Here is a 53,071-nt window from a genome sequence, read left to right on the forward strand (position 1 = left end):
GGCGGCTTGGGTGTTCCCTATCGGCCCGACGATAATCCGCCGACCCCGGCCGAATATGGCGCGATGGTGGCGCGGGTGACAAAGGATTGGGACGTCACCTTGATGTTCGAACCCGGCCGCGTGATCGCGGGTAATACCGGGGTGTTGTTGACCGAAGTGCTGTGGGTCAAGCCGGGGGCGACCGACCCCTTTGTCATCGTCGATGCGGCGATGAACGATCTGGCGCGGCCCGCGCTGTATGACGCCTATCACGACTTTGTCGCGGTGGCGCCGAAGGGTGAAAAGATGACCGCCTCCATCGTTGGTCCGGTGTGCGAGACGGGCGACACCTTTGCGCGCGACCGGGAGATTGATGTGGTCGAGGAAGGCGACCTTGCCATTTTCCGCACCGCTGGGGCCTATGGCGCGACCATGGCATCGACCTATAACAGCCGCAGCCTGGTGCCCGAGGTGCTGGTGGATGGCGACCGTTTTGTCGTGGTCGCCGACCGCATTGCCGCGGGCACGATCATGGCGGCGGAGCGGGTGCCCGACTGGATCGAGTAAAGAGCCGCGTTGCACCGATTTGGCGCATCGCTATTCTCTTTCGTCACCCCGGACTTGATCCGGGGTCCCTTTCGCAAACGACGCGGGATGGATGCCGGACCCCGGATCAAGTCCGGGATGACAGGTCCGGCATGACGAACATGAGGGACATGACATGCACCAGCTTCCCATCTTTCTGAACCTTGCCGGCCGAACCGTCGTGCTGGTGGGCGAGGGGGAGGCGGCGGAGGCCAAGGCGCGGCTGATCGAGCGCGCGGGCGGGGTGATCGTCCCCGAATGGCGAGAGGGGGCGATGTTGGCCTTTGTCGCACTGGACGAGGAAGGCGAAGCGCGTGCCGCGGCCGATGCGCTGCGCGCGCGCGGGCTCCTCGTCAATGTCGTTGATCGGCCAGCGCTGTGCGATTTCACCACCCCCGCCATTGTTGACCGCGCGCCGGTGACGATTGCCATTGGCACCGGTGGGGCCTCCGCAGGGTTGGCCAAGGCGGTGCGGCAGCGGATCGAGGCGATGCTACCTGCGCGGCTGGGCGACCTTGCGCGTGCGTTGCAGGTAGCACGGGAGGCAATGAAGGCGCGCTGGCCGGGGGCGAGCGCGCGGCGCCGCGCCATTGATGCGGCGCTGGCGCCGGGCGGGGTGCTCGACCCGCTGGCGAGCGAGGCCGCCGAAAGGGTCGATGCCTGGCTGGCGGCGGCGGATGCGGTGGACAGAGCAGCGGCGCGGCTGGAGCATATCGCCCTTGCCAGCGACGATCCCGATGATCTGACGCTGCGCGCGGCGCGGCTGCTGGGGGAGGCCGATCATATTTACCATCCCGCCGATTGCCCGCCGGGAATATTGGCACGCGCGCGCGCCGATGCGGTGCGGCATGTGGCGCAACAACCGCCCGCCGCGTCGCCGGAAGGTCTGTCGCTTTGGATTGCGCTGCCAGCGAAATAGCGCAAATCCGTGATCGGAACGCGTGGAAGTTTACGAAAGTGCCGCGCAGCGCTGGATCGGGGTGGCAAGTAAGCGTTTATATTACCATTATTTTTCAAAATGTTAGTTGGATTTTTGGAAGGTGTTGGCGCTATTTCGGGGGTTTGAAGTTGGTGGAGGGTAGCCGGGATCGGCTTTTCCTTGCCTTGCTTCATCATGTCGGCGTGTGATTTCCTGATCGACCGCGCGTAAGCGGGGGGGACCCCGGATCAAGTCCGGGGTGACGATGGGGAGACGGGGTGATGATGGAGGAGAGGCGCGCCCTTTGTCCTGCGCGCGCTCAGGGGCATCGCCCCAGGATCACAGCCCTAAGGTCAAGGTCACGGCCCTAATGCCAGGGCGAGATGCGGATGCTCCAGTAGAGGAGGTAGAGGGCGAAGGCCCAGAGGGCAAGGATGAGGATCATGCCCGCGCGGCTGGAGGGGCGTTCGCTCGCGGCTTCGGCCTCGGCATGAAGGTCGGCCCAGACGGGATCGGGGATCAGCCGCCGTACGATCCACAGCCCCAGCGGCACGATCATCAGATCGTCGAGCCAGCCAAGCACGGGAATGAAATCGGGGACGAGGTCGATCGGCGAGAGCGCATAGGCGGCGACCGCCACGGCGAGCAGCCGCGCCAAAGCCGGGACGCGCGGGTCGCGCGCGGCGAGCCATGCGGCATGGGCATCAACGGCGAGGCGACGGCCCAGATCGCCGATGAGCTCAGAAAGGGATTTACCCGGCATGATTTGCTCTCTTAAGCTCCTTTGATGGGTATCCAACTGAAAAGCGCACGGGTCGAACGCTGGGACGTGGCGGGCGATTTCGTTATCAGCCGCGGCGCACGCAATCATGTCGATGTGGTCGTTGCCGCAATTGGCGTCGATGATCTTGTCGGGCGCGGCGAAGGAACGCCCATCTATTATCAGGGCGAGGATGCGCTGATGTGCCGCGACCAGATTTTGCGCGCCATGCCGCATATTGCCGGCATGGAAAGCGCCGAAGCGCGCGCGGCGGTGCAGGAAATTTTGGGCCCGGGCGCGGCGCGCAACGCGCTCGACTGCGCGCTGTGGGATCTGGAGGCGCAGGAACGCGGGGTACCGCTGTGGCAATTGGCGGGGGCCGAGGCCGCGCCCAGCCCGCGCACGACGGCATTGACCATTTCGCTGGCGGCGCCGGAGCGCATGGCCGAACAGGCGGCGCGGGCAGAGGCGCTGGGCTATCGGCTGCTGAAACTCAAATTGACCGGCGAGGGCGACCGTGAGCGGGTGGCGGCGGTGCGCGGCGGGGCGCCCGAAGCGCGGCTGCTCGTCGATGCCAATGAAAGCTGGGGCCAGCTTGACCTGATGGAAGAGGCCGAGGCGCTCCTCGCGCTGGGCGTTGAAATGATCGAACAGCCGGTGCCTTCGGGGACCGATGCGCTGCTCGATGGCATTTATGCGCCGCTTCCTTTTGTGGCCGATGAAAGTTGCCACACCGTCGCCGATGTGGCGCGGATTGGTGCCTTTTATGACGGGGTGAATATCAAGCTCGACAAGGCGGGTGGGCTGACCGAAGCGCTGCGCCTCGCCGATGCCGCCGATGAGGCGGGGCTGGCGATCATGGCCGGCTGTATGCTCTCGACCAGTCTTGCCATTGCGCCCGCCTTCATCCTTGCCCAGCGGGCGCGTTGGGTCGATCTCGATGGACCGGCGCTGCTGGCGCGCGACCGGGAGCCGGGGTTTCGTTATGAGCGCGGCACGATTTTGCCGCCGGGGGTTTAAGGGGGACGCCAGCGCTGGCGCTTGGCCGCTTTGGGCCCCGGCTTTCGCCGGGGCACGCGCTATGGGGTTGGGTGGGGTTCTCCGGCCCGGAGTCGGTTGGGGTCGCGTCAAGCTGCCTTACAAAGCTTACAGGGCAACCCGTTCATGATCGCCGATCTCGCCTTCGCGGATCGTCTTGCCGGTCATCAGCTTGAACAGCCCCTTGATGCCGGCGTCGGCGGTCCAGATTTCGGCGTCGGCAAGATCGAAGCGCAGCATGAGCAGATCGGGGTCGTCCCTTCCGCCTTCATACCAGGCTTCGACCGGCTTTGACCAATATTGGTCGATCAGCGCGCGGTCGTGGACCGGGGTGAGCGTGCCCGCGATGCAGGCGAACAGATCATGCCCCTTGGCCGCATAATGGGCCATGGCGCCGCCGCCGCGTGCGAGCCGGCCGCTTCTGGAATGGAAGAAATAGAAATAACCGTCATTATCCTTGTCGAGCTGAGCGGTCATCGGGATCGCATGGTCGTGCGACCCCGACAGGCCAATCATCAGGAAGGGATTGTTGGCCAGCTCTTTCCAGAAGGCCTTTTTGATATCGTCGCTCATTGGCGTGTCTCCTTTCGCTTGTCGAAAGGGGAACGCGCGAGGCTGGCCGATGTTGCCCGCGTCAGCCTTGCGGCGCTGGAGCATAGCTGACCACCTCAAATTCGATATCGTCGGGGTCCATGAAGTAAAAACGGCGGCCCGGTTCATAATCGCCATGGTTGAAGGGGATGAGGCCCGCTGCCTTCACCCGCGCTTCGACCGCGCCCAAATCTTCAACGACGATGCCGACATGATTGAAGGGCGCGCCCTTGGGCCATCGGGCGGGCGAGCCGTTGGCGTCCGCCTCGGCATAAAGGGCGATATAGGCGTTGTCTGACCCCAGGTGGATGGTACGGCCATTGTCGCGCGCGGGGCCGCGCCAGCGTTCGCGCCAGCCGAAGATGCGCTGAAGCAGATCGGCAGTGCGGTCGGGGTCGCTGACGGTCAGATTCACATGTTCGATAAAGGGGGCGGCCATGGGGAAAACTCCTGATTCGGGCTTGACCGCGCCTTTATGAAAGTTAAAGTGATCTTTAGGTTAAGGATTGTTGTCTTGAGGCTTTTCCCGTTGAGGCAGGCGGGGTGTTCCAGCGAAGGTCCGGGGTCCGTCCTGCGACGCCTGTACGCGCTTTTGCCGAGGGACGACTGCTGATTCGGTTTCAAGGGGTGAGATGATGCTTTGGGTGCAATCCGCGGAGAGCGAAGCGCGGGGCCGTTGGCTTGAGGACGGGGCGCGGGCTGGGGATTTCCGCGCGGCTTTGCCGCTCGCAATGACAGGGTTTCCGGGGGGCAGCGCATGATGAGCAAGGGTGTGTGGATGGAGAATAGAAAAATGCCGGAGGGCGGGGTGGATCGATGAGCATGCATCGCACCGACCTGATTTCGATCGGCGAACTCGCTGCGCGCACCGGGGTCGCGGTGTCCGCGATCCGTTTTTACGAGAGCAAGGGGCTGATCGAGGCGCTGCGCACACGCGGGGGGCAGCGGCGATTTCTGCGCGCCGATATTCGCCGCGTGTCCTTTGTCCTGATCGCCCAGAAAATGGGGTTGAGCCTGGAGGAGGTCGCCGATGAACTCGCACGGCTGCCCGCTCAGCGTACCCCCAATGCCGAGGATTGGGGGCGGATCAGCACCGGCCTGCGCGCCCGGATCGACGATCAGATCGCCGCGCTGCAATGTACCCGCGCGCTGCTCGACAATTGTATCGGCTGCGGCTGTCTTTCGCTCAAAAATTGCAAGCTTTACAACCCGGGCGACCATTGTGCCGCGCGGGGCGCCGGGCCGCGCTATCTGATGGGCGACCGGCCTGAAGGCGAATGTCCGGAGATGGATGCGCTGATGGGCGGGGCATTGCAAGGCGGGAGGCCGGGGCTTGATCTGACGGTTGAAAAGGTTCCCTCGTCGCGGAGGTGAGGCGGAAGTGAGAGGCCTCGGACCAGGCCGGTGATTATTCCACTCCGACACATTGCATGTACCCCGGCGAAAGCCGGGGGCCGTCAGCCTTTGGTTGAAGGGTATAAGGAGCGATCGAGCCCGGGGTGACGAGAAGCGCGGCAAGCCCGTCAGCGCCGGGGCGGTGCAGCGCTGATATCGGCGGCGAGGATGGGTTTCAAAATGGCTCGGAGCGCCGCTGTCCATGCCCGCGCCCATAGGCGGCCGATGTGATGGCGATCACCAGCTTTTGTCGGGGACGACATAGATTTTATTTCCGCCATTTCCCGATGCAAAATACACATGGGCCATGCGGTCGCCGATTGGCTGACGTTGCCGTACCAGAAATAGCCATAGCTGTCGGCATAGGGATCGACCGCCGCGATATCGACTGCTGGCGCGAGCACGGCGGGAATCCAGTCACCGCTGATAATCTGTTTCCCGCGATACCGCCCTTTGCGGCGAACCATCTCGCCAATTGCCGCAAGGCCGCGCGCCGTGATCCAGAGATTGCCCTGTCCCTTTGTATAGCCCGCCCGGTCCGCCTCCCACCGCCAGCGCGTGATGCCGAGCGGGGCGAAGAGCCGGCTGTCCGCAAATTGCGCGAGGCTGCGTCCGCTCGCCTTGGCGACGACCACGCCCGCGGCATAGGCGGTGGCCGAATTATAGCGATAGCGTTGCCCCGGCGGATCGGCGCGCGGCAAGGCGGCGACAAAGGCCAGCGGATCGTCGGCGGCGTCCATCCGGTCCTCGTGCCCCGGCGATGCGGCGTCGTCGTCATCGGCGGCGAGGCCGGCGCGCATCGTCAACAGATGCTCCAGCGTGGCGGCGCCCAGCGGCGCCTTGCCTGTTTCGAGCCAATAATGCGAAACCGGATCACTGACGGCGGCGATATGGCCGCTGTCTTTCGCCATTCCGAGCAGCAGCGCGGTGATGCTTTTGCCCACCGACCGCATCATGATAATAGCGTTCGGCGAGTTGCCGACCATTTTTCAGGATCACGATGCCGCGCAGATCAGCATGGGAGTCCTGATCCTGCGCCGTCAAAATGGCGTCGATGGACGCGGCGGTCAGGGCGGGAGTGCGGGCAAAGCTTTGGGCGATATGCGGCCCCGACGCCGCAGCGCCCAGTAACAAGAGCAGCGCGGCGAGGCGGGCACCGGGGAAGGGGAGGCCGGTCATCCGCTTTCCCCTGACGCGCGGCGTCAGGCGGCGCTCAGCCGCTCGATTTCGGGCGGGGCGGCGAGGCATGGGGCGAGTTTGGCGCCCAGCGTGCGGAAATGGTCGGAAGCCCGATGCGCTTCGGTAGCGGCGGCATCGTCATAGCATTCGAGCACTTTATAGACGCCGGCTTCCTCGGCCTTGAACAACCGGTAATAGCTGTTGCCGGGCTCATTGGCGCGGACGGCGGGGGCGAGTTCGGCGAAGACGCCTTCAAATTCCGCTTCCTTGCCCGGTTGGACGCGCAGCGTCGCGATGATGCCGATGGCGTTCATGAATATTCCCCCCATAGAGAAAGGGCCGGTCCCGAAGGACCAGCCCGATGATGTTTAGAAAACTTCGAACAGTCCGGCAGCACCCTGACCGCCGCCGATGCACATGGTGACGACGGCATATTTGACGCCGCGGCGCTTGCCTTCGAGCAGCGCGTGGCCGACGCAGCGCGCGCCGGTCATGCCAAAGGGGTGGCCGATCGAGATAGAGCCGCCGTTGACGTTGAGCAGCTCGTCAGGAATGCCGAGCTTGTCGCGGCAGTAGAGGACCTGCACCGCGAAGGCTTCGTTGAGTTCCCAAAGGCCGATGTCGTCCATCTTGAGATTGAAGCGTTCGAGCAGCTTCGGAATGGCATAGACGGGACCGATGCCCATTTCGTCGGGTTCGGTGCCCGCGACCGCCATGCCGACATAGCGGCCGAGCGGGTTGAGGCCGCGCTTTTCGGCGACCTTGGCTTCCATCAGCACCGATGCGGCCGAACCGTCGGACAGCTGGCTGGCATTGCCTGCGGTAATGGTGTGGCCTTCGCCCATCACCGGCTTGAGGCTGGCGAGCCCTTCGAGCGTGGTTTCGGGGCGGTTGCATTCGTCGCGGTCGGCGACGACTTCCTTGAAGGAGACTTCCTTCGTTTCCTTGTCCATCACGCCCATCGTCGCCTTGCAGGCGATGATTTCGTCGGCGAATTTGCCCGCGGCCTGCGCGGCGGCGGTGCGCTGCTGCGACTGGAGCGAATATTCATCCTGCGCTTCGCGGCTGATATTGTAACGCTTGGCGACCACCTCTGCGGTGCCGATCATCGGCATATAGGTGTCCTTGTGCATCGCGATCAGTTCCGGATCGGGCTCGACGAACAGTTTGCCGCTGCCGCTGACCTTCGAAATGCTTTCAACGCCCCCCGCGACGCAGATGTCCTGGCGGTCGACGATGATCTGCTTAGCCGCGGTGGCGATGGTCATCAGGCCCGACGAGCATTGGCGGTCGATCGACATGCCCGGCACGGTGACGGGAAGGCCGGCGCGCAGCGCGATGAGGCGCGCGACGTTCATCGTCTGCGACCCCTGCTGCATCGCGGCGCCGAAGAGGACATCGTCAATCTCTCCGCCTTCAATGCCCGCGCGCTCGATCGCCGCCTTGACCGAAAAGGCGCCCAGCGTCGGCGCCAGCGTGTTGTTGAATGAACCCCGGCCCGCCTTGGTCAGCGGGGTGCGGGCGGTGGAAACGATGACGGCGTCACGCATAGTCTTGATCCTCTTGCTTTTAAATCCGGTTGGTCTTTCGGGGGAGGTCCGCCGGATATTCTATACGAAAAACTGGCTGATCCATTCGGCCATCAGCGCGGGCTTTTCCTCGCCCTCAATCTCGACGGTGAATTCCAGCGTCTGCTGCCACTGGCCGGGGCGCTTTTCTTCGAGCGCGAGCAGCTTGAAATGGCCGCGCACCCGCTTGCCCGAACGCACGGGCGCGAGGAAGCGCACTTTGTTGCCGCCATAGTTGACGCCCATCTTCACGCCTTCGGCGCGCGGGCAGTCGGACTTGGCGGCGAGCAGCGGAAAGAGCGACAGCGTCAGAAAGCCGTGGGCGATGGTGCCGCCAAAGGGCGTCAGCTTTGCCTTTTCCTCGTCGATATGAATGAATTGGTGGTCGCCGGTCGCGTCGGCGAACTTGTTGATCATGTCCTGGTCGACCAGCACCCATTCGGACGTGCCGATCTGCTGACCCACCAGCTTGGTCATTTCCTGCGGCGAAATCGCGCCCATTTCCGCTCCTCTCTTATGCTTGAAGCGGGCGTTCTAGGCCGGTTTTGCGGCATTGCACAAGGGTTATGCCCCAGAGCCGCGTCGCCGTAGCGTCAGGCCGGTTTCGTTCCGCCACCTTTTTGCGGCTTCACCGTCAAACTGTCGGGATAGGGAAGAATCATCGTCCCGTCGGGCGCAGCGGTGAAGGTCGTTTGCGTCGGATAGGCGAAATCATATCCGGCGTTGGTCATTTCCTCGAACAGGCGGATGCCGATGGCGGTGCGCGCGGCGATGACTTCGTTATAATCGGCGCTGAACACGTCGACGACCAGCTCGAAATCAAGGCTGGAAGGGCCGAAGCCGATAAAGCTCGACCGGATGAATTCATGCCCTTCGGCCCTTACCTGTTCCTCCAGAAGCGCGGGAAGCGCGCGGAGCATGGCGGGCGTGGTCTGATAAATGACCCCGATGGCGAACTGCACGCGGCGATGGTCGAGATGGGCGTAGTTGGTAATCTCCTTTGACAGGAGATTGGTGTTGGAAATGATGAGCTGTTCGCCGTTGACCGAACGCAGCCTGGTGCTTTTGAGGCCGATGCGTTCGACCGTGGCGACGCTATTGTCATATTTGATCGCCTCGCCAACGCGAAACGGGCGGTCGAAGATGATCGACAGCGAAGCGAAGAGGTCGGAGAAAATCCCCTGTGCGGCGAGACCGATGGCGATGCCGCCGATGCCGAGACCCGCGATCAGCCCGGTAACATTCACCCCCATATTGTCGAGGATGACCACTGCGGCGATGGCGAAGAGCGCGACGCTGATGAGCAAGCGGATGATGCCCATCGCATTGGTCAGCGTTTCATTATTGCCATCGGCGGCGCGGCGCTGGATCAGCCCGATGATGATTTCGCGCGCCCAGATTGCGACCTGAAGCACGACGGCGATGGTGAAGATGAACTGGATGATGTTCATGACCAGCGGCGGCGGCGCGGCATAGCCCGCGACGAGGCGAATGGCGACGAGGGCGAGAACGAAGGATTTGGTCTTGTAGATGACGCGGCCGACGATGTTGGTCAGGCTGTGTTGGGTGTCGGCGGCCTTTGCGCGATTTAACGCGATGGTGCGGATCATCGACAACAGGAAATAGATGAGCAGCCCCGCGCCGATGGCAATCGCGATTTGCAGCCAATGGCTGTGGACCCACAGAAGATTGCTTTCCCACCAGAGGCGCATTTGTTCGAATGGATTATCCTGTGGAGTCGGTGCGGCGGCCCGGGCGGCAGTGGTGAAAGGCAAAATATCTATCCTGTGCGGTGGGCGTCAGCGTGGCCGACCCCCGGCGAAACATAAGGCGTTGGATAACCCCTTCAGGGGAGCGGCTGAGGTGAAAAATGGTTCCCTTATCCCTGCCGAAGCTTCAACGGCCCGCCTGCCAGCCATGGCGCGCGGGCACCTCGGCCGGGCGGGCGGTGAGCGGGCGCCATCCCGATTGCTGCTCGCGGCGGCGGCAATAGGTGGTGAGGCCGATTTCGAGCGCCAGCATCATATAGATGAAGGGCTGGAAAGCGATTGCGACGAACAGCGAGCCGACCATATAGACGATATGGCCATTTTGGAGCGCGGTGGCGAGCGGAGCGATCCATTGTTCCTCGGCCCGGCGGGTCTTGAGATAGCGGCGTCGCAGCCTTTCCATCTGGAAAATCCCCGCGCCTTGCAGCAGCAGCCACATCAGGAGCCCCGGATAGCCTTGTTCGCCCAGCATTTCGAAATAGCTGGAATGATAGGCGCGCGCTTCGTCGAGGTGGACGGTTGGCGTGTCGGCGCCGGGCGAATCGTCAAATTCCGACGCTTCGGTCTCGACGCGCAGCTTGTTCTGCAAAAATGCGTTGAAGCCGCCGCCGAAGGGATTGTCCTTCACATAGTCGGTGGTCCACGCCCAGACGGCGACACGGGTCGACGCCGACTGGTCGGACTTATACCCCTGAATCGTCTGCATTCGCTCGGTATAGCTTTGCGGCAGAAAGGGGATTGCGGCCATGGCGAGCAACCCCGCGCCTGCCAGATAGAGGAGGCGATATTTCACTGTCCGCAGCGACAAAATGGCAAGCACGAGAAGGCAGACCAGTCCCGTGCGCGCCTGGGTGCCGATGGGCAACAACATGCAGGCAAAGCAGAGCGCAAAGCAGAAGGTTGAAACGCGCCAGTCGGGCGGGAACAACGTGCCGTGCCGCCGATACCAGAGGATGAGCGGGATGATCGCAATGCCGACGGTCGACATGATCGACCCTTCATACAGGCCGAAATTTTCATCGAGCAGCAATTGCAGCGAGCCATAGCCGCCCCCGCCCGCGGCGGTTTTGATGCCCCCGGCAATGGCAATCGACCCGGCGGAGAGAAGCATGAGCAGCGCCAGCGCCTCGATCCGCAATTTGGTACGCAGCGTGAGCGGCAGGAAAATCGCCCAGATGAGCGCTTTCCATACCCAGCTCCATTTATCCGCCGCCTCGATCGGGAAATCGGCATGAATGGTGGTGATCCAGCAATAGATGAGCAGCGCGCACAGCAAAGTCTGACGCCCCGACCATTTCACATCGCGCTTGTTATCGGCAATCACCCACCCGCCGACCGCCAGCAGAAAGACGATCTGCGAAATGGGAAGGGCATTGAGCAGAAAATAGCTCAGCCGCTGGGGTGCGACGATGTCGATATAGCAAAAGGCGAGGACGAAGAGGAACGGCTTGCGAAAGCCGACGCCGATGAAGGCAAACAGGAACAGGATGAAGGCGAGATCACGCATCCTCCGCCCCTTCCTGACGTGCCCCGGCCTTTGCCCCCGTCACCCCGGCGCGCGCCTCGGCCGCGCGCTCGGCATCACGGCGCTGCTGCCATTGCAGGCGCGGGCTGACCTCATGGTCGAGATCGTCGCGATGCAGCATTCGCCACAGCGCAATCGCCATCAGGCCATGAGTGAGAGCAATCGAAAAATTGTCGATCATCGCGTCGCCCTACGCCAAGGGGGTTGACGCCGCGTTAAGCCTTCTATGTCAAAGCGCAAGCCCATGACCCGTATCCTGCATGTCCTCGACCACAGCCTGCCCGCGCATAGCGGCTATACCTTTCGTACGCGCGCGCTGATGAAGGCGCAGGCGGCCAAGGGGTGGGAGGTTGCGGGCGTGAGCGGCGTGCGCCACCCGCTGCCCGGTCCCGAGGTAGAGACGGTCGATGGGCTGACTTTCTATCGCACGCCAGCGATAGCGTCCGCGCGCTCGCCGATCCGCGAATGGCGCGAGATTGGCGCGCTCGCCGCGCGGACCGAGGCGCTGGCGCGCGAATGGCGGCCTGACCTGCTCCATGCCCATTCGCCGGTGCTCGACGGGCTGGCGGCGCTGCGCGTCGGCAAGCGGCTCGGCCTGCCGGTGATTTACGAGATTCGCGCATTCTGGGAGGATGCGGCGGTCGGCAATGGCACGGGGCGCGAGGGCGATTTGCGCTATCGCCTGATCCGCGCCATTGAAACGCATGCGGTAAAATCCGCCGATGCCGTGGCGGTGATCTGTGAAGGGCTGCGCGGCGACCTGATCGCGCGCGGGGTTGCGGCGGACAAGATTATCGTGTCGCCCAATGGCGTCGATCTCGACCTGTTCGGCACGCCCCCGCCGCGCGACGATGCGCTGGCCGAGACGCTGGGCCTCGCGGCGTCAGACGCGGTGATCGGCTTTATCGGCAGCTATTATGATTATGAGGGGATCGACGATCTGATCGCCGCCATGCCCGCGCTGATCGCGGCGCAGCCTGCAGCGCGGCTGTTGCTCGTCGGCGGCGGACCGATGGAGGCGGCGCTGAAGGCGCAGGCGGCGGCTTCGCCGGTACGCGACCAGATCCATTTTGTCGGCCGGGTGCCGCATGAGGAGGTTGAGCGCTATTATTCGCTGATCGACATTCTCGCCTATCCGCGCAAGAAAATGCGCCTCACCGATCTGGTCACCCCGCTGAAACCGCTCGAAGCCATGGCGCAGGGCAAGCTGGTCGCCGCCTCCGATGTCGGCGGGCACCGAGAGCTGATCGAGGATGGGGTGACGGGCAGCCTGTTCGCGCCGGACGATCCCGCCGCCACCGCAGCGGCGCTTGCCGATCTGCTCAGCCAGCGGGAGATGTGGGACGAACGTCGCCGCACCGCGCGCGCCTTTGTCGAAACCCATCGTAACTGGTCGTCAAACATTTTACGTTACGAACCCGTTTACCAGCGACTCCTTGCGCGCGCGGGAAAATGAAGAAGGGCGGTTCCGATGGGAACGCGACGGATTTGGAACGATGATGGACGATAATGGCGACAAGCGGCGCGTTACAGCGACACCTTTGGCGCTGCTGGCCGGGCTGCGTCCTGCGCTTCCGGCCGTGATTGGCGCGGCGGCGCTCAGCTTTTTGTTCGTCGCGGTGATTCCGATGGCGTGGATCGGCGCGATCAGCTGGAACCTTTATCTCGACCGCCTGTCGGATATTTTCATTCCGCCGGTGGGCAATGGCGCGCGGCTGGCGCTGGCGCTGGGGCTGGCGGGGGTCGCTGCGGTGATGGCGGCTTTTGTCGCTTTGCTGCTCGCGCGGCCCGAGGAAACAGGGCTTGCTGCCTTGCGGCGCCGCTTGGGCGGCAGGGGCAAGGCTGGGCAGGAGCGCGAGCGCCCAAGCGAATATGCGCCGCCGCGCCGCCGCGCCGACCGCCATCCCGACGATCCGCTTCGTCCCCCGATCAACGCTGCGCGCGACCTGCCCCCCGAAGGGCTGGGGCCGCTGGTGCGGCCTGGGAGCGGTAATGGGTTGGGGGAAGCGGAAGCGGGGGAAGCGCCTTTCGAATTGAGCGTCCCGGCGGCGGCGGAAGAGGAATTGCTGCTCGCCGATATTGCGGGCGATATGCCAAACCACGCCCCCGCAGATGATCTGGCGGGCGATGAGGCGCCGTGGCTGCAGCCCGCCGAGCGGAGCGGCTCCGCGCGCCCCGACCCCAAGGATCGCAGCCTGGGCGCGATGGTCGCGCGGCTGGAGGCAGGGCTGGCCCGCCGCCGCACCGCGCCGCTCGACATGTCTGCGCCGTCCCCCGCTACGCGCAGTGCGCCCGGCGCTTCCTTTCCCCCGCCCGAAGGCGAGGCGGAGGAAATTGATTTTGCCTTGGAAGCGGCGCTCGGCACCCTTGAGCGGATGAACCGCCGCGCCGTCGGGTAAAATTCCAACCTGCAGACCTGTTCAGGCTTCGACCGTCAATATTTCCACGATCAGCACGGAGCCGTCCCCGGTTTCGCCCGCCGCCGCGGCTTCGACCGTGACATCGGCGACAAAATCGCGCGGTAAATGCCATTCGTGCGCGCTCGCTTGTTCTTGCAGCGACGCCGCCAGACCGGCGGCCACGGCGGCGCTTTCCGCATTTTTGGCAATGCTGCAGTGAAAGATATGGCGCGCGCCGACAAAGCTGGCGCTGGCCCAGGGGCGCATATGGCTTTGGGTGATGACCACCATGGGCGGCAGCATCGCTGCTAGTAGCCGGGACAGGCGCCCGTGGGGGCAGCGGCGCGGCGGCTCCGGCGGAGGAACTGCACGAAAGGCGCGGGAGGCGGGAGCAGCCGGGCGCGGCGAAAGCCGCATCATGCCTTCTGCTCCCTGGGTCCGTTTCCCGCTGGACGTCCCGGCTGGACGGCGCGCGGCGGTGCGGGCTGCACGCGCCCCGCGTCGCGTTCGGCGCGCCAGTGGTTCATGTAATTTTCGGTGCGGGTGATCACCCGCCGCCCCGGCTCGCGCCCGCGTCTCAGGTCGGACACCAGCCGGGGGTCGCGCACCGCCGCACGCCCGAACAGGGTCGGGGGCATGCCCGATTCTTTCAGAAATGCTTCGATACGTTGCAACAGGCTGCGCTCCATTCCGTCCTCCCTGGCTGACTGACATGGCGAGTGATTCGTCGATAGGATAAATCCTATTTGATGGGCGATTTCCTACTTGTCTAGGATTTTTCCGTTTGCTAATAGGAAATAGGAAGGACGTCCCATGGCCAGTGATTTGGATGAAGCAAGGGAGGGCGGCAGCGATCCGCGCGCCACGCTCGATCGGCTATGCCGCGAGCAGGGGGTCGATTATGCACGGCTGTCGGCGGTGATCGACCGTAACCCCGCTTATATTCAGCAATATATCAAGCGCGGTTCGCCCCGGCGGCTGGCCGAGGAGGATCGTGCGCGCATTGCCGCTTTTCTGGGAGTGCCCGAAGCCATGCTGGGCGCCCCGGTCCAGCGCGTTGCTGCGCCGACGCTAGCGGCGCAGCGGGAGCGGCGCGTCGGCGATATGTTGCTGGTGCCCAAATTGGCGATTGGCGCCTCAGCCGGGGCGGGTGCGAGCGTCGATGGCGAAGCGGTGGAGGGGGCGGTTGCCTTTGACCCCAAATGGCTGCGCGAACTGGGCGCCGATCTGCGCGCGCTCAGCCTGATTCGCGTCGAGGGCGATTCGATGACGCCGACGCTGAACGATGGCGACGACATATTGGTCGACGGGGGCGATACAGCGGCACGGCTGCGCGATGGCATTTATGTGCTGCGAATGGACGATGTGCTGATGGTGAAGCGCATTGCGCGCGCGCCAGGGCCGGGACGGCTTGCGGTGATCAGCGACAATAGCCAATATCGCAGCTGGGAGGATGTGCCCATGTCCGCCATTCATTTGATCGGGCGGGTCGTATGGACCGGGCGCCGCGTGCGCTGACCGGCAGGAAAAACGGCGCTGGCCCCGATCAATAGGGGGCTGAGACCATCGCTTCTATTTCATGGTCGAGCACTTCGACGCGCTGGCATTGCGGTTGCTCGCCGCGGCGGCATTTTTCGGCCGCCTTGTCGCGTTCGCGTTGCAGCTTGCCCAGCTGTTCCTCGCGCTTGCGCAGTTCGCGGCCGCGATTGCGGTCGGCTTCGTCTTGGCTGGTAGTCGTCCAGTCGGCCACCTGACCCACGGCCTTTACGGGCGCAGTGACCACCGATTTGACCGCGCCGACGCAGCCGCTGAGCATCATGGCCGCCGAAAGGGCTACTATCGCTTTGATCATCCTGTCCTCCCTTGGGGCGTCCGATATGACATAGGCGCCGGATGCTGAACAGCCTGTTGCGATGAACCGTCAAAAGCTGCTTTTGTCATATCATTGAAACAAATGGTTAAATTCGCGTTTACCTTGTTGGGCTATCTCCCTTGCTGTCCGGTCGCGGACCGCCGGACCAACAAAGAAGAGATAGATGCTCCCCGCCGACCAGCTTCCCCTTCCGGCTTCCGGCCATTCCACGACATTGGACGCCGATGCCCATTTGTCACAGGTGATCGACCTGTTTCGTGCCAATGTCGAACTGACGGTTCTAACCATATTGGACGAGGCGGGACGGCCCATCGGTATTATCCGCGAGCAAAAGGTACGCGAACTGCTGTTCTGTCCCTATTGGTTTTCGCTGATGCAAAATCCCACCATCGGCGGGTCGATCAAGCAGATGGTGGAACCCTGCCTGATTGCGGAGGCAAGCGAGTCGACCGCCGCGCTGTTGGCGCGTGTGGGGCGAGCGCCGGGATGCGAGGCGCTGGTGCTGGTTGACCAGGGGCGCTTCGTCGAAACGCTCGACAGCGCGCAGCTTGCGCGGCTGGCGATGATGCGCGAGGTCGAACTGGCGCAGGAACGCGCGGCGCGCGGCGCGCGGGTCGATGATGCAGGCCGAGATTTTCAGCGCGATATCGCCGCCCTCGCCGAGGCCTTGTCCGAAGCGGCGCGCGAGGTGGAGGCAGTCGCCTTCAGCCTGTCCGAACGCGCGGAACAGACGGGACGCGATGCCGCGTCGGTCGCGGGCGCTTCCTCGCAGACGCTCGATGGCTTGCGCGAACTGGGCGAACGCGGCCATGCACTGGCCGACAGCATGACCCGCATCGTCGAGGATGGCACCCATGCGCGCACCGCGCGCCACGCGGCCCAGGCCAAGGTGCGCACCGCTGCCGAGCGGGCGGCGGCGCTGAAAGAAGCGGGACAGGCAATCGAACAGATGATGCAACTTATCATCGACATGGCGGGCCGCACCAATATGCTTGCGCTGAATGCCGGTATCGAGGCGGCGCGCGCCGGGGAGGCTGGGCGCGGCTTTGCGGTCGTGGCGTCGGAGGTGAAGATGCTAGCCAAGCAAACGCGCAGCGCGGCAGGCGATATCACCCCTTATATTCAGCGCATTCGCGACATTGTCGAACAGGTGGCCGATGGCTTTGAAGAGGCCGAGCGAGCCATTGCGGCGAACAGCGACTTTTCCGATGCCGTCGATGAAGCGGTGACGGGGCAGAGCATGACGGCGCTGTTGATTGCCAGCTATGTCGAACAGGCGGTCGCAGCGGGGCGGGAGATTGACGAGCGCGTCCAATATATCAGCCGCGGCGCCTCGCTGGCGGGCCAAGGCGCGGTGTCGCTGGGCGAACTGGCGACAGGGCTGACCCGCACCGCCCGCTCGCTGCACCAGCGCGCCAATCAATTTGTCGAGACGGTCGCCGCCGCCTGATTGCCGCCAAAATGGCGCTATCTTATTCTCCGCTAGCTTGTCGTTTAAAATCAAACTGCTACGCTTCTCCCTCGCGCCGATGGCGTCGGGCCATCGACGGGGGAGGAGGGGTCCAATGACGCATGTTCAAAAAGGGCTGGCCGAATTTATCGGCACATTCTGGCTCGTATTCGGCGGATGCGGCAGCGCGGTGATCGCCGCCGCTTTTCCGGAAGTGGGAATCGGTTTGCTGGGCGTATCGCTTGCCTTTGGTTTGACGGTCCTGACCATGGCCTATGCCATTGGCCATATTTCCGGGTGCCACCTCAACCCGGCGGTGACCTTGGGCCTGTGGGCCGGGGGGCGTTTTGAAGCGCGCGACATACCGCTTTATATTTTCGCGCAGGTCGCCGGCGGCATCGTCGCCGCGCTGCTGCTTTATTATGTCGTCAGCGGCAATGCGGCCTATGATCTGGCTGTCGACGGGCTTGCCGCCAATGGCTTTGGCGAAGCTTCGCCTGGTGGCTATGATGTTGTGTCCGCGTTCACCATGGAAATTTTGCTGACGGGCATTTTCCTATGGATCATCATGGGATCAACCGACGGCCGGGCGCCTGCGGGTTTTGCGCCGCTTGCCATCGGTCTGGGGCTGACGCTTATTCATCTGATTTCGATTCCAGTGACCAACACCTCGGTCAATCCGGCGCGCAGCACCGGGCCTGCGCTGGTGGAAAGCGGGCTGGCGCTCGAACAGCTTTGGCTTTTTTGGCTGGCGCCGGTCATCGGCGCGCTCGCGGGCGGCTGGCTTTACCGCACCATTGGCGCCGATCTGGTCGCACGGCCCAATATCGACGGCGATTAATAGGTTGCAGATAAAGGGGGGCGGGGGATTTCCCCGCCCTTTATTTCAGCAGATCGACGGCAAAGGCGCGGACGGCGTCGGCCAAATCGGGCCGTTCAAGCGCCAGCGCCAGATTGGCCTGAATATAGCCCGCCTTTGACCCGCAGTCATAGCGGGTTCCGTCAAAGGTGACGGCGTGAAAGGGCTGCTGTCCGATCATCGTCGCCATTGCATCGGTCAGCTGAATTTCACCGCCAGCGCCCTTGCCCTGATTTTCGAGCACCCGCATCACTTCGGGTTGAAGGATATAGCGGCCTGAAATGATCAGGTTCGACGGCGCATCGGCGACCGCGGGTTTTTCCACCAGTCCGGTCACTTCGGTCAGCGCGCCCTTTTGCGCCCCGGGGGCGATGACGCCATAGCTGGAAACTTGTTCGCGCGGAACTTCGAGTACCGAAAGAAGGTTGCCGCCCACCTTTGCATAAGCATCGACCATCTGTTTCATGCAGCCGGGCGAGCCGTGCATGAATTCGTCGGGCAGGAAAATGGCGAAGGGTTCATCGCCGACGATGTCGCGCGCGCACCAGATGGCATGGCCCAGCCCCATCGGCTCCTGCTGCCGGACATAGGCGCAATTTCCGGGGCCCAGCCGCGTGGGTTCGAGGATCGCCAGATCCTTGCCGCGTTCGGACATCGTCTTTTCCAGTTCAAAAGCGATGTCGAAATGATCCTCGATCGCGCTTTTGCCCCGGCCGGTGACGAAGATCATCTGTTCGATCCCTGCCTCGCGCGCTTCGTCCACCGCATATTGAATGAGCGGACGGTCGACGATGGGCAGCATTTCCTTGGGGATCGCCTTGGTCGCAGGCAGAAAGCGCGTGCCGAGACCGGCCACGGGAAAGACGGCTTTGCGAATCGGCTTCATCGGAAGAGGTCCTGTTGCTGTTAGGCTGAAAAGTCGCTGTCTGAACGCGCCGGATTTGCAAATGATCCTTATTGAGGGCTGACGATAATCTCGACCCGGCGGTTATCCTGCCGCCCTTCGGGGGTGGCGTTGCTCGACAGCGGGATGGTTTCGCCATAGCCGGTGATCTGGTCGGGGCGCAATTGCATCCCCTGTTCGGTCATCGGCGCAGCAACGGCCGCAGCGCGGGCCTGCGACAATTTCATATTATAATCGGCGGCACCCGTGGAATCGGTATGGCCTCTGATTTCCGCGCTGTTGATACCAACTGACAGGAGGTTGCGCGACATGCTGGTCAGGCGTTCCACCTGTTCGGGGACCAGCGCGCTTTCATCGGTGGCAAAGAGCAGCCGGTCGGACAGGGTCAGGATCCAGGCCGGGTCTTCCTGTGCCGGGACAAAGCCTTCGGATTGCAGCACCGCAATCTGCGCCGGACTGAACCCCTTGGGCGCGGGAAGCGACTGGCAGGCGGCAAGCAGCGTGCCGACAGCGGCAAGAAAGACCAAACGAAAAGAAGAAAAGGAGGGCATCATCAGGCTCCATAACGGGCAGAATTATCGATCGAGAAGCTTGTCTTCATACATGGCCGCATCGGCGGCGGTAAGCAGGCTTTTGGCATCATGGCCATCATTGGGAAAAATGGCCGCGCCGACGCTGAGCGAAGGGCGATAGCTTTCGCCGCCGGGCAGGGCGACCGGTTCGTCCGCGCATTCGCGAATACGGGCGGTCAGTGCCGCCAGGTCGAAATCGCCGTCAGGCAGATCGAGGATCACGACAAATTCGTCGCCCCCGATCCGCGCCGCGAAATCGCCCTTGCGCAGCGTTTTCTTGATCCGTTCCGACAAGGCGACCAGCACCATATCGCCTGCGCCATGGCCGAAGCTGTCGTTGACGATCTTGAAATCGTCAGCGTCGATGAACAGCAGGGCCAGGCGGGCCTGCTGCGTCGCGGCGGCCTCGATCCGGGCCGCCAATTGTTCGTCAAAGGCGGCGCGATTGGGCAGCGCGGTCAGCATGTCATGCGAGGCGCGATGCGCCAGCTTGGCGCGCTCATCCTCCATATGTCCCTGCCATCCCTGCAATTCATTCAGCAGCGCGTTGATGTCGCCGCCCAGCCGGTCGAGCTCGACGATCCCCAACGGCTTGACCCGTTTGTCAAAACGCCGGTGGAGCCGCACATCATGTGCCACAGTGGCAATTTCATTGAGGGGCTTCACCAGCTCATATTCAAAACGGCGCGCAAGCGCGATGGTGCCAAGCGCGGTGACCAGCAGGCATATCAGGCCGGCCAGAAGCCCCAACCGGACATAGTCGGTCATCGTTGCGCTATTGCCCCAGACTTCGACCGTGCCCACCGGCGAGCCGTTGCGCCGCACCGTCACGATCGCGGGCTGCGGGAAAAAGAGACGGGTGAGAAGGGGGGCCGGATCCTCCTCGGGCGATATCCAATGCACGAGCGTGCGCTGCCGATGGTCGCGCACGCGCAATTTGGCGACGCCTTGCATTTCAGTCAGTGGCTGCACCCCTTCGCGGGCCGCTGTGGGGTCGTTGAAGATCAGCGCGGGTTCCACGCCATAGGCGCCGAGCTGAGCGGCAAGTTCGATATTGCGATCGGCATAGCTTTGCAGGGCCGTGACCCCGGCGAGCAAAATGGTCACACCCGACAGCGCCACGGCGAACAGGGTGATGCCGAAATGAAAGCGTGACAACAGACGCTGGAGGCTGGTCCGGCGGGGAGCCGGATCGCGGGGTCGCGCGTCGCTCATCGTGCCCCCCCTTCCGGCCCGCCAATTTTCAATACCCTCGGGTCGATGCGCAGCGGTCCACGGCCCACCGCATCGAGATTGACCGAAAAGCTTAGCCCCGGGCCGCGCGCCGCGAGGCAGAACATGGCGCCGTAAAGACAGCGCGGATCATCGTCGGTCAGGGTCAATATGGGGCGCCCGCGCACCCATTCGATCAGCCGTTGGCGGTCGGATGACGCGAGCTGCCCCAAGAATAATATGTCGCACCTGCTTCCGGCCATCGCGGCCTGTGCCGACATGCGCTCGGCGCGAACAAGATATCCGCCCGGAAGTCGCTGCGATATGGGTGCGGCCAGGCGGGGCTGACCGATGATGCAGAGGCGGCGGGTGCCCGAAGGTGGCACGGCTGGCCAGCGGGCATAGCCGATAATCCCGCCGATCATCCGGTTAACGGCGCGCGAGATACCCGCTGGACCGTCCTCGATCAGCGACTGGCTGGCCGCCTGCACCGTCATCTGGGGTGTGGAATGCAAAGCGCCAATGAGGAGCAAAGATGCCAGCACTTGTTAAGAATCCCCCGCCGCGCTTTGGTCCAACTTGGACTTCGCAAGCGAAGTGTCCGCTATTCAAAACCGGCAGGAAGTCAATATTTTTGACTCCCTTTCGCCATAGCTCAACAGCTTTGGCGCTATTTACCGTTAATAACGGTTAACTTTCCTGACCGCGCAGCTTTTCGGAAAAGCCCTTGCGCAGCTTGGCGAGCTTGGGGGGAATCACTGCCATGCAATAGGGATTGCGCTGGCCTTCGCCGTCCCAATAGGCCTGATGATAATCCTCTGCGGGATACCAGGCGGCGGCGGGTTCGACGCTGGTGACGATGGGCTGGGACCAATCGGGCTGCGCGCGCGCGATCCCCGCGCGCGCGGCGGCTTCCTGCACGTCATCGAGCGGGAAAATGGCGCTCCGATATTGGGTGCCGACATCATTGCCCTGCCGGTTGAGCTGGGTCGGATCATGGGTTGCAAAAAACACGTCGAGCAGATCGTCATAGGTGATGACGGCGGGGTCGAAGCTGATGCGGATCGCCTCGGCATGGCCGGTGTCGCCACCGCAGACCTGTTTATACGTCGGATTTTCCACCGTGCCGCCGATATAGCCGCTCTCGACCTTTTCGACGCCGCCCAGCGATTGGAACACCGCTTCGGTGCACCAGAAGCAGCCTCCGGCGAAAATGGCGGTCTCGTGCGGCATGTCGGCTTTCCTTGTCCTGGGGTGAGAAGCGCTAAATAGGGGCGGACGGCGCTATTCCAAGGGCGGGGTGGCGATGATCAGCGGCGGCTTGGCGGTCGGGTCCGCGCGCCGCGCCGCGGCGCGCGCTTCAATTTCTTCCTCGATCACCCTTATCCGCTCCCGATGGGGCGGGTGGGTCGCGGCGCGAAACAGCGGGCCTTTATAGGTCTGCCAAAAGCTGATGGCGATGCGCGGGTCATAGCCCGCATCGCCCAGCAGCCACACGCCCAGCCGGTCGGCCTCCACCTCGGTCGCGCGCACGCGGGCGCTGGAGCGATTGTCGCCGAGCCGCGCGCGGTGGTGCAAGATATTATGCGCCAGCTCGTGCGCGACGACGACCGCCAGCGCGTCATCGTCGATCTTGCGCGCGAGCTTGCGATGCACACGCACCAGCATGCCATTGGCGGCGGCTTGCGGCCCGTTGTCCTCGATCCGAAAGGCGCTGGCACAGCCCGGTGACGGGTCCAGGCGATAGGTTGCGCCGGCCTCGTCGGTCACCACCATCGGCTCCGCGGGGTTGAGCGCCTCGACCATCAATATGACCGTGTCGATGCGGTCGGTTTCGCCCTCGCCCGCTGCCGCGACCGGGGCGCCATTGATTGCGGCGATCCCTGCGCCGACGCGCAGCCCCGCGCGCGCCGCCGCCGATCCGGGGGCAACAGCAGCGGCAAAGGGGGCGTCCGGCGGGCCATAATGCGCGGCTTCGGCGCGGTCGCGGCGGTTGAACCGGCGAAGGTCGGAGAGCAGCCAGCCCGACTGCGGCGTGAGGCGCGGGCACCAGGCGGCGCTGCCGGTCGCAAGCCGGTGGCCGACCGCGGCGAGCCTTGCCTCTTGCTCTGCCCATTCGGCGATGTCGCGCGCCATGGCAGGGCGGGGGAGGGCGGCGCCCGCGATCAGTGCGAGCAGGGGGAGGAGGAACAGGCGATGCAACATGACCCTCCCGCGCATAACAGGTGCGGGCCGCGATGGCGACGTGGCAATCGCAGCTAGGGCCCCGGCCTTGGCGCCGGACAAAGCGTCCCCTTGCGAAACGGGGGGAGAGGGGCAATAGGGCAGACATGGCGCAATCATCCTCTTCCTCCCCCCGGCCCGCCGCGCTCGCGCGCTGGCTTTGGGCCGTCGCTGTGCTGGTGATCATCGTCGTGGCGGTGGGGGGCATCACGCGCCTGACCGAATCGGGGCTGTCCATCACCGAATGGAAGCCGGTGTCGGGCGTCCTCCCCCCGACCAGCGAGGCTGAATGGATCGCCGAGTTCGAAAAATATAAGCAGATCCCCGAATATCAGGAGATCAACCGCGGCATGTCGCTCGCCGCTTTCAAGGCGATTTTCTTCTGGGAGTGGATTCACCGTATTTTGGGGCGTCTGGTCGGCATGGCGATGGTCGTGCCTTTGCTCTATTATGCCTGGCGCCGCGCCATTCCGGCGAGTTTTGGCTGGCGGCTCTTTGCCCTGACCGCGCTCGTCGGGGTGCAGGGCGCGATCGGCTGGTGGATGGTGGTCTCCGGCCTCGAATATCGCACCGACGTCAGCCATTTCCGCCTTGCTGCGCATCTGCTCACCGCGTTGCTGCTGCTCGCGGGGCTGGTGTGGACCGCGCGCGATTTGTCGGCGCTCGTCCATGATCCCGCCGCAAGGCCCGCGCGATTGACGCGCGGCGGAGCCATGGTGGCGCTGGTCCTGACGGTGCAATTGCTGCTCGGTGCCTGGGTCGCGGGGCTGAATGCCGGCTATGTCGCCAACACATGGCCGATGATGAACGATCATTTTGTGCCCGAAGGGATCGACTGGTCGCGGGGGGCGTGGATGGCGATCACCAATGATCCTTTCCTAATTCACTTCCTGCATCGCTGGTGGGCGTGGGTTGCCGCGCTTGCGCTGCTGCTGCTTGCGCGCAGCCTTGCCGCGCGCGGTGCGCGGCGCGAGGCTTTGTGGCTTGTCGCGGCGGTTGCGGCGCAGATGATGCTCGGCATCGTGACCGTCGTGTCGAACATGCAGATGTGGATCGCGGTCGCGCATCAATTTGTCGGCGCGCTTTTGGTCGCGGCCACGGCGGCGGCGCTCAACCGTCAGGGACGCATTAAAAGCTGAGATTCCGCGCCGCCACCACGAGCCGTGAAACGCCCATGGTATTATAATACCCGTCAGCAAAGTCGCTCCCTGCTTGACTTTGCGGTGCTTCACGCGCATTGGCCCGCTCCGAAGCGTCGCCGATTCCCTGTCGGAAAAGGCGGCGCGGTTTGTTTTCGGGGCGCGGACTTCAAAAGCCGCCGCCTTGTCCATCTCTTCAAGGAGCGTGCCATGAAGGCGCTGACCAAGACGACCCAGTCGGCCAATGCCGCAACGGTCGAAAAGAAATGGGTGCTGATCGACGCCGACGGTCTCGTCGTGGGCCGCGTCGCGTCTATCATCGCCAATATCCTGCGCGGCAAACACAAGCCGTCGTTCACCCCGCACGTCGATTGCGGTGACAATGTCATCGTCATCAATGCGGACAAGGTGGCGTTCACCGGCAAGAAAATGGCCGACAAGCGCTATTACAAGCACACCGGCTATGCCGGCGGCATCAAGGAAACCAGCCCCGAGAAGATTCTCGAAGGCCGCTTCCCGGAGCGCGTGCTGGAAAAAGCCGTCGAGCGCATGATCCCGCGCGGCCCGCTCGGCCGCCAGCAGATGCGCAACCTGCGTATCTTCGCGGGTAGCGAACATCCGCACGAAGGGCAGAACCCCGAAGTGATCGACGTCGCGTCGATGAACCGCAAGAATAAGGTGGGTGCATAATGGCTGACGAACAGACCATGACCGATCTCAAGGATCTCGCCGGCGCTGTCGAAGGCACCGAAGCCGTGATCGCGACGCCGAGCGCGCCGCTCCGCGAAAAGCAGGTCGACAAGCAGGGCCGCGCCTATGCAACCGGCCGCCGCAAGGACGCCGTCGCCCGCGTGTGGCTGAAGCCCGGCACGGGCAAGATCACGGTCAACGGCCGCGATCAGGAAGTCTATTTCGCGCGCCCCTCGCTGCGCCTCGTCATCAACCAACCCTTCGGCCTGACCGATCGCATTGGGCAATATGACATTGTCGCCACCGTCAAGGGCGGCGGCCTGTCGGGCCAGGCGGGCGCGGTGCTGCACGGCATCGCCCAGGCGCTGACCCGCTTCGAACCCGCGCTGCGCGCCCCGGTGAAGGCCGCTGGCTTCCTCACCCGCGACAGCCGTGCGGTCGAGCGTAAGAAGTACGGCCGTGCCAAGGCACGCCGCAGCTTCCAGTTCTCGAAGCGCTAAAACAGATTTTCCGCCGACGGGTGGAAAAGGGAAGGGCGGTCCGGCAACGGGCCGCCCTTTTTCTTTGGGTGGGCAATATCACAAGACACAGACGCTTCCACTAGACCATGCTGTTTTTGGCAGCGATATATCTATTATTCATTGGATGCCCTGTTGCTTCGTATTTGTTGGGAAAGTATTTTATCTACCGCATATCATGGTGAGCCAATGGAGGGGCGCATGGCATCGGAGATTGTCGCGAAACGACTTTTGGACAATCTTCTGCCGATTGCGGAAATCCCTATTCAATATGGTGCAGGAGTTTACGCCCTTTGCTTGCGTGGCGACGCGGAGGTTCCAGGAATCTTGGCGGGCCAACAGGGCCTTCTCTATATCGGAATGACTGCCAACGACCTCTCAGTCAGAAATCATCTAAGCTATCGAGACAGCAGTAGGTCTTCGCCCCGAAGGTCATTGGGTGCGTTGCTGCGACAAAAGCTGGCACTTTCTCCCATTGCGCGAGGTAGTGGGCGCAGCAAAAGAGATTTCACCCACTTTCGTTTCACAGAAGATGGCGAGAAGCGTTTGACGGAGTGGATGGGTGATAACTTGCTGGCCAGCCAAGTGAGTGTTGTGGACAATACTCGCATGGTGGAAGAGGAGTTGATTTCTCAACTCAAGCCCTGCCTGAATTTAACGAAATTGGGCGGTTGGAAAAACCCGCAAAGAGCGAGAGTTTCTCACGCGCGTAGTGAATGTGCCGCTTTAGCCGAAGGTGCTTGGCTGGCTGACCGACGGTAAGCCGTTCAGCAGACCGAAATCCACCCCTTCCTGCCCTAAGCAATTGCATATCCCGCCCGGAAGGCTTAACCGGCCTCATCGACCGAAGAGAGTCAGGAAACGGGACTGATATGGCTGGCAAAGAACATGGTGCGCGACCGCGCGCGCCGCACCTGCAGGTCTATAAATGGGGGCCGCATATGGCGGTGTCCATTTTTCACCGCGTCAGCGGCGATGGGCTTGCGATCGTCGGGACGCTGATGTTCCTCTGGTGGCTGGGTGCGCTGGCCGCGGGGCCCGATGCCTATGCGGCCTTTATCGCCTGCGTCTGGCATGATCCCGCCGGAGGCAGCGTGCATCAGGTGACGAACATATTGGGCCGGATCGTCCTTGTCGGGCTGACCTGGGCTTTCTTTCAGCATCTGTTTTCGGGGATGCGCCACCTCGTGCTCGACACGGGCGCGGGCTATGAGCTCAAGACCAACAAGCTTTGGTCGACGATTGTGCTGGTCGCCGGCGTACTCGCGACCGCTGCGACCTGGCTCTATATCATGAAGGGATCGCTGTAATGGGCAATGGAACCCACCTTGGCCGGGTTCGCGGGCTTGGCTCGTCGCACCATGGAACGGGACATTGGCTGCAACAGCGGCTGACCGCGCTCGGTAATATCCTGCTCGTCGGCTTTCTGTTCGTGTCGCTGCTGCGCCTGCCGCTCACCGATCATGCCGCCGTGCTGCGCTGGGCCTCGACCCCGATGGTCGCGCTCGCGCTGATCCTGATGATCATCAGCGTATTCTGGCACATGCGGCTGGGGCTGCAGGTGCTGATCGAGGATTATGTCCATGGCGAGGCGACGCGGCTGTTCGCGCTCGTCCTGCTGAACTTTTTTGCCATTGGCGGCGCGGCTTATGGCCTGTTCGCCATCGTCCGTATCGCCCTTGCGCCCGCGGCGCTTGGGCCGGGGGGCATGTGAAATGACCGAAGCTTACAAGATTATCGACCATTTGTATGACACCGTCGTCGTCGGCGCGGGCGGATCGGGGCTGCGCGCCACGATGGGCAGCGCCGAAGCAGGCCTGCGCACGGCCTGCATTACCAAGGTGTTTCCGACGCGCAGCCATACGGTCGCGGCGCAGGGCGGCATTGCTGCCAGCCTGGGCAACAACACGCCCGACCATTGGCAGTGGCATATGTATGACACGGTCAAGGGCTCCGACTGGCTCGGCGACCAGGACGCGATCGAATATATGGTCCGCGAAGCGCCGCAGGCGGTGTATGAGCTGGAACATGCTGGCGTGCCCTTTTCGCGCAACGCCGATGGCACCATTTATCAGCGTCCCTTTGGCGGCCATATGCAGAATATGGGCGAAGGCCCGCCGGTGCAGCGTACCTGCGCCGCCGCCGACCGCACGGGGCATGCGATGCTTCATGCGCTTTATCAGCAGTCGCTGAAATATGACGCCGATTTCTTCGTCGAATATTTCGCGCTCGACCTGATCATGGAAGATACGCCCGACGGCAAGGTCTGCCGCGGCGTCATTGCGCTGTGCATGGACGACGGCAGCATCCATCGCTTCCGCTCACAGGCCGTCGTGCTCGCGACCGGCGGCTATGGCCGCTGCTATTTCACCGCGACCTCGGCGCATACCTGCACCGGCGATGGCGGCGGCATGGTGCTGCGCGCCGGGCTTCCCTTGCAGGATATGGAGTTTGTCCAGTTCCACCCGACCGGCATTTACGGCGCGGGCGTGCTCATTACCGAGGGTGCGCGCGGCGAGGGCGGTTACCTCACCAACAGCGAGGGCGAGCGTTTCATGGAACGCTATGCCCCGTCGGCAAAGGATCTGGCGTCGCGCGACGTCGTGTCGCGCTCGATGGCGCTCGAAATCCGCGAAGGCCGCGGCGTTGGCCCGGACAGCGACCATATTTACCTGCACCTCGACCATATCGATCCGAAGGTGCTCGCCGAGCGGCTTCCCGGGATTACCGAGAGCGGAAAGATTTTCGCGGGTGTCGACCTGACCCGTCAGCCGCTCCCCGTGGTGCCGACGGTTCATTATAATATGGGCGGCATTCCCTGTAATTATCATGGCGAAGTCGTGACCTTGGGCAAGGACGGCCCCGACACCGTCGTTCCCGGCCTGTTCGCGGTCGGCGAAGCGGCCTGCGTGTCGGTCCATGGCGCGAACCGCCTTGGGTCGAACAGCCTGATCGACCTTGTCGTCTTTGGCCGCGCAACGGGTCACCGGCTCAAGGAACTGCTCCAGCCCGGCGCGGCGCAGCCCGCGCTGCCCAAGGACAGCGCCGATCTGGCGCTCGCCCGTCTCGACCATTTCCGCAACGCCAATGGCGGATCGCCCACGGCCGAGGTGCGCACCGAAATGCAGCGCGCCATGTCGCAGCACGCCGCCGTCTTCCGCACCGATGAACTGATGGCCGAAGGCAAGGACAAGCTCGCGAAGACCTATGAGCGCATGCAGGATGTGCATGTCACGGATCGCAGCCTCATCTGGAACACCGATTTGATCGAAACGCTGGAGCTCGACAATCTGATCGCGCAGGCGTCGGTGACGATGCATTCGGCGCATAACCGCAAGGAAAGCCGCGGCGCCCACGCGCATGAGGATTTCCCGAACCGCGACGATGCGAATTGGATGAAGCATACGGTGGCCTGGTTCGACGGCTGGGGCGGCAAGGGCGGCGGGGTCAAACTCGATTACCGTCCGGTCCACGAATATACGCTGACCGACGATGCCGAGTATATCCAGCCGAAGGCGCGGGTATATTGAGGATATTTCTGGCGCCGTCCGGTCAGGGCGGCGCCACGAACGGCTATGCTTTAGCTGCCGAACAGGTCGTGGGCGGGGTTGATGTCGGTGAAGGGGCGGTCGACATTCTGGCCCATGATCCAGAGTTTCTGACAGGCGATCAGGAAGAACATCACCGCGATTGTCCAGACGATGATCGTCTTGAGGATGCGCCAGCGTTTTTCTTCATAGGCGCGGCGCGCGCGGGCCTTGTGGTCGATGCCGAGTTCGCCTTCAAATTCGGCGATCAGCCGGGCGCGGCGGGTGCGTGAAATGGTGGCCACGCCCGCGGCTGGTCCGTCCTTCATCATCCGATGTCGCGCCATGGCGATAATCCCGCAGTCCCATCTGTCCATTTTTCGTCTTAAGGGCCGCGCCCTGACAAAATGTTAACGGCGAGGGCGGCCCCCGCTTATTCGGGCGCAATTCCGACAAGCTTGATCCGCGCCGTAGCGCCGCGCAGCAGCGTGAGGTCGCGCCGCGGGCGGCCCAGTGCGGCGGCGAGGAGGCGCAGCACCGCCTCGTTGGCGGCGCCGTCGGCGGGGGGCGCGGTGACGCGCAGCTGCACCGCCCCATCGACGATCCGCACCTCATCGCGCCGCGCGCCGGGGGTGACGCGCAGCTCGATCCGTCCGGCCCTGCTGGCCAGCGCGCGAAGCGCCGCGGTCAGCGCGGGGTCGGGGCGATATTTCAGATCGTGACCACCAGCTTGCCGACCGCGCTGCGGTCACCGAGCTTGGCAATCGCCTTGCCGCCTTCTTCGAGCGGATAGGTGCCCATGACGCGCGGCTTGATCTTGCCCTGATCCCAAAGCTGGAACAGGCGCGCGATATTGTCGCGGTTGCGCTGCGGCTCGCGCATCGCAAAGGCACCCCAGAAGACGCCCGCGACATCGCAGCTTTTGAGCAGGGTGAGATTGAGCGGCAGGCGCGGAATGCCCGCGGGGAAGCCGACGACCAGATAGCGCCCTTCCCACGCGATCGAACGCAGCGCAGGCTCGCAATAATCGCCGCCAACCGCGTCATAGATGACATTCGCGCCGCCGGGGCCCACGGCTTCCTTGAACTTGTTGGCCAGCGCCTTCGACGCATCCTTGTCAAAGGGCTGATAGCCATAGACGACGACTTCGTCCGCGCCGGCATCGCGCGCGACCTGCGCCTTGTCCTCGGTCGAGACGCCCGCGACAACGCGCGCGCCAAAGGCCTTGCCGAGCTCGACGGCGGCAATGCCGACCCCGCCCGAGGCGCCGAGCACGAGCAGCGTGTCGCCTTCCTTGATATGGCCGCGGTCGAGCAGCGCATGGATGCTGGTGCCATAGGTCATGAGGAGTGAGGCGCCTTCGGCAAAATCATGCCCCTCGGGCAGATGATAGCTGTTGTGGACGCCGACCGCGATGGCTTCGGCCATGCCGCCATTGCCGCATCCGGCGATCACCCGGTCGCCAACCTTGAACTGGGTGACGCCTTCGCCCACTTCGGCGACGATCCCGGCAACCTCGCCGCCGGGGGCGAAGGGGCGTTCGGGCTTGAACTGATATTTATCCTCGATGATCAGCGTGTCGGGGAAATTGACCGCGCACGCCTTCACATCAATGACGATCTGGTCCTTGCCCGCGGTCGGGCGCGGCAATTCGCCCAGGGTGAGCGTCTCGGGGCCGCCGGTCGCGGTCGACAAGAGAGCCTTCATCATCATCCTTCTCCTTTTCTTTTGTTGACGCCGCAGGCCCGAAGGAAGGGCCCGGCAGCGTCCGGTCAGGCGTGCGCGACGGGGCGCAGCCAGGGGCGCTCGCTATCGAGCTTTTCTTCATAGGCGGCGATGGCGTTGCCGCTTTTTTCGGTGAGCGAAATTTCGTCGAGACCCTGCATCAGACACATTTTGCGGAACGGGTCGATGTCGAAGACGAACCGGTCCTGAAAGGGCGTGGTCACCGTTTGCGTGTCGAGATCGACATGAATGGGGTCGGTCGCCGCAACCTCCATCAGCCGGTCGATGGCGGGCTGGGGAAGCACGACAGGCAAAATGCCGTTCTTGACCGCATTGCCCGAAAAAATGTCCGAATAGCTGGGCGCGATGACGACGCGAATGCCGAGGTCGCCGAGCGCCCATGCGGCATGTTCGCGGCTCGACCCGCAGCCGAAATTGTCGCCCGCGATCAGGATCGGTGCGCCTTTATATTCGGGGCGGTCGAACAGATTGTCGGGATCGGCGCGCAGGCTTTCAAAGGCGCCGCGCCCCATGCCTTCGCGGCTGACCGTTTTCAGCCAATGGGCGGGGATTATAACGTCGGTATCGACATTTTTCAGCCCCAGTGGAATCGCGCGGCCTTCGACCTTGTCGAGCGGGGTCATTGGGCGCCTTTCGGAAAAGGCGGCAGCTTTGCGATATCGCGCGGCTCATGCTGGATGATGACGGTGGCGCCCAGATTTTTGGCGAGCGCCTTGAACCGGTCAAAGGAGGCGAGCGTGTCGGCGCGGTCGGTGTTGAAACCGGGGACGCCATTGCTGTCGTAATTTTCCTGAAAATGCGCCTGATCGCCGGTCAGCAGCACGGGGCCGGTTTCCGCAAGGCGGACGAGCAGCGCATGATGGCCGGGGGTATGGCCGGGCATATTCAGCATCACGACGCGGCCATCGCCGAAAATATCCTTGTCGCCGCTGACGGGCTCCACCGGCGCGCCGCCCTTGATCCAGGGGGCGAAGGGAACCGCGTCGACCGATGCGGGCTTGTCGGGGCTGGTGAGAACGTCCCAGTCCTGCTTGCCGATCAGCAGCTTGGCGGTAGGAAATTCCGCAACCTGTCCGATATGGTCGAAATGATAATGGCTGAGCGCGACATAATCGATGTCGGCGGGCTTGATCCCGAGATCGGCAAGCTGTTCTGCCATCGTGCGCTTCATCGACGAGGACATTACGCCTTCGCGGCTGAGCACGGCATTCTTCTGGCTGAGCGGAAGGCCGAAGTCCCACAGCATCAGCGTGTCGCCGTGCCGGATCAGATAGCAGCCAACCGACAGGTCGCGGCTTTGCCCTGTATAGGCCAGCGTGTCGGAAAAGGCATTGAGCTGATTGACGCGCACCGTGCCGCAATCGAGCCGCGTGAGGCTGAGCGGGGCGGCGGCGGGGGATGATTGGGCGCTCGCGCTGACAGGAAGCAGGAGCGCCGCAGCGCTGGCGGCAAGGGCGGTAAAGCGTTTCCAGACCATCTTCTTCCTCCTTTGGCTTGTGTTGTTCAAAATGCTGATCGAATTAGCCCATTAATTCGCGCACATCGGTCAGCCTGCCGGTGACCGCAGCGGCGGCGGCCATCGCGGGGCTGACGAGATGGGTGCGGCTGCCCGGGCCCTGGCGGCCGACGAAATTGCGGTTGCTGGTCGAAGCGCAGCGTTCGCCCGCGGGAACCTTGTCGGGGTTCATCGCGAGGCAGGCCGAACAGCCGGGCTCGCGCCATTCAAGGCCTGCCTCGATAAAGATGCGGTCGAGCCCTTCGGCTTCGGCCTGTGCTTTCACCAGCCCCGATCCGGGGACGACGATGGCCCATTTGACATTATCGGCCTTTTTGCGGCCTTTGATGACGGCGGCGGCGGCGCGCATATCCTCGATGCGGCTGTTGGTGCAGCTGCCGATGAAGATATTTTCGACCGCGACATCCTGCATCCGCGTGCCGGGTTCCAGCCCCATATAGGCCAGGCTCTTGGCGGCGGCGGCCTGTTTCGACGGGTCGGCAAAGCTCGCGGGATCGGGGACGGTGCCGGTGATCGGCACGACATCCTCGGGGCTGGTGCCCCAAGTGACGCTGGGCGCGATATCGGCGGCGTCGATGACGACGACCTTGTCATAGGTTGCGCCCGGATCGGTCGCGAGGCTGCGCCAATAAGCCACCGCATCGTCCCAGTCGGCGCCCTTGGGCGCATAGGGACGGCCCTTGAGATAAGCGAAGGTCACATCGTCGGGCGCGATCAGCCCGGCGCGCGCGCCGCCCTCGATCGCCATATTGCTGATCGTCAGACGCCCTTCGACGCTGAGCGCGCGGATCGCGCTGCCCGTATATTCGATGACATGGCCGGTGCCGCCCGCCGCGCCGATGGTGCCGGTAATGTGAAGGATGATATCCTTGGCGCTGACGCCGGGTCCGACTTCGCCCTCGACGCGCACTTCCATCGTCTTTGCGGGCTGGAGCAGCAAGGTTTGCGTCGCGAGCACATGTTCGACCTCGCTGGTGCCAATGCCGAAGGCGAGCGCGCCAATGCCGCCGTGGCAGGCGGTGTGGCTGTCGCCGCAGACGATGGTGGTGCCGGGCAGCGAAAATCCCTGTTCGGGCCCGACGACATGGACGATGCCCTGTTCGGGCGCGACCGCGTCGATATAGCGGATGCCATATTCGGGGGCGTTTTTCTCGAGCGCGGCAAGCTGCGCGGCGCTTTCGGCATCGGCAATGGGCAGGCGGTTGCCCTGTGCATCCTTGCGCGCCGTCGTCGGCACATTGTGATCGGGCACCGCAAGCGTCAGATCGGGGCGGCGCACCGTGCGGCCCGCCGCACGAAGCCCGGCGAAGGCCTGCGGGCTGGTGACTTCATGGACAAGATGCCGGTCGATGAAGATCAGGCAGGTTCCGTCGGGGCGCCGTTCGACAACATGCGCGTCCCAGATTTTCTCATAAAGGGTGCGAGGCCGGGTCATGCGGATCACTTAGCCCCCCCACCTCACTTTGCAAGCCAGTGGCGTTCGAAAACGCAATTATCGGTCGTGATAATATATGAAGGGGACGAAAGCCTTGCTTTCGCCCCCATTCATTTTGCGGGCGCTGAAAAGGGCTTTGAGGAGAGCCGAATGCTTGCAGTTGCGGCGCGTGGATGGAGAGTTATCGGCCGTGGGCAACCGGTCTTGTGCATTTATCCGCTCATGCTTTCCTTTCGTCGCAAAGCGCGCGCACCGGCTCGTCCGCAGGCAACTTAGCCGCAGGGCGCTCGTTTTCCTGCCTGCGACCGGAAGGATAGGAGACAGGCAATGGAAACAGCGCAGCCCGCTGGCACGGTGAAACATTGTTATGCGCTGCGCTATCAAGAAGATGGTGTCGGCCAAGCCAAGCGCGTGGAATTTGACGCCGCCAATCCCGCTTACGCGCTTTCTATTGCGGCGGGCGAAGCCCGCGGCCGCTGGGCAGAGCTCAGCCGGGCGGGCACGCCGCTGTGTCATCTGGGATCGGCGCGTTCGGGTGAGGATTATCTCTGGATTATTCAATGAAGGGCCATGTGCCCTGTTGGAAAGGATCGTTATGACAGCCAGTAAAGCATCGCCCCTGTGGCGCTCGATCAAATTCATCGGCGGCGCGGCCGCTGTCTGGGGCATGGGCCGTGCCCTGCTGGGGCGCAGCGCGCCCAGCAAGGCGGAAAAACACGCCGCAGCCTTTTGCGATCATGAAACCGATTCGGAAAATATCAGCCAGACGCGCTCGGCCGGACCCGATGCAATGCGCGATCCGGTGCAGCGCCCGTGGGAACGGGTCGATCAGGCGGTTGATGAAAGCTTTCCGGCGAGCGATCCGCCCGCTTATTGATCAGGCTGCTTCATCAACTCATGCGATAGTCGGCCGTGATGACGCCCGCGGCCTGCAATTCGGCCTCATGGGCCTCTTCCCGCCAGCTTTCGGCGAGAGCCTGGCTTTCCCAATTCTGCATCGCGGGGTGTGCAAGCATGTGATCGACCCAGAGCTGCCCCTTTCCGACATCGAGGCCATAGGTGCGGATGCGATAAGCGACGGGCGCGAAAAAGGCATCGGCGGCGGAAAATTCGCTGCCTGCAAGCCAGGGGCCGCCGAAGCGTGCCAGCCCTTCCTCGAACAATTCGCGGAGGCGCAGGACGTTGGTGCGTAGCGCATCGGACATGGGCTTTGGCGTGACGCGGACGCCGATATTCATCGTGCAATCATTGCGCAGCGCGCTGAAACCGCTGTGCATTTCGCACACCGCGCATTGCGCCCAGGCGCGGGCGTCGGGGTCGGCGGGCCAAACACCCTCATGCCGGTCGGCGAGATAGAGGGTGATGCCGAGCGAATCATAGATGGTCCGCCCCTCATGAAGCAGCGCGGGGACCTGGCCGGTGGGCGAGAAGCTGCGGAAATCCTCATAATTGACCGGGCGGGTGAAGGGTTCGATCCGGTCTTCGAAGTCCAGGCCCAGCGCCTTCATCAATATCCAGGGGCGCAGCGACCAGCTGGAATAATTGCGGTTGGCGGTGATCAGTTCATACATGAAGCGCGCTCCTGACGGACGATGGGGGAAGTATAGGCGGGGTCGTGGGCGAAAGGCAGTGGTGCGTTCTTTTCCAGCGCGTCGAGCACCGCGGCAAAATCGGTGCGGGCGCGCCAGCCCAGCCGCGCTTCGGCATGCGAGGGGTCGTAAACGCGGTTGATCCGGTCGGGCAGAACCCAACCGCGCGCAGCGTAAAGAGCGGCAGCCTTGGGGAAGCGGCGCTCGATCAGCGCGCGGGCATCGCGGGCCAGTTCGGCGGCGTCATCGCGCGTGAAGGGAGGCGGGGCGGAGAGGATGAAGCTGTCGCAGCCGATGGCGGGCGCCTGCTCCAGCGCCGCGATATGGGCGGCGGCGGCATCCTCGACGGTCAGGCGCCGGTGAAGCAGTTCATTGGCCTTGAGATTGAGGCCATGGGGCGCGGTCAGCGTGTCGTCCTCTTCGGGAAAGAAGCGGCCGGTACGCAGGATCAGCGTCGCCAGCCCCTGTTCGCGGTGAACGAGGCGGCAAAGCTGTTCGGCGGCGAGCTTGGTAATGCCATAGATATTGCGGGGTTCGAGCGGACCGAAATTTTCGTCCATCCACCAGGCGCCCGCCTCGCCCGCGCCCGCGCGCACATCGGCGCGGATCATGAGCGAGGTGGTCGAGGTGAAGAGGAAGCGGTCATTGCCTGCCGCCACGGCGGCTTCGAGCAGATTGAGCGTGCCGGTGACATTGACGTCGACAAAGGCCTGGCGCGGATAGCGGGCGATGTCGGGTTTGTGGAGCGCGCCGCTGTGGATGATCGCTTCGATGCCATGGTCCGCCATGGTGCGATCGACCAGCGCGCGGTCGGCGACGCTGCCGACGATCTGTGTGTCGGGGCCGGGGGCGACGTCCAGCCCGGTAACCTCATGCCCCGCCGCGCGCAGCATCGGCGCGAGATAGCGCCCCAGCCACCCCGAGGATCCGGTGAGCAGGACGCGCATGAACAGTCTCCTTCTGGCTGGCGCGCTGCCTATACAGGGGGGAGCCGGGCCGGAGCAAGCGGGGCCGCGCGGGATGCGCTCAGCGGGTTTCAGGTTGCGGCGGGGGCGCCGCCGAAACCGGGGTGGGGGGCGCCTCGGGGACGACCGGCGGAAGTTCGCTGAGGTCGAGCCAGGCTGTATCGGCACGGCGATGATAGCTGTCGATAACGGCAAAGGGGATGCGGAAAGGAAAGCCCCAGTCGCTGTTCCACAGGGCAACCACGCCCGTTTTGGTCGCGGGTTCAAAGATCATCGTTGCGCGATACCCCGACACTGCGCCCGAATGGCCTTCGAGCCAATGGCCATGGTAGGAGAAGCGCCGCCAGCCGAGCCCGTAGGTGGCTTCGCCAATCGTGCGCCGGATATCGCCGCCATAGGGGCGCGGGGTGACGACGCGCGCGCGGTGCGCGGTTTCCAATGCAGCCGGCGAAAATATGTCCGGACGTTCGCCCATCATCGCGCGCATCCAGGTCGCGAAATCGACGATATCGCTGTTGACGCCCGCAGCGGCGGGAACGCGCCAATAGGCTTCTTTCAAGGGGTTGCGGTCGCGTCGGGCGTGGGGCTGCGCCCAATCGCGAGCGCCCACCAGCCGGTCCTTGCCATAGCCGGCGCTGATCATGCCGAGGGGGCGAAAAAAGCGATCCTCGACCAGATCGGCAAAGGGGCGGTTGGCGGCGGCGGCCACTATCTCGCTCGCCGCATCGAATGCGACATTCTGATAGGTGTGGCAGGTGGCGGGCTCACATTGGAGGGGCGCCGCGACAAGCTGGCTGCGCAGCGCGACCGGGTTTTGCCCTTCCTCCAGCTTTTCATCATAGGCATTTTTCGTCAGCCCCGTCTGCTGGGCGAGCAATTGTCCGACGGTGACGCGATTTTCTGCGCCATGCGGGAGGCGCAAGGAGGTCTGCCAGTCGGCCAGCGGGCGATTGAGGTCGAGGGCGCCATCCTGCGCGAGCGCGGCGGCCATGGCCCCGGCGGCGGTCTTGGAAACCGAGGCCCAGCGGAAAAGGGTATGCGGCGTGACGGGGGCGCCGCTCGCGCGGTCGGCGACGCCATAGGTGCGCACGAAACGCAGCTCGCCATCCTCGACCACCGCCACAGCCAGCCCGGCCATTTCGGGGCGCGCGGCAATATCGGTCAACTGCCGGTCGAGCGCGCGATAGTCGATGCGCCCTTTCCATTCGTCGGGGGTGTCGGGCAGATTTTCCGGTGCGCGCAGCGGAATGGGCACGCTCGCCAGCGGCTGGCTGCCCCCGAAAGCATGAATGCCGAACCAGCCGGCGCCCAGCAGCGCGGTTATCGCAAGAAGGATTGTGACAATGCGCTGCATGTTTTTCGATTATGAAGGCGACCTTGTGAGGCCGCCCTCTTAGCCGCCGCATCGCAGCGCGTCACCCCCGATCAGGCGGCGAGCCAATCCCAGCCGCGCGCGGTGCCGATGCCATAGGCGGCGGCGAAAAAGAGCACGATGAGCGAGGAGATAATCGCAAAGGCGTGGCTGTAATGCGGACGCCAGAGATTGACCGGCACAAAGACAAGGCCGCGGAACAGGAAGATGGCGGTGATGATCACCAGTCCGGGGCGCAGCAAGGGCAGGCGGGGCAGCCATCCTGCGCCCGAAAAGGCATAGGCGGCCCAGAGGAACAGCATGGCGGCGATGCCCAGCGTAATCAGCGCGGGATAGCGTTCGCCGCGCGCCGCCGCCGCTGCCATATCCTCGCCCGCGCCGAAAAAGCGATACCAGGCGGGGCCGCCGATGATGATGGCGATATGCGCGAGGGCAGCGATCACCGCCAGACAGCCGGCGGCGATCAGCCATGGCGTCCCCGGATGGGCCGCCAGATCAGGCGCAACCAGATCAGGCAATATAATGAGCGGTTGTCTTTTCGGCGACTTCCTCGGCGGTGACGCCGGGGGCCAGTTCGACGAGTTTGAACGGGCTGTCATGATCGTCGCGCTTGAATACGGCGAGATCGGTGATGATCATGTCGACGACATTTTTGCCCGTGAGGGGCAGGCTGCAGGCCGGGATGAATTTGGGGTCACCATTTTTGGAGACATGCTCCATCACAACGATGATCTTCTTGACCCCGGCGACGAGGTCCATCGCGCCGCCCATGCCCTTGATCATTTTGCCCGGGATCATCCAGTTGGCGATGTCGCCGCCTTCGCTGACTTCCATCGCGCCGAGCACGGTGAGGTCGATATGCCCGCCGCGGATCATCGCGAAACTGTCGGCCGAGCTGAAATAGACCGATTGCGGCAATTCGCTGATCGTCTGTTTGCCCGCGTTGATCAGATCGGGATCTTCCTCCCCCGCATAGGGGAAGGGCCCGATGCCGAGCATCCCGTTTTCGGACTGGAGGGTTACCTCCATTCCGGCCGGAATATGGTTGGCGACCAGCGTCGGAATGCCAATGCCGAGATTGACATAATATCCGTCCTGTAACTCCCGTGCAGCGCGGGCGGCCATATCGTCACGAGTCCAGCTCATTATGCGCTCTCCCTTTCGCGGACGGTTCGAAATTCGATTTTCTTGTCATAGGGGGCGCCGACGATCATGCGCTTTACATAGATGCCGGGCAGGTGGATGCAGTCGGGATCGAGCGTGCCGGTGGGCACGATTTCCTCGACTTCGGCGACGCAGATTTTCGCGGCGGTCGCCATCGGCAGATTGAAGTTGCGCGCGGTCTTGCGGAAAATGAGATTGCCGCTTTCGTCGGCCTTCCACCCTTTGATGATCGCAAGATCGGCGAAGATGCCGCGTTCGAGGATATAATCCTGTCCGTCGAAATTCTTCACTTCCTTGCCCTCGGCAACCAGCGTGCCGACGCCGGTTTTGGTGTAGAAGCCGGGGATGCCCGCGCCGCCGGCGCGGCAGCGTTCGGCGAGCGTGCCCTGCGGGCAAAATTCGACCTCCAGCTCGCCCGCCAGATATTGGCGTTCAAATTCCTTGTTTTCGCCGACATAGGAAGAGATCATCTTCTTGACCTGCCGCGTGCGGAGCAGCTTGCCCAGCCCTTCGCCGTCGATGCCCGCATTGTTGCTGGCGATGGTCAGATCCTTCACCCCGGCATCGCGGATTGCGTCGATCAGCCGTTCGGGAATGCCGCACAGGCCAAAACCGCCCGCGCAAATATGCATGCCGTCGAACAGCAGCCCGTCGAGCGCGGCGGCGGCATCGGCATATTGTTTGTTCGCCATGAAAAGGCCTCCTCAACTGATGTTTGCGGACCACTGTGGCCGATCTCAATCATCAATTCTAATTATAGTAATTTTAGATTATCCATAAGATATGTCGATCAATCGTATCTCCATCTATCATCTCGAAACATTGCTGTGGATTGACAGGCTGGGCACTTTTTCTGCCGCCGCCGAACGGCTCAACACGACGCAGCCCGCGGTTTCGGCGCGGATGCGCGAGCTGGAGCAGCGGCTGGGGACCAGCCTGTTCCGGCGCGAGGGGCGCAGCATGGCGCTGACCCCGGCGGCGCGCAAACTGGTGCGCGACTGCGACCCGCTGCTGCGCGACCTGCAATCGGCCTTGCTGGGAAGCGGCGGTTTTTCCGAATCGAGCGGTGTCGTGCGGATCGGCGCGGGCGAGATTGTGGCGGCAAGCTGCCTGCCACGCTTCCTTGCCGAGCTGAAGGCCGACATGCCGGGGGTGGGGCTGGAGATTGAAATCGACCTGACCGCCAATTTGATCCAGCAGCTTTTGACCGCGCGCACCGATCTGGCCTTTGCCGCGGGGCCGATCGCGCACCCGGCGCTCAAGACGCGTTCGATCGGCAGTGTCGCCCTGCTATGGCTCGCCAGTCCGGCGCTGGCGGCAGGTTTTGGAAGCGGGAAGGGCGAGGTGCCGCTTCCCGTCTGGTCGCTTGCCAGTCACTCGCCGATCCATGGCCGGATGCGTGAAGCGATTGCCGCGGCGCGGATTGCGCCACGGACGCTCAACCTGTGCAACAATGCGCGGATGATGATCGACATTGCGCGCGCGGGCGGCGGGGTCGGCATTTTCCCGGAGCCGATGGTGCGCGAGCAACTGGCCGAGGGGAGCCTGGTTGAACTCGCGGGGTTGCCCGCGCTTGACCCGGTGGAATTTCACATCGCCATGCGCGTCGCCGACAGCGAGCCGGTGCTCGACCGCATTTTCGAACGCGCCGCGCGGCTGCACCTGGACATGCTGGCGTGAGGCGGGGGCGCCATATTGGCACCGTGGGCCCGGTCAGGGAAGCGGCATATCCAGCGCGGCGGAGAGATCAGCGAGCGCCTGTTCGCCGCTGGTCACCTTGATCGCGTGCATGCCAAGCTGGGCGGCGGGTTTGCAGTTGATGCCGAGGTCGTCGAGATAAATGCATTGGCTGGGCGGGACGTTCAGCCTGTCGCACATCATCTGGTAGATGCGCGGGTCGGGCTTTCGCACGCCGACCTTGCTCGATTCGATGACCGCGTCGAAGCGCGCGAGAATGGCAGCGATTTCGGCGGCGGCCGCTTCGCTGCGCGCCATGCCTGCGCCCTTGCCGCTGGGGACATTATTGGTGATGCAGGCGATGGTGAAGCCGCGCGCCTTGAGCGTATCGAGCGCGGCGACCATGGCGGGCCGCACCGCCCCGGCAAGGACGGCGAGCACGGCTTCGCCCTCCAGATCATGGCCCATGGCGCGGGCTTCTTCGGCAAAGAGGCGGTCAAAGGCGGAGGCGTCGATTTCGGCGCGTTCGAACCTGGCCCAAGCATTGCTGTCCGGATTGGCGGCGTTGACGCGCCGGATGAAGTCGCGCGGCAGGCCCCGTTCTTCCTCCAGCCGGTTGAAGGCCTCAAAAGGCGAGGCGGTGATGACGCCGCCAAAGTCGAAAATCACGGTCGAGAAAGGTGCGGATGAAGACATGCCCCCGCCATGCCGCGCGAGGGCGGGGGAAGGCAAGTCTCTTTTTGCTACTGATTGACGATCCTCAATAGGCGAGTTTGAGGCCGGGGCGCGGCCAGCGGGTTTTGACGAGCCGTCCGGTGGCGGAAAGGGTGATATAGGCATCGCGCATATCGGGGCCGCCAAAGGCGATGTTGGTGGTGTAGAGATCGTCGGTGGGGATGAACTCGACCAGCTCGCCTTCGGGTGAGACGACCGAAATGCCGCATTCGCCGATGGTGGCGACGCAGATATTGCCATTGGCCTCCATCGCGAGGCTGTCGAAAAATTTGAAGCCGGCGGGGCGGTAGAGCGGGAAGCCGGGCCCTGCCGGGCCGCTGCTGTCGGCCACCTTGCCGGGGGCGGTCACGGTGAAGCGCGTCAGGCGGCAGGTATAGGTTTCGGCGACATAGAGATGCCGCCCGTCGGGAGAGAGGCCGATGCCGTTGGGATTCTGGCTGGGGAAAATCACTTCCTCGATCAGGCTGCCGTCGGCTTTGGCATAGAAAATGCCGACGATGTCGTGGCAGCGCTTTGCATAATCGACCTTGCCGTGATCGGTGAACCAGAAGCCGGCGTCGTGATCGAACATCAGGTCGTTGGGCCCGCGCAAGGTCACGCCCCGATCACCGCTTTTGTAGAGAGTTTCGACCGCGCCGGTGACGATGTCGATGCGTTCGATGCGGCCGCCCGAATAGTCATCGGCGATGCCATGGGGGGTGAGATGGCCTTCGGCTTCGGCCCAGTTGAAGCCGCCATTGTTGCAGCAATAAAGCTTTCCTGCGGGACCGAGGGCGAGGCCGTTGGGGCCGCCGCCGGGGGTCGCGATCACCTCCTTGCGACCGCCGGGCCAGCAGCGGGTGATGCGTCCGGCCTCGATTTCGGTGACGATGACGCTGCCGTCGGGCATGACAACGGGGGCTTCGGGGAAGCGGAGGCCATCGGCGATCAGTTCGAAGTCGGTCATATCGTCTCCCATTTCTTTTTCGTCAGGCCGGACTCGATCCGGCACCCATTGACGCCAACGCAGCCGATAATGGACCCCGGATCAAGTCCGGGGTGACGAAGGGATGTCCGGGTGACGAAGGGCGGGCGGGGCGACGAAGGGGTGTCCGGGGTGACGAAGGGGTGTCCGGGTGACAAAGGAGTGTCCGGGGTAACGAAGGGGGATGTGGCTTGCTCTCGGCCCCCGGCTGTGCTTTGCGGCCATCATGGCTGTTCGCACGCTTTTCGCCACACCCTTTTTCGAAGCCGATATTGGCGCGCCCGATCTGCTGGCGGAGCTGGAGCAGAGCTGCCGCCTGTTCGCGAGCGAGGATGGAGCGGGGCGGGTGTGGAGCCGCGAGCATGGCTATCGCGGCTATACCAGCTATGCGAGCTTGAATGATCTGCCGCAGCGCGATCCCGTCTTTGCCGACCTGAAACGCTTGCTCGACCGCGAGGTGAAGCGCTTTGCCAAGGCCTGCCATTTCGACCTGGCCAAGCCCCTGAAGCTCGACAGCCTGTGGGTCAATATATTGAAGCCCGGCGGCGCGCATAGCGGACATATTCATCCGCACTCCATTGTTTCGGGGACCTTTTATGTTGCGGTGCCGCCGGGGTCGGGGGCGCTGAAGCTGGAAGACCCGCGTTTGCCGATGCTGATGGCGGCGCCGGGGCGCGAGGAGGATGCACCCGAACATTTCTTGCCCTTTATCTATGCCGAGCCCGCAGCCGGGCGGGTGTTTTTGTGGGAAAGCTGGCTGCGGCACGAGGTGATGCCGCATCAGGGCAAGGGCGAGCGAATTAGTATCAGCTTTAACTATCGCTGAGCTTTCCTATATGGGTTTTCACGGACCCACCCCCCATTCCGTTCGTGTCGGGCGAAGTCGAGACACCCATCGGCATGGCGCAAGTTCGAGGGGCATCTCGACTTCGCTCGATGCGAACGGTTCAGACAGGAAATGCCCATGACCGACACCGCCACCTATGACGCCGATCTTCAACTCTTCATTGCCGGGGAGTGGCGCGGCGGCGAGGGGCGGGAAGCGCGGCCGGTGGTCAACCCGGCGACCGCCAATACCATTGCCGAACTGCCGGTAGCGACGGTAGCCGATCTGGACGAAGCGCTGGCGGCGGCTGAGCGCGGCTGGCCGGTCTGGCGCGCGAAAACCCCCGATGAGCGCGGGGCGCTGATGCGAAAGGCGGCGCAGCTGATCCGCGAGCGCGCCCAGCATATCGCGACGCTGTTGACGCTGGAACAGGGCAAGCCGATCGCCGAGGCGCGCGGCGAGGTTTTGTCGGCGGCGGGATTGTTCGAATATTTTGCCGAACAGGGCAAAAGGATCGACGGGCGCGTTATCCAGCGGCCCGCTGGTCAGCGCGCGATGGTGCTGAAACAGCCGGTGGGACCGGTCGCGGCGTTCAGTCCGTGGAACTTCCCGGTCAATCTGATGGTCAAGAAAATCGCGCCGGCGCTGGCGGCGGGATGCGTCGTGATCGCCAAGGCGCCGGAGGAAACGCCGGGCTGCACCAGCGCGCTGATGCGCTGTATCGCCGATGCGGGGATTCCGGGTGACGTGGTGCAGCTTGTCTATGGCAATCCCGACATGATCAGCCGCCATTTGCTGGCGAGCCCGGTAATCCGCAAGGTCAGCTTCACCGGATCGACCGCGGTGGGCAAGCATCTGATGAAGCTTGCCGCCGATAATGTGCAGCGGATCACCATGGAGCTTGGCGGCCATGCGCCGGTGCTGATCTTTGACGATTGCGACCTGGAGGCGACGCTCGACCGGGTGGTTGCGCAGAAATTCCGCAATGCGGGGCAGGTGTGCGTGTCGCCGACGCGCTTTTATGTGCAGCAGGGCATTTACGATGCCTTTGTGAAGGGATTTGCCGAGCGCACCGCGCGGGTGAAGATCGGCAGCGGGCTGGATGCCGATACGCAAATGGGACCGCTCGCCAATGAACGCCGCATTCCAGCGCTGGAGGCGATGATCGCCGATGCCAAGGCCAAGGGCGCGCGAGTGATCGCGGGCGGCGAAGCGACGGGTGAAGGCTATTTCTTCCGCCCCACCGCGCTTGCCGATGTGCCGATCGAGGCCGATGCGATGAATCAGGAGCCCTTTGGCCCGATGGCGTTGATCCGGCCCTTTGCCAGCGAGGAAGAAGCGCTGGAGCAGGCGAACCGGCTGCCCTATGGGCTCGCCGCCTTTGCCTTCACCGAAAATGGGCGGCGCATCAACCGCATTGCCGACGGGATCGAAAGCGGGATGGTCGGGATCAACAGCTTTGTGATTTCGAGCCATGACATGCCGTTCGGCGGGATCAAGCAGTCGGGCTTTGGCAGCGAAAGCGGGCCCGAAGGGCTGGACGGTTATCTGGTCACCAAGGCGGTGCATATTTATTGAGGCTAGCCGATTCCGCTCGCATCGAGCGAAGTCGAGATACGAGCGGACTAGAAAGGTCAGTCTCTTTCCAGCGCCACGAAATCGCGGCCCAGCGAGGCGAGGCGGGCGCCGCTGTCGACGAAGATGGTCTGGCCCGTCACCGCTTCGGCGCGGGCGAGGTAGAGGACGGCGTCGGCGATCTGGTCGGGGCGCGGCAGGCTTTGAAGCGGCATGCGCTGGGCGAGGCGTTCGATCTGGCCCGCGCTATAATCATCGGTAGCGAGCGTCAGGCCTGGCGCGACGGCGTTGACGCGGGCGCGGTGTCCGAAGGCGACGGCGAGCGTCGCGGTCGCCTGCCACAGTGCCGATTTGGACAGGCTGTAGGCGAGCTGGTCGGGGACAGGATTGGCGACGCGCTGATCGACGATATTGACGATGGCGGGGCGTGCATTTTTGCCGCTGGCGGTAACGAGCGCCTTGGCGAGCATCACCGGGGCATGATGATTGACCTGCATCATTTCGGCGAGCGCCGCGTGCGAAAGATCGGGCCATTCGCCTTCGGCAAAAAGCGCGGCATTGTTGACGAGCAGATCGGGCGCGCGGCCGAAGCGGTCGACGACTTGCGGGATCAGCGCATCGACGGCTTGCGGATCGGCGAGGTCGGCGGCGAAGCGGTGCATGGGCGCGCCGCTTTCGCGCAGCGCGTCGGCGAGGACGGGATCGGTGTCGCCCGGCGTGCGCTTGTGGATGGCGAGCGCATAGCCTTCGCGCGCAAGGCGCGCGGCGATGGCGGCGCCGACGCGGTGGAGACCGCCCGTGACCAGCGCCAGCCTTTGCGTCATTTTCGCGCCCGCCGCATGGTGATGCCAATTCGCTCGCCCTCTTCGGCGATGGCGAGTTTGACGATCTTGACCTCCACTTCCTCGACCCGGTCATCCTGCAGGAAAAGCGTGTCGATGATATGATCGGCGACGCTTTCGATCAGCACGAAATGCACATCCTTGGGAATCCCTTCGGTCGCCGCGAATTTGAGGTGCATATAGTTTTTCGATTCGCTGAGCGGGGTGGTCGGATCATAATGATCGGCCATGGCGAGCCGCGCGCGCACCGAAATACGCAAGGGTTGGGGCAAATGGGTTTCTTCGGAGTAAATGCCGGTAAGCACCTGAACGGTAAGCCCATCGACTTCCAGCCATAATGTGTCGGTCACGCGCGATCATCCTGTCGAGCGGGGCGACATTCGGCTATGCAAGACGCTTGCCTGCCCCTAAAGCGCCGCCGCATTAGCGAAAGGGCGCGCCTTGGTCGAGTTACTTCCATTGTCGGACATGGAACCGCAAGCGGTCGAGCAATTGCTCGACGCCGCTTTTGGGCGCGACCGTTTTAGCCGAACCGCCTATCGCATTCGCGAAGGCGCCGAGGCGGTGGCAGAACTGAGCTTTGCGCTGGTCGAGGCCGGTCTGCTCGTTGGCACGATCCAGTGCTGGCCCGTCGCCCATCATGCAGCGGAGGATGGCGCGGTGACGCCGCTGGTGATGGTGGGGCCGGTCGCGGTGCGGCCCGACGTCCAGCGCGGCGGGCACGGCCGGGCGCTGATGGCGCATATGCTGGAGCGGGCGGAAGGCGCTGCGGACGGGGCGCTGATGATGATTGGCGACCCTGAATATTATGGGCGCTTTTTCGGCTTCGATGCTGCGGCGACGGGGGTGTGGGAGCTGCCCGGCCCCTTTGAGCGGCGGCGGTTGCTCGCGCGGGCGGTTAACGGGCATGCGGTGCCGGCGGCGGCGGGGATGATTGGTCCGCGAGGCGGCGAATAGAGCGGGATAGACCCTTGCGCCATGGGGCGGGGGGCCTATGTCGGGTGCATGGTTTCTTCCCCATCTTCCCCCAAGGATCTGGCGTTGCTTTCGCTGGCGGAAGTTGTCGAAAGTGCCGCGCAGCGTCGGTTGCCGCCGGTTGAGACATGGCATCCGGAACGTGAGGGCGAGAGCCGGATGGTGATTTGTGCCGACGGAAGTTGGCGGCACGAGGGCGACCCCATTAACCGGCCCGCGATGGTGAAGCTGTTTTCGACCATCCTCCGCCGCGAGGTCGATGGAGGCTATGTCCTTGTAACGCCAGCAGAAAAACTGAATATCGAGGTCGAAGACCTGCCCTTTCGCGCGGTCGAGATGAAATGCGAGGGCGATGGCAACAAGCGGACGCTTGTTTTCCGGCTGAACACCGACGATCTGGTGATTGCGGGGGCGGAGCATCCGCTGTCTTTTGGCGCCGACCCCGACCGGCCCGACCCGCGTCTGCATGTGCGCGGCGCGATCGGCAACGGGCTGGAGGCGCGGATTGACCGCGCGCTTTATTATGAGCTCGTTGAGATGGCGCTGGCCGAGGCGAATGATCCCTTGTCCATCTGGTCCGACGGGGCCTGTTTTCCGCTGGTGGATCGCTGATGCTGTCCGGCAAATTATGCGCGGCGCTGGACAATCTGCTCCCCGCCGAAAGCGGTGATGAGGGGTATTTGCTGGAACCCGGCGAGCGGCTGCGCGATGCGGCGGTGCTGATCGCGCTGACCGACCGGCCCGAACCCGGCGTGATATTGACCCAGCGTCCGCAATGGCTGCGTGCCCATGCGGGGCAGGTCGCCTTTCCCGGCGGCAAGGTCGATCCCGGCGACCGCGATGTGATCGACGCCGCGCTGCGCGAGGCCGAGGAGGAAATCGGGCTGGATCGCCGCGATGTGGCGATTGCGGGAACTGCGGACGCCTATCGCTCGGGCAGCGGCTATCATATCACCCCGGTGCTGGGGGTGATTCCCCCCGACCTGCCCCTCGACCCCAATCCCGACGAGGTCGAGGAATGGTTCGAGGTGCCGATGGAACATTTGTTCAACCCCGCCAATTATGAGCGGCATGAGGCGCATTGGCAGGGCCGGCTGCGCCGTTATTATGACATGCATTGGCAGGGGCGGCGGATCTGGGGCGTGACGGCGGATATCATCATCAATCTGGCGAAGCGCCTGCCGCCCGAGTGGCACCGGTGACGCGCCTGCCCGAAAGCCCGTGGCGGACGCGCGCGGGACTGCGCCGCATCGTCGATACGCTGGGCGCGGAGCAACTGCGTATCGTTGGCGGGGCGGTGCGCGATACGCTGTTGGGCCTGCCCGTTACCGACATTGATCTGGCGACCCCGCTGCACCCCGAAGCCGTGATGGAGCGATTGACGGCGGCGGATATCAAGGTGATCCCGACCGGCATCGCCCATGGCACGATTACCGCCATTGCCAGCGGCGACCGGCATGAAATCACGACGCTGCGCCGCGACGTTGCGACCGATGGTCGCCGCGCGACGGTCGCCTTTGCCGAGGATTGGCGCGAGGATGCGGCGCGGCGCGATTTTACGATCAATGCGCTTTATGCCCATGCGGATACGGGTGTGGTCGAGGACTGGTTCGGTGGCCTCGCCGATCTGGCGGCGCGGCGCATCCGCTTTATCGGCGATGCGGCGACGCGCATTGCCGAGGATCATCTGAGGATCCTGCGCTTTTACCGCTTTGCCGCGCGCTTTGGAGGGGGGGAGCTGGACCCGGCGAGCCATGCGGCGGCGGTTGCGGCGCGCCATTCGCTCAAAAGCCTGTCGCGTGAGCGCATCGCCGATGAGCTGACCAAGATATTGGCGCTGCCCGACCCGCGCGCCATCGTGTGCCAGATGGAGGAGGACGGGATTTTCGCCGTGCTGCTGCCCGAAATGGCGGCGGATTATCGCGCGGGGCTAGACCGATTATTGGCCAATGAGGCGGCGGTGAAGGAAGCGCCGGCCGCGCTGCGCCGGCTCGCTGCATTGCTGCCTGCTGAGCCCGCCTTGGCCGAACAGGTGGCAAGCCGCCTGCGCCTGTCGAAGCGGCAGCGGGCGCATCTGGTCGCGCTGGCCGGGCGCGGCGAAGGCGCGTTGCCCCCTGTGCGCCAGCTTGCTCACCGGGCCGGTATCGACGCGGCGCGCGACTTGTATCTGCTGGCTGTCGATGAAGCGGGCGTGCGTGCGGCGGCGGCCGATCTGGCCGGGTGGACTGTCCCGCACTTGCCGATCAAGGGCGGCGATATTGTCGCACGCGGCATCGCCGCCGGGCCGGAGGTGGCGCATATTTTGAAAGCGGTGGAAGCTGCCTGGGTGGCCGAAAATTTTCCGGACGCTGCGCGTGTTGCGGAGTTGGTCGATCAGAAAATCGGGTCGGTGAGCGAACGCCGCCAGCAATCAATCGCCTCGGCAGGAGCAAGCGGGCGGGCAAAGAGAAAGCCCTGACCGAAGTCGCAACCAAGCGCCGAGAGGAGGCGCGCCTGTTCGGTGGTTTCGACCCCTTCGGCGGTGGTCTTCATCCCCAGCACTTCGGCCAGGCTCTGGATGGTGCGGACGATGGCGACCTTGTCGCGATCCTCGACCATATGTTCGACGAAGCTGCGGTCGATCTTGAGCACGTCGATCGGCAGGCGCTGGAGATAGGCGAGGTTCGAATAGCCCGTGCCGAAATCATCCATCGCGATACGGGCGTTGAGCGCCTTTAGTTCGCTGAGCACCGCCATCGCGCGGTCGGGGTCGCCGATAATCGCGCTTTCGGTCAGTTCGATCATCAGCCTTTCGCCGCCGATACCCTGAGCGGCGAGGGCGTGGCGGACCACCTGCGCCACATCGTCGCGTACAAGCTGAATCGCCGAGACATTAACCGAGACATAGCAATCGACCGGTGTGCCATTTTCACGATCCCATTCGGCGAGCATCGCCGCCGCCTTGGTAATCGCCCATTGTCCCAGCGGGACGATCAGCCCCGAATCTTCGGCAATGGGGATGAATTCGGAAGGCGAGATCGCCTTGCCCGCCTCATCATCCCAGCGTGCCAGCGCCTCGAACCCCGAAACGCGGCCCGTGGCCAGCTCGATCAGCGGCTGAAAGGCCAGCTGCAGCCGATCCTCTTCGATCGCGCTGCGCAGCGCAGTTTCGAGGCCGAAGCGATTGTCCGACAGCATCGCTGTTTCGGGTTCGTACATTTCGATACGGTCGGTCTGCTTGGCGCGTTTGAGCGCGATTTGCGCCTGGCGAAGCTGATCGGCGATATGGGCCTTGGCATAAGGCTGGATCGCGCAGCCGAGCGCGCAATCGACGCTGACCTTCAGTTCGCCGATGCGAAAGGGATGGTCGAAACAGCTGCGGATGCGCCGCGCCAGTTCGCGCACATCGGCGCGGCCCCCCGCAATCAACGTCGAAATGGCAAATTCATCGCCGCCGGTGCGCGCCAAAATGTCGCCGGGGCGCAAGCTGGATTTGAGACGCCGGGCGACGGTGATGATCAACTCGTCCCCGGCCAGCGGCCCGATATGTTCATTGATCCGGCTGAAGCGCGCGAGATCGAGGAGCAATATCGCATGTTCGGTATGGGTTTCGTCAATCTCCCGCTGTTCGACCATTTCCTCAAAGCCCGCGCGGTTGGGAAGGCCGGTGAGGCTGTCGGAGACGAGTTCGCGGCGCAAATTGCGCTCGGTCATCATTTCCTGCGTGCGGTCGATGAAGGTCAGCAGGAAGATAGGGGCGGCGCCCTCTTCGTCTGCGGTGCAGGGCAATGGGCCGATGGAGCCGCGAAGATCGCGCGCCGTAATTCCCTCGCCAATCTGACAGGAAAACTCCTGGCGGTCCTCAGGCTGATTCGCAGCCCGTTCGAGCGCGGCGACGAGTGGGGGAGGAAGATGGGCAGTCGTGGGAGTAAGGCCGAGGCGGTCGAAGGCGGCATTGCTGGCATGAAGGCTGAAAAGCCCGCGCGACAGGGGGCGGATCAGAGCCGCCGGAACGGGTAGTGCGTCGATCCAGCCGACGGCTAAGATGGGCCGGTCTGAGCCGGTGCTATCAATAGGCATGACTAAGGGTTTTATGTGACCTTTCCCCATTGACCCATGCCTAGGGGGAGGGAAGTAAAGAAGCTGTTTATAACGGGTAAAAAAGTCAATCGAATCGGTTGTTTCGGGGGAATCCGGTGGGCGGCATCCGGCCCGATCCGCCGCGCGCGACGCGCCAGGGGGTCAGGTCCGTTTCGGTGCGGGTTCGCCCGCTGTCGCCGCCCATCGTCCAGCTTAATCCTTCGGCAAAGGCAAAGCTGGTGACGTCGGACAGGCCGCCGTCGCGATAGCGTTGCAGCATCACCCCCTGTCCGCGCGTCATCACCGGCACTTCGGCGAGCGGAAAGACGACGAGCTTGCGATTTTCGCCGACCACCGCGACGCTGTCATGATCGGGCGCAAGCACGCGCACGCGCGCCAGATGCGCCTTGGGCTTCAGATTGACGACATTGCGCCCCTTTCGCGTTTCGGCGGTGACGTCGTTCATCTGGGCGATGAAGCCATGGCCGGTCGAGGAGGCGAGGAGCAGCCGCCCTTCGGGGACGACCGGGATCATCGCGACGATGCGCGCGTCCGAATCGATATCGACCATCAGCCGAAGCGGTTCGCCAAAGCCGCGCCCACCGGGCAATTTGTCGGCGCCGACAGTGTAGAAACGCCCGTCACTGGCGGCGATGAGGAGCTTGTCGGTGGTTTGGGCATGAACGGCGAAGGCCAGTTCATCGCCTTCCTTGAATTTGAAATCGGCCCAATTTTCGGGCGTGACATGGCCGCGCTGTGCGCGAATCCAGCCGCGTTTCGACAGGATGACGGTGACGGGTTCCTTCTCGATCATCGCATCGAGCGGAATGTCGCGTGTCGGGGCGGCCTCTGCCAAGGTGGTGCGGCGCGCGCCGATCGCGGTGTCCGGGCCATAGATAGCGCGTAGCGCGGCGAGGTCGCGTTTGAGCCGGGTGCGCTGGCGCGCCGGGCTGTCGATCAGCTTCGCCAGATCCTCGCGCTCGGCAGCGAGCGCATCCTGTTCGCGTTTCAGTTCCATTTCCTCAAGCTTGCGCAAGCTGCGCAGCCGCATGTTGAGGATCGCCTCGGCCTGCCGGTCGGTGAGGCTGAATTCGGCGATCATCACCGCCTTTGGCTCGTCTTCGGTGCGGATGATCTCGATCACCCGGTCGAGGTTGAGGAAGGCGATGAGATAGCCCGCGACCAGCTCGAGCCGGTCGTCGATCTTGCCGATGCGATGTTCGGCGCGGCGCACAAGGACAATGATCTGATGCTGGAGCCATTCGGTGAGAAGCTGATGCAGCCCCATCACCTTTGGCGTGCGCGTTGCGTCCAGAACATTGAGATTGAGCCCGAAACGATTTTCAAGGTCGCTGAGCCGGTACAGGCTTTCCTTGAGCACGTCGGGATCGACATTGCGGCTTTTGGGGACGAGGACGATGCGCAGATCCTCGGCGCTTTCGTCGCGCACATCGTCGAGGATCGGCAATTTCTTGTCGGCAATAAGCTGGGCGATCTGTTCGATCAGTTTGCCCTTGGCGACCCCATAGGGGATTTCGCTGACCACAAGCTGCCAGGTGCCGCCGGCGAGCTTTTCAATCCCCGTTTCTTCCCAGGCGCCATCTTCGCCCCGGCCAGTGGAAAAGCGCGCACGGACGCGGAAACTGCCGCGGCCGGTTTCATAGGCATGGGCGATAGTTTCGGCGCTGTCGGCCAAAATGCCGCCGGTGGGAAAATCCGGGCCCCGGACATGGGCGAGCAGCTCGGAAAGCTCGGCCTTGGGATTGTCGATGAGCAGAAGCGCGGCGTCAATCACCTCGGCGGCATTGTGCGGCGGGATGTTCGTCGCCATGCCGACAGCAATGCCGCTGGAGCCATTGGCAAGCAGATTGGGGAAGAGGCCGGGCATGATCTCCGGCTCTTCATCCTCACCATTATAGGTGGGGCGGAAATCGACCGTGCCTTCGTCAAGGCCCTGCATCAGATCGACCGCAACGCGCGTCAGCCGCGCCTCTGTATAGCGATAGGCCGCGGCATTATCGCCGTCGATATTGCCGAAATTGCCCTGGCCGTCGACAAGCGGATAGCGCAGCGAAAAATCCTGCGCGAGCCGGACCATCGCATCGTAAACGGCGGTGTCGCCATGCGGGTGGAATTTACCGATGACATCGCCGACGACGCGCGCCGATTTCTTGTACCCCTGGCCCGGGTCGAGGCGCATCGACCGCATCGCCCACAAGAGGCGGCGGTGAACCGGCTTTAACCCGTCGCGCAGATCGGGAAGCGAGCGCGCGGTGATCGTCGACAGCGCATAGACAAGATAGCGTTCGGACAGCGCGCTGTCGAACCTGGTGTCTATGCTGTCGCCGGGGGCCGAAGGAAGATGATCGTCGATATCGTTCGCCATTGCCGCGCGGCGATAGCAAGGCTGGGTCGCCATGGCAAAGATGTATCGGGGGGGTTGGCGAGACGGCTTTGCATTACCATATGCGCCGCGACGGTGCTGGGAATTATTGCAATTAAATCGCAATAGCGTATAAGCGCCGCCATATTCTCTCTCCCTGTTCAGGATATTTTGCATGAGCGATCGTATCGCCGAAGCCGCCAAGCTGGCCCCTTCCGCGGCGTTGACTGTCGAGGAGGTGCTGAAAGTGCGGCACTGGAACGAACATTTGTTCAGCTTTTCGATCAGCCGTCCGGCCAGTTTTCGCTTCCGCTCGGGCGAATTTGTCATGATCGGCCTGCCCGGCGGCGAAGGGCGGCCCTTGCTGCGCGCCTATTCGATCGCCAGCCCCGCCTATGCCGATGAGCTGGAATTTCTGTCGATCAAGGTGCCCGACGGGCCGCTGACCTCGCGCCTTCAGAAAATCCAGCCCGGCGACCCCCTTTATCTGGGGCGCAAGCCGACGGGGACGCTGGTTGCCGATGCGCTGCTGCCCGGCAAACGCCTGTTCATGCTGTCAACGGGGACGGGGCTT

63 protein-coding genes and 1 pseudogene (2 of these 64 running past the window's edge) are annotated in these 53,071 nt (G+C 63.7%); 26 read left to right on the forward strand and 38 right to left on the reverse strand.

Features of this window, described 5'->3' with window-relative positions:
• A protein-coding gene (lysA, locus tag JV18_RS0112290; protein WP_033074718.1) for a diaminopimelate decarboxylase crosses the window boundary here: on the forward strand, positions 1-546 show its end. 714 nt of this gene lie to the left of the window's left edge; only the last 546 of its 1,260 coding nucleotides appear in the window; its start codon lies off the left edge, out of view; the stop codon is at positions 544-546.
• A gap of 154 nt (positions 547-700) precedes the next feature.
• Positions 701-1,483 carry a precorrin-2 dehydrogenase/sirohydrochlorin ferrochelatase family protein gene (locus JV18_RS0112295; RefSeq protein WP_033074719.1) on the forward strand — a complete coding sequence of 261 codons (783 nt, stop codon included), beginning with the start codon at positions 701-703 and terminating at the stop codon, positions 1,481-1,483.
• 367 nt (positions 1,484-1,850) lie between these two features.
• Here JV18_RS0112295 and JV18_RS0112300 read toward each other — a convergent pair whose 3' ends face one another.
• Positions 1,851-2,246, reverse strand: a complete 396-nt coding sequence (locus JV18_RS0112300) for a YkvA family protein (RefSeq protein WP_081944783.1) — start codon at positions 2,244-2,246, stop codon at positions 1,851-1,853.
• Positions 2,247-2,270: 24 nt separating this feature from the next.
• Here JV18_RS0112300 and JV18_RS0112305 point away from each other — a divergent pair, with 24 nt between their 5' ends.
• Entirely contained in the window at positions 2,271-3,263 is a 993-nt protein-coding gene (locus JV18_RS0112305; protein ID WP_033074720.1) for a dipeptide epimerase, read from the forward strand.
• Positions 3,264-3,389: 126 nt separating this feature from the next.
• On the opposite strand, the gene JV18_RS0112310 is transcribed toward JV18_RS0112305, so the two are convergent.
• Both JV18_RS0112310 and JV18_RS0112315 read right to left on the reverse strand, forming a co-directional pair.
• A complete protein-coding gene (locus tag JV18_RS0112310; RefSeq protein WP_033074721.1) occupies positions 3,390-3,854 on the reverse strand; it encodes a pyridoxamine 5'-phosphate oxidase family protein in 465 nt (154 codons plus the stop codon).
• Positions 3,855-3,915: 61 nt separating this feature from the next.
• Positions 3,916-4,311 (reverse strand): VOC family protein, encoded by a 396-nt coding sequence (locus JV18_RS0112315; RefSeq protein WP_033074722.1) that lies wholly within the window; start codon positions 4,309-4,311, stop codon positions 3,916-3,918.
• A 383-nt stretch (positions 4,312-4,694) separates the two neighbouring features.
• Between JV18_RS0112315 and soxR the strand changes: the two are divergent.
• Positions 4,695-5,135, forward strand: a pseudogene (gene soxR, locus JV18_RS0112320) (redox-sensitive transcriptional activator SoxR); the annotation flags it as partial.
• A gap of 260 nt (positions 5,136-5,395) precedes the next feature.
• On the opposite strand, the gene JV18_RS14500 reads toward soxR, so the two are convergent.
• From JV18_RS14500 to JV18_RS0112355, 8 genes are all read right to left on the reverse strand, one after another.
• The gene (locus JV18_RS14500; protein ID WP_200879099.1) at positions 5,396-6,223 is read right to left on the reverse strand and encodes a serine hydrolase domain-containing protein; all 828 of its coding nucleotides are present in this window, start codon (positions 6,221-6,223) and stop codon (positions 5,396-5,398) included.
• On the reverse strand, positions 6,141-6,446 hold the full coding sequence (locus JV18_RS15510; RefSeq protein ID WP_200879100.1) for a hypothetical protein: 306 nt from the start codon (positions 6,444-6,446) through the stop codon (positions 6,141-6,143). Before JV18_RS15510 ends, JV18_RS14500 begins: the two co-directional genes overlap by 83 nt.
• 23 nt (positions 6,447-6,469) lie before the next feature.
• Positions 6,470-6,760: a putative quinol monooxygenase gene (locus JV18_RS0112330; protein WP_033074723.1), complete on the reverse strand. Its 291-nt coding sequence runs from the start codon at positions 6,758-6,760 to the stop codon at positions 6,470-6,472.
• Between the two features lie 54 nt (positions 6,761-6,814).
• Positions 6,815-7,996, reverse strand: a complete 1,182-nt coding sequence (locus JV18_RS0112335; protein WP_033074724.1) for an acetyl-CoA C-acyltransferase — start codon at positions 7,994-7,996, stop codon at positions 6,815-6,817.
• A gap of 60 nt (positions 7,997-8,056) precedes the next feature.
• Positions 8,057-8,515 (reverse strand): MaoC family dehydratase, encoded by a 459-nt coding sequence (locus tag JV18_RS0112340; protein ID WP_033074725.1) that lies wholly within the window; start codon positions 8,513-8,515, stop codon positions 8,057-8,059.
• A gap of 92 nt (positions 8,516-8,607) precedes the next feature.
• Positions 8,608-9,726: a mechanosensitive ion channel domain-containing protein gene (locus JV18_RS0112345; RefSeq protein WP_033074726.1), complete on the reverse strand. Its 1,119-nt coding sequence runs from the start codon at positions 9,724-9,726 to the stop codon at positions 8,608-8,610.
• Between the two features lie 184 nt (positions 9,727-9,910).
• A complete protein-coding gene (locus JV18_RS0112350; protein WP_033074727.1) occupies positions 9,911-11,290 on the reverse strand; it encodes a DUF5935 domain-containing protein in 1,380 nt (459 codons plus the stop codon).
• On the reverse strand, positions 11,283-11,489 hold the full coding sequence (locus JV18_RS0112355; RefSeq protein WP_033074728.1) for a hypothetical protein: 207 nt from the start codon (positions 11,487-11,489) through the stop codon (positions 11,283-11,285). The genes JV18_RS0112350 and JV18_RS0112355 overlap by 8 nt, the downstream gene beginning before the upstream one ends.
• A 63-nt stretch (positions 11,490-11,552) precedes the next feature.
• Between JV18_RS0112355 and JV18_RS0112360 the strand changes: the two genes are divergently transcribed.
• Both JV18_RS0112360 and JV18_RS0112365 read left to right on the forward strand, forming a co-directional pair.
• Complete coding sequence (locus tag JV18_RS0112360) at positions 11,553-12,764, forward strand: TIGR04063 family PEP-CTERM/XrtA system glycosyltransferase (RefSeq protein WP_033075333.1); 1,212 nt, start codon at positions 11,553-11,555, stop codon at positions 12,762-12,764.
• A 40-nt stretch (positions 12,765-12,804) separates the two neighbouring features.
• Positions 12,805-13,707 (forward strand): hypothetical protein, encoded by a 903-nt coding sequence (locus tag JV18_RS0112365; protein WP_235303248.1) that lies wholly within the window; start codon positions 12,805-12,807, stop codon positions 13,705-13,707.
• Between the two features lie 21 nt (positions 13,708-13,728).
• On the opposite strand, the gene JV18_RS15515 is transcribed toward JV18_RS0112365, so the two are convergent.
• Together JV18_RS15515 and JV18_RS0112375 are read right to left on the reverse strand one after the other, a co-directional pair.
• A complete protein-coding gene (locus tag JV18_RS15515; protein ID WP_081944784.1) occupies positions 13,729-14,127 on the reverse strand; it encodes a hypothetical protein in 399 nt (132 codons plus the stop codon).
• Positions 14,124-14,396: a hypothetical protein gene (locus JV18_RS0112375; protein ID WP_033074729.1), complete on the reverse strand. Its 273-nt coding sequence runs from the start codon at positions 14,394-14,396 to the stop codon at positions 14,124-14,126. The genes JV18_RS15515 and JV18_RS0112375 overlap by 4 nt, the downstream gene beginning before the upstream one ends.
• A 124-nt stretch (positions 14,397-14,520) precedes the next feature.
• Between JV18_RS0112375 and JV18_RS0112380 the strand changes: the two genes are divergently transcribed.
• Positions 14,521-15,225 carry a S24 family peptidase gene (locus tag JV18_RS0112380; RefSeq protein WP_200879101.1) on the forward strand — a complete coding sequence of 235 codons (705 nt, stop codon included), beginning with the start codon at positions 14,521-14,523 and terminating at the stop codon, positions 15,223-15,225.
• A 28-nt stretch (positions 15,226-15,253) separates the two neighbouring features.
• Here JV18_RS0112380 and JV18_RS0112385 read toward each other — a convergent pair whose 3' ends face one another.
• Positions 15,254-15,559, reverse strand: coding sequence for a hypothetical protein (locus JV18_RS0112385; protein WP_033074730.1), 306 nt, complete (start codon positions 15,557-15,559; stop codon positions 15,254-15,256).
• A 184-nt stretch (positions 15,560-15,743) separates the two neighbouring features.
• Here JV18_RS0112385 and JV18_RS0112390 point away from each other — a divergent pair, with 184 nt between their 5' ends.
• Positions 15,744-17,030, forward strand: a complete 1,287-nt coding sequence (locus JV18_RS0112390) for a methyl-accepting chemotaxis protein (RefSeq protein ID WP_033074731.1) — start codon at positions 15,744-15,746, stop codon at positions 17,028-17,030.
• Positions 17,031-17,145: 115 nt separating this feature from the next.
• Positions 17,146-17,871, forward strand: a complete 726-nt coding sequence (aqpZ, locus tag JV18_RS0112395; RefSeq protein WP_033074732.1) for an aquaporin Z — start codon at positions 17,146-17,148, stop codon at positions 17,869-17,871.
• Between the two features lie 40 nt (positions 17,872-17,911).
• On the opposite strand, the gene galU is transcribed toward aqpZ, so the two are convergent.
• The 6 genes from galU to JV18_RS0112425 form a co-directional block, all read right to left on the reverse strand.
• Entirely contained in the window at positions 17,912-18,775 is an 864-nt protein-coding gene (galU, locus tag JV18_RS0112400) for a UTP--glucose-1-phosphate uridylyltransferase GalU (protein ID WP_033074733.1), read from the reverse strand.
• Between the two features lie 68 nt (positions 18,776-18,843).
• Positions 18,844-19,347 (reverse strand): OmpA family protein, encoded by a 504-nt coding sequence (locus JV18_RS0112405; protein ID WP_052071982.1) that lies wholly within the window; start codon positions 19,345-19,347, stop codon positions 18,844-18,846.
• A gap of 21 nt (positions 19,348-19,368) precedes the next feature.
• On the reverse strand, positions 19,369-20,580 hold the full coding sequence (locus JV18_RS0112410) for a diguanylate cyclase domain-containing protein (RefSeq protein ID WP_033074734.1): 1,212 nt from the start codon (positions 20,578-20,580) through the stop codon (positions 19,369-19,371).
• Positions 20,577-21,092, reverse strand: coding sequence for a YfiR family protein (locus JV18_RS0112415; RefSeq protein ID WP_235303257.1), 516 nt, complete (start codon positions 21,090-21,092; stop codon positions 20,577-20,579). Before JV18_RS0112415 ends, JV18_RS0112410 begins: the two co-directional genes overlap by 4 nt.
• A 175-nt stretch (positions 21,093-21,267) precedes the next feature.
• Complete coding sequence (gene msrA / locus JV18_RS0112420; RefSeq protein WP_033074736.1) at positions 21,268-21,810, reverse strand: peptide-methionine (S)-S-oxide reductase MsrA; 543 nt, start codon at positions 21,808-21,810, stop codon at positions 21,268-21,270.
• A gap of 51 nt (positions 21,811-21,861) precedes the next feature.
• Positions 21,862-22,782 carry a M48 family metalloprotease gene (locus JV18_RS0112425; RefSeq protein ID WP_033075338.1) on the reverse strand — a complete coding sequence of 307 codons (921 nt, stop codon included), beginning with the start codon at positions 22,780-22,782 and terminating at the stop codon, positions 21,862-21,864.
• Between the two features lie 125 nt (positions 22,783-22,907).
• Here JV18_RS0112425 and JV18_RS0112430 point away from each other — a divergent pair, with 125 nt between their 5' ends.
• The 7 genes from JV18_RS0112430 to sdhA all read left to right on the forward strand — a co-directional run bounded on the left by JV18_RS0112430 (position 22,908) and on the right by sdhA (position 28,677).
• Entirely contained in the window at positions 22,908-23,939 is a 1,032-nt protein-coding gene (locus JV18_RS0112430; protein ID WP_033074737.1) for a COX15/CtaA family protein, read from the forward strand.
• A 210-nt stretch (positions 23,940-24,149) separates the two neighbouring features.
• Positions 24,150-24,629: a 50S ribosomal protein L13 gene (gene rplM / locus JV18_RS0112435; protein WP_033075339.1), complete on the forward strand. Its 480-nt coding sequence runs from the start codon at positions 24,150-24,152 to the stop codon at positions 24,627-24,629.
• Positions 24,629-25,129 carry a 30S ribosomal protein S9 gene (gene rpsI / locus JV18_RS0112440; RefSeq protein ID WP_033074738.1) on the forward strand — a complete coding sequence of 167 codons (501 nt, stop codon included), beginning with the start codon at positions 24,629-24,631 and terminating at the stop codon, positions 25,127-25,129. The genes rplM and rpsI overlap by 1 nt, the downstream gene beginning before the upstream one ends.
• 219 nt (positions 25,130-25,348) lie before the next feature.
• Positions 25,349-25,909, forward strand: coding sequence for a GIY-YIG nuclease family protein (locus tag JV18_RS15260; protein WP_144243928.1), 561 nt, complete (start codon positions 25,349-25,351; stop codon positions 25,907-25,909).
• Between the two features lie 110 nt (positions 25,910-26,019).
• Entirely contained in the window at positions 26,020-26,457 is a 438-nt protein-coding gene (gene sdhC, locus JV18_RS0112445; protein ID WP_033074739.1) for a succinate dehydrogenase, cytochrome b556 subunit, read from the forward strand.
• On the forward strand, positions 26,457-26,861 hold the full coding sequence (gene sdhD, locus JV18_RS0112450) for a succinate dehydrogenase, hydrophobic membrane anchor protein (RefSeq protein ID WP_033074740.1): 405 nt from the start codon (positions 26,457-26,459) through the stop codon (positions 26,859-26,861). Before sdhC ends, sdhD begins: the two co-directional genes overlap by 1 nt.
• A gap of 1 nt (position 26,862) precedes the next feature.
• Positions 26,863-28,677: a succinate dehydrogenase flavoprotein subunit gene (gene sdhA, locus JV18_RS0112455; protein WP_033074741.1), complete on the forward strand. Its 1,815-nt coding sequence runs from the start codon at positions 26,863-26,865 to the stop codon at positions 28,675-28,677.
• A 50-nt stretch (positions 28,678-28,727) separates the two neighbouring features.
• Here sdhA and JV18_RS0112460 read toward each other — a convergent pair whose 3' ends face one another.
• The 6 genes from JV18_RS0112460 to leuC all read right to left on the reverse strand — a co-directional run bounded on the left by JV18_RS0112460 (position 28,728) and on the right by leuC (position 33,371).
• A complete protein-coding gene (locus JV18_RS0112460) occupies positions 28,728-29,051 on the reverse strand; it encodes a hypothetical protein (RefSeq protein WP_235303271.1) in 324 nt (107 codons plus the stop codon).
• Between the two features lie 56 nt (positions 29,052-29,107).
• Positions 29,108-29,389, reverse strand: a complete 282-nt coding sequence (locus JV18_RS15795; protein WP_081944785.1) for a DUF167 domain-containing protein — start codon at positions 29,387-29,389, stop codon at positions 29,108-29,110.
• The gene (locus JV18_RS0112470) at positions 29,386-30,381 is read right to left on the reverse strand and encodes an NADPH:quinone oxidoreductase family protein (RefSeq protein ID WP_033075340.1); all 996 of its coding nucleotides are present in this window, start codon (positions 30,379-30,381) and stop codon (positions 29,386-29,388) included. Before JV18_RS0112470 ends, JV18_RS15795 begins: the two co-directional genes overlap by 4 nt.
• A gap of 65 nt (positions 30,382-30,446) precedes the next feature.
• A complete protein-coding gene (gene leuD / locus JV18_RS0112475; protein ID WP_033074744.1) occupies positions 30,447-31,043 on the reverse strand; it encodes a 3-isopropylmalate dehydratase small subunit in 597 nt (198 codons plus the stop codon).
• Positions 31,040-31,897: an N-acyl homoserine lactonase family protein gene (locus JV18_RS0112480; RefSeq protein WP_033074745.1), complete on the reverse strand. Its 858-nt coding sequence runs from the start codon at positions 31,895-31,897 to the stop codon at positions 31,040-31,042. The genes leuD and JV18_RS0112480 overlap by 4 nt, the downstream gene beginning before the upstream one ends.
• Positions 31,898-31,940: 43 nt before the next feature.
• Positions 31,941-33,371 carry a 3-isopropylmalate dehydratase large subunit gene (leuC, locus tag JV18_RS0112485; protein ID WP_033074746.1) on the reverse strand — a complete coding sequence of 477 codons (1,431 nt, stop codon included), beginning with the start codon at positions 33,369-33,371 and terminating at the stop codon, positions 31,941-31,943.
• A gap of 327 nt (positions 33,372-33,698) precedes the next feature.
• Here leuC and JV18_RS0112490 point away from each other — a divergent pair, with 327 nt between their 5' ends.
• Positions 33,699-33,935 (forward strand): hypothetical protein, encoded by a 237-nt coding sequence (locus tag JV18_RS0112490; protein ID WP_033074747.1) that lies wholly within the window; start codon positions 33,699-33,701, stop codon positions 33,933-33,935.
• A 31-nt stretch (positions 33,936-33,966) separates the two neighbouring features.
• Positions 33,967-34,248 carry a hypothetical protein gene (locus JV18_RS0112495; RefSeq protein ID WP_033074748.1) on the forward strand — a complete coding sequence of 94 codons (282 nt, stop codon included), beginning with the start codon at positions 33,967-33,969 and terminating at the stop codon, positions 34,246-34,248.
• 13 nt (positions 34,249-34,261) lie between these two features.
• On the opposite strand, the gene JV18_RS0112500 is transcribed toward JV18_RS0112495, so the two are convergent.
• The 6 genes from JV18_RS0112500 to JV18_RS0112525 all read right to left on the reverse strand — a co-directional run bounded on the left by JV18_RS0112500 (position 34,262) and on the right by JV18_RS0112525 (position 39,153).
• On the reverse strand, positions 34,262-34,942 hold the full coding sequence (locus JV18_RS0112500; protein WP_033074749.1) for a glutathione S-transferase family protein: 681 nt from the start codon (positions 34,940-34,942) through the stop codon (positions 34,262-34,264).
• Positions 34,930-35,907 (reverse strand): NAD-dependent epimerase/dehydratase family protein, encoded by a 978-nt coding sequence (locus JV18_RS0112505; RefSeq protein WP_033074750.1) that lies wholly within the window; start codon positions 35,905-35,907, stop codon positions 34,930-34,932. The genes JV18_RS0112500 and JV18_RS0112505 overlap by 13 nt, the downstream gene beginning before the upstream one ends.
• A 79-nt stretch (positions 35,908-35,986) precedes the next feature.
• A complete protein-coding gene (locus JV18_RS0112510; RefSeq protein ID WP_081944786.1) occupies positions 35,987-37,279 on the reverse strand; it encodes a serine hydrolase domain-containing protein in 1,293 nt (430 codons plus the stop codon).
• A 71-nt stretch (positions 37,280-37,350) separates the two neighbouring features.
• Positions 37,351-37,815 (reverse strand): hypothetical protein, encoded by a 465-nt coding sequence (locus JV18_RS0112515; RefSeq protein WP_235303277.1) that lies wholly within the window; start codon positions 37,813-37,815, stop codon positions 37,351-37,353.
• Positions 37,808-38,443, reverse strand: coding sequence for a CoA transferase subunit B (locus JV18_RS0112520; RefSeq protein ID WP_033074751.1), 636 nt, complete (start codon positions 38,441-38,443; stop codon positions 37,808-37,810). Before JV18_RS0112520 ends, JV18_RS0112515 begins: the two co-directional genes overlap by 8 nt.
• A complete protein-coding gene (locus JV18_RS0112525; RefSeq protein WP_033074752.1) occupies positions 38,443-39,153 on the reverse strand; it encodes a CoA transferase subunit A in 711 nt (236 codons plus the stop codon). The genes JV18_RS0112520 and JV18_RS0112525 overlap by 1 nt, the downstream gene beginning before the upstream one ends.
• Before the next feature lie 91 nt (positions 39,154-39,244).
• On the opposite strand from JV18_RS0112525, the gene JV18_RS0112530 reads away from it, so the two are divergent.
• Positions 39,245-40,141, forward strand: a complete 897-nt coding sequence (locus tag JV18_RS0112530; RefSeq protein ID WP_033074753.1) for a LysR family transcriptional regulator — start codon at positions 39,245-39,247, stop codon at positions 40,139-40,141.
• Between the two features lie 33 nt (positions 40,142-40,174).
• On the opposite strand, the gene JV18_RS0112535 is transcribed toward JV18_RS0112530, so the two are convergent.
• Positions 40,175-40,834 (reverse strand): HAD-IA family hydrolase, encoded by a 660-nt coding sequence (locus JV18_RS0112535; RefSeq protein ID WP_033074754.1) that lies wholly within the window; start codon positions 40,832-40,834, stop codon positions 40,175-40,177.
• 64 nt (positions 40,835-40,898) lie between these two features.
• Positions 40,899-41,819, reverse strand: a complete 921-nt coding sequence (locus tag JV18_RS0112540) for an SMP-30/gluconolactonase/LRE family protein (RefSeq protein WP_033075343.1) — start codon at positions 41,817-41,819, stop codon at positions 40,899-40,901.
• 244 nt (positions 41,820-42,063) lie between these two features.
• Here JV18_RS0112540 and JV18_RS0112545 point away from each other — a divergent pair, with 244 nt between their 5' ends.
• Positions 42,064-42,663, forward strand: a complete 600-nt coding sequence (locus JV18_RS0112545; RefSeq protein WP_033075344.1) for a TIGR02466 family protein — start codon at positions 42,064-42,066, stop codon at positions 42,661-42,663.
• Positions 42,664-42,801: 138 nt separating this feature from the next.
• The gene (locus JV18_RS0112550) at positions 42,802-44,241 is read left to right on the forward strand and encodes an NAD-dependent succinate-semialdehyde dehydrogenase (RefSeq protein WP_033074755.1); all 1,440 of its coding nucleotides are present in this window, start codon (positions 42,802-42,804) and stop codon (positions 44,239-44,241) included.
• Between the two features lie 56 nt (positions 44,242-44,297).
• Here the strand turns inward: JV18_RS0112550 and JV18_RS0112555 are convergent, their stop codons facing one another.
• The gene (locus JV18_RS0112555) at positions 44,298-45,062 is read right to left on the reverse strand and encodes an SDR family oxidoreductase (RefSeq protein WP_033074756.1); all 765 of its coding nucleotides are present in this window, start codon (positions 45,060-45,062) and stop codon (positions 44,298-44,300) included.
• Positions 45,059-45,430: a dihydroneopterin aldolase gene (locus JV18_RS0112560; RefSeq protein ID WP_033074757.1), complete on the reverse strand. Its 372-nt coding sequence runs from the start codon at positions 45,428-45,430 to the stop codon at positions 45,059-45,061. Before JV18_RS0112560 ends, JV18_RS0112555 begins: the two co-directional genes overlap by 4 nt.
• Positions 45,431-45,548: 118 nt before the next feature.
• Here JV18_RS0112560 and JV18_RS0112565 point away from each other — a divergent pair, with 118 nt between their 5' ends.
• From JV18_RS0112565 to JV18_RS0112580, 4 genes are read left to right on the forward strand one after another with little or no spacing between them, the layout of a single operon-like run.
• Positions 45,549-46,037 (forward strand): GNAT family N-acetyltransferase, encoded by a 489-nt coding sequence (locus JV18_RS0112565; RefSeq protein WP_443027797.1) that lies wholly within the window; start codon positions 45,549-45,551, stop codon positions 46,035-46,037.
• Between the two features lie 48 nt (positions 46,038-46,085).
• Positions 46,086-46,667: a DUF1285 domain-containing protein gene (locus JV18_RS0112570; RefSeq protein WP_033075345.1), complete on the forward strand. Its 582-nt coding sequence runs from the start codon at positions 46,086-46,088 to the stop codon at positions 46,665-46,667.
• On the forward strand, positions 46,667-47,257 hold the full coding sequence (locus tag JV18_RS0112575; protein WP_081944787.1) for a CoA pyrophosphatase: 591 nt from the start codon (positions 46,667-46,669) through the stop codon (positions 47,255-47,257). Before JV18_RS0112570 ends, JV18_RS0112575 begins: the two co-directional genes overlap by 1 nt.
• Positions 47,254-48,513 carry a CCA tRNA nucleotidyltransferase gene (locus JV18_RS0112580; RefSeq protein WP_052072226.1) on the forward strand — a complete coding sequence of 420 codons (1,260 nt, stop codon included), beginning with the start codon at positions 47,254-47,256 and terminating at the stop codon, positions 48,511-48,513. Before JV18_RS0112575 ends, JV18_RS0112580 begins: the two co-directional genes overlap by 4 nt.
• Here JV18_RS0112580 and JV18_RS0112585 read toward each other — a convergent pair.
• Complete coding sequence (locus tag JV18_RS0112585) at positions 48,429-50,114, reverse strand: putative bifunctional diguanylate cyclase/phosphodiesterase (RefSeq protein ID WP_235303280.1); 1,686 nt, start codon at positions 50,112-50,114, stop codon at positions 48,429-48,431. The genes JV18_RS0112580 and JV18_RS0112585 overlap by 85 nt on opposite strands.
• 85 nt (positions 50,115-50,199) lie before the next feature.
• Positions 50,200-52,500 carry a DNA topoisomerase IV subunit A gene (gene parC, locus JV18_RS0112590; protein ID WP_052072227.1) on the reverse strand — a complete coding sequence of 767 codons (2,301 nt, stop codon included), beginning with the start codon at positions 52,498-52,500 and terminating at the stop codon, positions 50,200-50,202.
• A gap of 172 nt (positions 52,501-52,672) precedes the next feature.
• On the opposite strand from parC, the gene JV18_RS0112595 reads away from it, so the two are divergent.
• On the forward strand, positions 52,673-53,071 hold the beginning of the coding sequence (locus JV18_RS0112595) for a ferredoxin--NADP reductase (protein WP_033074761.1). The gene runs 420 nt beyond the window's last position; the window shows 399 of its 819 coding nt (coding positions 1-399); the start codon lies at positions 52,673-52,675; the stop codon falls past the right edge of the window.

The organism is Sphingopyxis sp. MWB1 (assembly GCF_000763945.1).
GTDB lineage: Bacteria > Pseudomonadota > Alphaproteobacteria > Sphingomonadales > Sphingomonadaceae > Sphingopyxis.

What these genes read in the sequence shown, in the direction of transcription:
- JV18_RS0112295 (WP_033074719.1), top strand. Translation starts at nt 701, where the DNA reads ATGCACCAGCTTCCCATCTTTCTGAACCTTGCCGGCCGAACCGTCGTG.
- JV18_RS0112300 (WP_081944783.1), bottom strand. Translation starts at nt 2,246, where the DNA reads ATGCCGGGTAAATCCCTTTCTGAGCTCATCGGCGATCTGGGCCGTCGC.
- JV18_RS0112305 (WP_033074720.1), top strand. Translation starts at nt 2,271, where the DNA reads ATGGGTATCCAACTGAAAAGCGCACGGGTCGAACGCTGGGACGTGGCG.
- JV18_RS0112310 (WP_033074721.1), bottom strand. Translation starts at nt 3,854, where the DNA reads ATGAGCGACGATATCAAAAAGGCCTTCTGGAAAGAGCTGGCCAACAAT.
- JV18_RS0112315 (WP_033074722.1), bottom strand. Translation starts at nt 4,311, where the DNA reads ATGGCCGCCCCCTTTATCGAACATGTGAATCTGACCGTCAGCGACCCC.
- JV18_RS14500 (WP_200879099.1), bottom strand. Translation starts at nt 6,223, where the DNA reads ATGATGCGGTCGGTGGGCAAAAGCATCACCGCGCTGCTGCTCGGAATG.
- JV18_RS15510 (WP_200879100.1), bottom strand. Translation starts at nt 6,446, where the DNA reads ATGACCGGCCTCCCCTTCCCCGGTGCCCGCCTCGCCGCGCTGCTCTTG.
- JV18_RS0112330 (WP_033074723.1), bottom strand. Translation starts at nt 6,760, where the DNA reads ATGAACGCCATCGGCATCATCGCGACGCTGCGCGTCCAACCGGGCAAG.
- JV18_RS0112335 (WP_033074724.1), bottom strand. Translation starts at nt 7,996, where the DNA reads ATGCGTGACGCCGTCATCGTTTCCACCGCCCGCACCCCGCTGACCAAG.
- JV18_RS0112340 (WP_033074725.1), bottom strand. Translation starts at nt 8,515, where the DNA reads ATGGGCGCGATTTCGCCGCAGGAAATGACCAAGCTGGTGGGTCAGCAG.
- JV18_RS0112345 (WP_033074726.1), bottom strand. Translation starts at nt 9,726, where the DNA reads ATGCGCCTCTGGTGGGAAAGCAATCTTCTGTGGGTCCACAGCCATTGG.
- JV18_RS0112350 (WP_033074727.1), bottom strand. Translation starts at nt 11,290, where the DNA reads ATGCGTGATCTCGCCTTCATCCTGTTCCTGTTTGCCTTCATCGGCGTC.
- JV18_RS0112355 (WP_033074728.1), bottom strand. Translation starts at nt 11,489, where the DNA reads ATGATCGACAATTTTTCGATTGCTCTCACTCATGGCCTGATGGCGATT.
- JV18_RS0112360 (WP_033075333.1), top strand. Translation starts at nt 11,553, where the DNA reads ATGACCCGTATCCTGCATGTCCTCGACCACAGCCTGCCCGCGCATAGC.
- JV18_RS0112365 (WP_235303248.1), top strand. Translation starts at nt 12,805, where the DNA reads ATGATGGACGATAATGGCGACAAGCGGCGCGTTACAGCGACACCTTTG.
- JV18_RS15515 (WP_081944784.1), bottom strand. Translation starts at nt 14,127, where the DNA reads ATGATGCGGCTTTCGCCGCGCCCGGCTGCTCCCGCCTCCCGCGCCTTT.
- JV18_RS0112375 (WP_033074729.1), bottom strand. Translation starts at nt 14,396, where the DNA reads ATGGAGCGCAGCCTGTTGCAACGTATCGAAGCATTTCTGAAAGAATCG.
- JV18_RS0112380 (WP_200879101.1), top strand. Translation starts at nt 14,521, where the DNA reads ATGGCCAGTGATTTGGATGAAGCAAGGGAGGGCGGCAGCGATCCGCGC.
- JV18_RS0112385 (WP_033074730.1), bottom strand. Translation starts at nt 15,559, where the DNA reads ATGATCAAAGCGATAGTAGCCCTTTCGGCGGCCATGATGCTCAGCGGC.
- JV18_RS0112390 (WP_033074731.1), top strand. Translation starts at nt 15,744, where the DNA reads ATGCTCCCCGCCGACCAGCTTCCCCTTCCGGCTTCCGGCCATTCCACG.
- aqpZ (WP_033074732.1), top strand. Translation starts at nt 17,146, where the DNA reads ATGACGCATGTTCAAAAAGGGCTGGCCGAATTTATCGGCACATTCTGG.
- galU (WP_033074733.1), bottom strand. Translation starts at nt 18,775, where the DNA reads ATGAAGCCGATTCGCAAAGCCGTCTTTCCCGTGGCCGGTCTCGGCACG.
- JV18_RS0112405 (WP_052071982.1), bottom strand. Translation starts at nt 19,347, where the DNA reads ATGATGCCCTCCTTTTCTTCTTTTCGTTTGGTCTTTCTTGCCGCTGTC.
- JV18_RS0112410 (WP_033074734.1), bottom strand. Translation starts at nt 20,580, where the DNA reads ATGAGCGACGCGCGACCCCGCGATCCGGCTCCCCGCCGGACCAGCCTC.
- msrA (WP_033074736.1), bottom strand. Translation starts at nt 21,810, where the DNA reads ATGCCGCACGAGACCGCCATTTTCGCCGGAGGCTGCTTCTGGTGCACC.
- JV18_RS0112425 (WP_033075338.1), bottom strand. Translation starts at nt 22,782, where the DNA reads ATGTTGCATCGCCTGTTCCTCCTCCCCCTGCTCGCACTGATCGCGGGC.
- JV18_RS0112430 (WP_033074737.1), top strand. Translation starts at nt 22,908, where the DNA reads ATGGCGCAATCATCCTCTTCCTCCCCCCGGCCCGCCGCGCTCGCGCGC.
- rplM (WP_033075339.1), top strand. Translation starts at nt 24,150, where the DNA reads ATGAAGGCGCTGACCAAGACGACCCAGTCGGCCAATGCCGCAACGGTC.
- rpsI (WP_033074738.1), top strand. Translation starts at nt 24,629, where the DNA reads ATGGCTGACGAACAGACCATGACCGATCTCAAGGATCTCGCCGGCGCT.
- JV18_RS15260 (WP_144243928.1), top strand. Translation starts at nt 25,349, where the DNA reads ATGGCATCGGAGATTGTCGCGAAACGACTTTTGGACAATCTTCTGCCG.
- sdhC (WP_033074739.1), top strand. Translation starts at nt 26,020, where the DNA reads ATGGCTGGCAAAGAACATGGTGCGCGACCGCGCGCGCCGCACCTGCAG.
- sdhD (WP_033074740.1), top strand. Translation starts at nt 26,457, where the DNA reads ATGGGCAATGGAACCCACCTTGGCCGGGTTCGCGGGCTTGGCTCGTCG.
- sdhA (WP_033074741.1), top strand. Translation starts at nt 26,863, where the DNA reads ATGACCGAAGCTTACAAGATTATCGACCATTTGTATGACACCGTCGTC.
- JV18_RS0112460 (WP_235303271.1), bottom strand. Translation starts at nt 29,051, where the DNA reads ATGGACAGATGGGACTGCGGGATTATCGCCATGGCGCGACATCGGATG.
- JV18_RS0112470 (WP_033075340.1), bottom strand. Translation starts at nt 30,381, where the DNA reads ATGAAGGCTCTCTTGTCGACCGCGACCGGCGGCCCCGAGACGCTCACC.
- leuD (WP_033074744.1), bottom strand. Translation starts at nt 31,043, where the DNA reads ATGACCCCGCTCGACAAGGTCGAAGGCCGCGCGATTCCACTGGGGCTG.
- JV18_RS0112480 (WP_033074745.1), bottom strand. Translation starts at nt 31,897, where the DNA reads ATGGTCTGGAAACGCTTTACCGCCCTTGCCGCCAGCGCTGCGGCGCTC.
- leuC (WP_033074746.1), bottom strand. Translation starts at nt 33,371, where the DNA reads ATGACCCGGCCTCGCACCCTTTATGAGAAAATCTGGGACGCGCATGTT.
- JV18_RS0112490 (WP_033074747.1), top strand. Translation starts at nt 33,699, where the DNA reads ATGGAAACAGCGCAGCCCGCTGGCACGGTGAAACATTGTTATGCGCTG.
- JV18_RS0112495 (WP_033074748.1), top strand. Translation starts at nt 33,967, where the DNA reads ATGACAGCCAGTAAAGCATCGCCCCTGTGGCGCTCGATCAAATTCATC.
- JV18_RS0112500 (WP_033074749.1), bottom strand. Translation starts at nt 34,942, where the DNA reads ATGTATGAACTGATCACCGCCAACCGCAATTATTCCAGCTGGTCGCTG.
- JV18_RS0112505 (WP_033074750.1), bottom strand. Translation starts at nt 35,907, where the DNA reads ATGCGCGTCCTGCTCACCGGATCCTCGGGGTGGCTGGGGCGCTATCTC.
- JV18_RS0112510 (WP_081944786.1), bottom strand. Translation starts at nt 37,279, where the DNA reads ATGCAGCGCATTGTCACAATCCTTCTTGCGATAACCGCGCTGCTGGGC.
- JV18_RS0112520 (WP_033074751.1), bottom strand. Translation starts at nt 38,443, where the DNA reads ATGAGCTGGACTCGTGACGATATGGCCGCCCGCGCTGCACGGGAGTTA.
- JV18_RS0112525 (WP_033074752.1), bottom strand. Translation starts at nt 39,153, where the DNA reads ATGGCGAACAAACAATATGCCGATGCCGCCGCCGCGCTCGACGGGCTG.
- JV18_RS0112530 (WP_033074753.1), top strand. Translation starts at nt 39,245, where the DNA reads ATGTCGATCAATCGTATCTCCATCTATCATCTCGAAACATTGCTGTGG.
- JV18_RS0112535 (WP_033074754.1), bottom strand. Translation starts at nt 40,834, where the DNA reads ATGTCTTCATCCGCACCTTTCTCGACCGTGATTTTCGACTTTGGCGGC.
- JV18_RS0112540 (WP_033075343.1), bottom strand. Translation starts at nt 41,819, where the DNA reads ATGACCGACTTCGAACTGATCGCCGATGGCCTCCGCTTCCCCGAAGCC.
- JV18_RS0112545 (WP_033075344.1), top strand. Translation starts at nt 42,064, where the DNA reads ATGGCTGTTCGCACGCTTTTCGCCACACCCTTTTTCGAAGCCGATATT.
- JV18_RS0112550 (WP_033074755.1), top strand. Translation starts at nt 42,802, where the DNA reads ATGACCGACACCGCCACCTATGACGCCGATCTTCAACTCTTCATTGCC.
- JV18_RS0112555 (WP_033074756.1), bottom strand. Translation starts at nt 45,062, where the DNA reads ATGACGCAAAGGCTGGCGCTGGTCACGGGCGGTCTCCACCGCGTCGGC.
- JV18_RS0112565 (WP_443027797.1), top strand. Translation starts at nt 45,549, where the DNA reads ATGGAACCGCAAGCGGTCGAGCAATTGCTCGACGCCGCTTTTGGGCGC.
- JV18_RS0112570 (WP_033075345.1), top strand. Translation starts at nt 46,086, where the DNA reads ATGGTTTCTTCCCCATCTTCCCCCAAGGATCTGGCGTTGCTTTCGCTG.
- JV18_RS0112575 (WP_081944787.1), top strand. Translation starts at nt 46,667, where the DNA reads ATGCTGTCCGGCAAATTATGCGCGGCGCTGGACAATCTGCTCCCCGCC.
- JV18_RS0112585 (WP_235303280.1), bottom strand. Translation starts at nt 50,114, where the DNA reads ATGCCTATTGATAGCACCGGCTCAGACCGGCCCATCTTAGCCGTCGGC.
- parC (WP_052072227.1), bottom strand. Translation starts at nt 52,500, where the DNA reads ATGGCGAACGATATCGACGATCATCTTCCTTCGGCCCCCGGCGACAGC.